Source organism: Lutibacter oricola, from assembly GCF_900106565.1.
Lineage (GTDB): Bacteria > Bacteroidota > Bacteroidia > Flavobacteriales > Flavobacteriaceae > Lutibacter > Lutibacter oricola.
In genome coordinates this window covers 634,386-692,056 of the sequence record NZ_FNNJ01000001.1, presented here as the reverse complement: position 1 = coordinate 692,056, position 57,671 = coordinate 634,386, and the positions used below count along the sequence as shown (strand labels likewise).

Below are 57,671 nucleotides of genomic sequence, written 5' to 3'. Positions count from 1 at the left end.
TCGCATATAAAACACCGTCTTTCTGGGTGTAACGAATATCTTTTGAAGTGTATTTAGGAATTTCTGTACCATGTTTTTTACCTTGACCGTGATGTCCAGCATTTTTAACATACGCTGGTCCTTCTCCATAAATGGTCCAAGGTGTAGTTCCATAAATAGCTTCACCATTTAATTTTAACCAATCACCAATTTTATATAATTCTTGTTTTACTTCATCAGCAAAAGAACCATCAGCTTTTGGAGGAACATTCAATAAAATTCTTCCATTTTTTGAAATAATATCTGCCAACATATCTACTAAAATATTAGCATCTTTCAATTTATTCTTTGGATTGTAAAACCAAACTGCAGGCCAAGCCATATGCTGTTGCATATTGATATCTGCCATCCAAGGATCAAATTGTAACCCATCTAGATTACCATTTTCAATATCTCTCATAGCTACTCCAGGTGGAATATCGAAACTTTTATAAACAAATTCAACTTCTTTACCCCAATCTAATGCTGCATTAAAATAACTACTTAGGTAATCTTTTTGAACTTCTTCTCGAATACCATCTACAAAAAACTCCCTTTCAGTTTCAACCAACTTACCTTCTACTAATTGTTTTTTTAATTCTAAACCTACAGTTCCTCCAAAACCAACATCAACCCATACCATATCTGGTTGATATAATTCATAACCTTCTTTCATTCTATCTAACCAACCATCCAAATACTCAGCAGTATAACGACCATTTTTATCATGAACTTTTGGTGTATTTCCTCGCTTTGAATAATCGCCTTCTGGATTCATATACGTTTTATCAGATTTACTCATAGCTCCCCAAAGCGTTGTGCTATGGAATGAAGCCATCAATTTCATGTCCGTTTTGCGAATTTCCTTTGCTAACTCACCATAAATATCAACTTTTGGGCCTTTTTTAGTCGAATTCCAATCTGTAATTTGACTATCCCAATTTAAGCAACCATTTACGTGCCAAGCTACAGGGCCTGCAAATTGAGCTCCAGCTTTTTCAAATAATCCAACCCATTCCTTAGCATTAAACTTTTCTCCCTTCCATAAATCAATTGCCTCATAATCTGGTAAATCTTTTTTTCCTAATTCCAACTTTACAGATTGGGCTCCCCAATGGCTATAAATTCCAAATTTTGCATCTAACATCCATTGTGGTGTATCGTGCTTTTGTAAGGAGTTCCAATTAGCTTGGTAAGCTTCTTTTTTAACTTCAGGTTTTTCAGTTTGTTTTGATTCGCAACTTGCAAATAGCGTAATAACTAATGCTAAAATTGACCATAGATGTTTATTCATTATTTAACAATTTAATTTACTTCTAGTGAAGTAGTTTGATTTCTTATTTTTTCTTGAATTTTCCATACTTCTGAAAATTCAATTCCCAGATTATCACAAAAGGTTTTACAAATTTTAATATTCTTATCATAAGACTTGTAAAGGTTGCTTAATACAGAATTATACTCGGAATATTTTCTACCTGAATTTACCAAAGCGAAATAAGACATTGGTAATTTCTCCATTCCCAAAGTTGTCTTCATCTTCACCTTAGATTTTTTCAGTTCTTCTACAATACTTAAACCAATACCTCTTCTTTTGTTCATCAACTTTTTATATTGTTTTTTCTCTTCTAGCCTCTTAAGAATTTGTTTTTGTTGCTTTGTATAATATGACTGAAAATACATATGTGATTTTAACCCTGTATAGCTATCAACATCGTCAATCCAATTTCTATAAACTACATCTAATGAATCTACCAATTTTGGAAATTTACGAGCCAAATTATTGGTTTCGGCACCATCTTTTTTCAAATTGTATAATTCCCAAGGGTAATCGTACAAATGTAAAATTGCTCCATCTCCACCGTCTGAAACAATTTTCCAATCGTTTGCAATTAACATTCTACTTCCTTGAAAATAACCTTTAAAATTTTCACGTGTTACACCTTCATTATAAAAAGCAGGCACCAAACTTTTTCCTGATAAGGGCCTTATTTTCCAAGAAGTTTTTAATTTTCCTTCTGCTGGAACTTTCCAAGTTTCACCTTCAGGATAGGTGACTTTTGCCAATTCTAAAAAAGTAGGCATTATATCAGTTAAATTTCCTTTTTGTCGTGTAATTGAGCCCTTTTTTAAGTTTCCATTTGGCCAACTAACAATAAATGGTGTTACTTGCCCACCATTAAAAGTTGAGCGTTTGTAACTTTTAAAAGGTGTATTTGAAGCATTTGCCCATTCAATCCCTAATTTTGCCTGAGAGTTTTTTAATCCAGGTTTGTTGTTTGGATTAACACCATCCCACATATGTCCTTCTGCATTTCCGCCATTGTCCGAAAGAAAAATAATTAAGGTATTTTCTTTTTTACCAGTCTCTTCTAATTTTGCTATAAGTTTTCCAATATTTTGATCCATTCTATCAACCATTGCAGCATAAGTTGCCATAGTTAAATCAGCAATATCTTTATTTTTATAATTTTCCCAAACAGTTACTTTTTCATCTCTTTTTGTTAACTCCCAATTAGGTTCAACAATTCCCATTTTCTGCTGACGTTGAAATCTTTCTTTCCTTAACACATCCCAACCTTTTAAGTATTTCCCTCTATGTTTTGCAATATCTTCTGGCCAAGCTTGTAGTGGATAATGTGGAGCATTGTAGGCTACATACAAGAAAAAAGGCTCGTTATTATTTTCTTGGGCATCTAAGTAGTTAAGAGCTTTGTTAGTAAAAGTATCTGTAGTGTAAAAATTTTGTTTTAATTCCGAAGGAAATGATTTCAAAACCTCAGCATCTTCCATATACTTTTGTTTGGCGCCAGGCTTAAAATAGTTAAATGAACCACTTACGGTTCCAAAAAAATGGTCAAAACCTCTTTTTACGGGATGTTCTTTTCCGTGCCATTTCCCTGTCATTAATGTTTTATAACCTGCTTTTTTAAGCATTTCAGCAATGGTAACTCCGTTTTGCATTTGAGTTGGCGGACCAGCACAACCTGTTTCTATTGGATATAAACCTGTTAATAAAGATGCTCTTGAAGGTGCACATTTAGATCCATTTATAAAATGGGTAAATCGAATACCTTCCTTGGCTAATTTATCAATATTTGGAGTTTGAATTTCACCTCCATAACATCCAATATCTGAATAGCCCAAATCATCAGCAAAAATTACGACAATGTTTGGTTTTGTGTTTTGAGCTGAAAGAAATTGACTAAAAAATGCAAGAAAACAAACAATTAAAATTCTTTTACCCATAGTATTTTAATTTGTTTTTGGAAAAATTGTCATTCTTAAATATGTAGCTCCCAAAGGCACTAATTCTAATGTTTCAATTTTATTATCTAGCTCTAATTCATTTGGAAAAGAAGGCGCATGTTTTGTACCATCAATTTTCCAATTATTAACTTTTTTTGCTGAAACTTTTATTTTTACTGGTGTGTTTTCTAAATCCCAAGGGTATTGATTTTCACTTATTGTTGTTTGACTAAATTTAGCTTCACTACCATTTTTAATATCTAATGCATAACTCCAATTAGAAGTTGGATACATTAATTTATTTGGAAAGTTAGCCAACTTTGCATCTCCTATATAAGGGAACATAATTTCTTTTTTATTAACAGGAAGTGAATACACCAAAGGACCTCTTTCAACTGCAAATCCTTCATTTTTTTCTCCCCAAGTGGTTAACTTCAATTCCATTGGAAGTTTAAGTATTATATTGTCGTTATTAGCAAATTTTCGTTCAACTTGAACCATTCCTTTTTCAATTACAAACCTTTTTAATTGTTTGCCATTCACTAATATCTCTGGGTTTTTACACCATTCAGGAATTCTCATTCTAAAAGCAAACTTATTTTTTTGCTTCATATTAAAGGTAAACGAAATAGCTTCATCAAACGGATAATTTGTCTCTTGTTTAATTTTTATCTCTGCTTCATTTTGGTTGAAACTAAATTCTGAAGCACCATACAATGCCGCCGTTACACCTGAATTATCTGAATTTTGCAACCACATTCTACTTACATAAACAGGCATCATTCGTTGAATATTTCCAGTACAACATTCTGTATCATGTCCTGTTCTATAACACATTCTTCCTGTAGCCATTCCACCCCAATCTAAATGTATATTAAACTGACTTGTTTCTTCCGCAGCAACTGGTTGATTGGGCGCTGAATAATATTGATGTGCTTTAAAATTTTTATCCAACGATCCTAAACCTGCATTAAAAATTGCTCTTTCAATAATATCTCCCCAATGTCCATCATTAGTTGCCATAAACATATATCCTGCACTCCAAGAAAGGTCTACAATATCACAAGTTTCGTGAGCCATATTTACGGCTTTACCACCTAAATGTTCTACAGAACTTTGACAACCATCTACCAACATATGGTGTTTCTCCAATTTATGTAAAGCATTTAATGATGCATCTAAATATTTTTTATTGCCTGTGTACAAGTATAAAATTGCCGGGATTTTCACTTGCTCAACAAAACCAACTCCGTGCCCTGAAGGCGTTTCATCAGAAAGCATTCTATCTAACAATTTCGAAGGTAAATTAACTCCCTTTTTTTCATTCCCATATTCTCCACCCAAACTTGTTCCTTTGTTTGAATGAAAACTATTAATTGCTAATTCAAGAAGTTTGTTATTGTTGGTTTTGCTATAGAGCCACAAAATTTGTTCAATGTTCAACAATACTCTTCCTTCATCAAATAAACGTGGTGTCTTCAAGAAATTATCTGTCATTTTAGATAAAATCTCTTCATTTTTTGAAACCTCGTATTCCGCCATTAATGCTCTAAAATAAACTACTCGTGCCCAACCATCTGCCTTTGGTTGTCCAAGTATGCCACTTTCATCTATATTATTAAATGTGTATTCAAAATTTTGCTTGGCATAGTTAATCAAAGCTGTATCGTTTATTAAATAACCGCATCTTAAAGTACCATCAATATAATAAGCTGTTTGTTCATAAGGCCACCAATCTTTTCCTGCGTGCCCTACAGGAATATTAATATCTTCCATCCACATATTGGTATTGAAAGGATATCCTGAAACTGTTGGACTGCTTCCTAAACCATTAGCTTGTCTTTGTAAAAACTCTTTTATCCATCCTTCAGGTTTTATTGAAGTTAAAGCAGCTTCTTTACTTTTTCCGAAATATTGCTGAGCGTTTATACTAAACACAGTTAACAACAATAAAATAATGCTTGTTATATTTTTCATTTTGTAGCGTTTATTAATAATAATCCCAAAAATCAACAGGGTAATTATTGTGTTCTTTATAATCGTTTAGTTCAATTGCTTTTGCTCTCATTTCTTTTCTCATAGAAGCTAAAAGCTCTTTATATTCAGGTAAAAACGCCAAATTAGTTGTTTCCCAAGGGTCTTTTTTAAAATTGAAAAGCAAGGTTGTTTTAGTACCAGAAACAAATGTTGCATTCGTTTTTTTATCACTGTCTGGTGCTCTTACAAATTCTATTAATTTATATTCACCTTTTCTAAAAGCTCTTTGGTGTTGTCTATACGCGTGATACGTATAATTTCTCACCTGTTTTTTTTCACCATTTATAACTGGTAATAAACTTTTACCTGTTACTGAATTAGGAATTTCAATATTAGCAATATCGCAAACTGTTGGATAAATATCGTGTATATAACTAAAGGCATCATATCTTTTTCCTTTGCCTTTAATTTTTCCTGAAATAATAAAAGGAACGTGAATTCCATCTTCATCATACACATTTTGTTTTCCTAACAATCCGTGATTTCCAACACCTAATCCGCTATCTCCAGATAAAACAATAATAGTGTTTTCATATTGTCCTGTTTTTTTTAGCGTTTTAATTACTCTTCCTATTTGAGCATCTAAATGTGTAATTATTGCGTAATAATCTGATAAATGTTTACGGGCAATTTCTGGAGTTCTTGGCCATGTTGCCAAAGCTTCGTCTCTAATTGTCATATGCCCATTATCAAAAGGATGTTGCGGCATATAAGAAGGTAATAACTCCATTTTATCTTCAGGATACATATCCTTATATTTTTTCGGAGCTTGTCTAGGATCGTGCGGAGCGTGAAAAGCCAAGTACATAAAAAATGGTTTTTCTTTATTATTTTCTGAAATAAAATCTATTGCTTCATCAGCATATATTTCAGAAGTATGAGGTCCATTATGCTCGTTATTTATTGGCCCTCTTACTTCACTTTTATCAACTGCTCTTTTTACAATATTTCCTTTTTTATCGTACACAAAAATATAAGCTTCATCTTTTTTATATTTTCCATCTGCTCGCCAATCCCATAAAGGCATTCTATAATGATCAGTTAAATAAATCCCTCTACTCATTACTGAACCTCCACTTGTAAACATTCTACCCAAAGATTGATTGTCTTGATGCCATTTACCTACAAAATGTGCATTATAACCTTCAGATTGAAACGTTTCTCCAATAGTTTTATGTTCTTTTGGTATAACACGTCCTATACCTTTTAAATTGAATAAATTTCTACCTGTTAACAATTGAGCTCTACTTGGCATACACGTTCCGCCATTATATGCTCCCATTAAGTACGTGTTTGTAAAAATGATTCCTTCTTTAGCTAAAGCATCAATATTTGGAGTTTTTACTACTTCGCCTGCCAGTTCATGAATACCAGAATACCTATGGTCATCTGTATAAATTAAAAGCACATTTGGTTTATCTGATTTTTTTTGAGCAACAAGATTTGTTGAAACTAGAATTGCCAACAAACAAATTTTAAACAAATTTTTCATTACAAACTAGTTTACATTAATTTTAACCACTTCTTTTCTTTCATCTTTTCCTCTAAGGGTAAAAGATACATTGCTGGTTTTTAGATTTTCAATATGTCTTGCATACAATCCGTAAGCTGGTGTTACTCCTAATTTGGTAAACTCAGGGTATTGAATTTCATTTTCTGGAACTACAATTTTAGCATCTTCTAAGGTTCCTCCTCCTGGTAAATCAACCTTTACATTATCAATAGTAATTTTCCCTAATTTATGATTTGGAGTCCCTGAAAAATAAAAACCTGTTGGTGGATTCATTCTTAAATCTACAGTATCTGTAACTTTAGCTGTAATATTTCTAATTACTACATTATTAATGCTTCCTACTGGTTTTCTTTCTGCATTTCTATATACTAAACGACGCTCGCATAAACGGATAAAGATTGGCATTTCTACATTTTCCATAGTAATATTTTCTATTAAAATATTATCTACATTGGCACCGTCGGCACTTAAAATTTTAATACCTCCACCTTTTGTATCGTGCACAAAACAATCTCTAACAGTAATGTTTTTAAAATCACCCATAGATTCTGTTCCAAATTTTATGGCTCCCCAATGGCTTTTTAATTTACAATCGTAAACTTCAATATCTGTAGTTGGTTTTGGACTTGTAGATTTAAAACAAATAGCATCATCTCCAGAGTCAATAGTTGCATTTCTAATTACACCGTTTGTACTAGAATCTATATCAATAGCATCATTATTTCTATTTGCATGACTATGAATACTTATTCCATTAACTTCAAAATTATTACATTCTAAAAAATGCAATGTCCAAGCGGCTGGCTGACGTAAATGAATATCAACTAATTTTACATTTTTTGAACGAACCATACGCACCAAAAAAGGTCGGTTTGAAGTTCTAATTGTACTGCTAACGTATTTATTGGTTTTTGAAATTAACCCAGTTAAATCTGGCTTATCCAACGTTATCCCTAATTTTTTAACTGTCTTTTTAATATTTGCAGGCGTAAACATTTCTCCTTGACCGTTAATGGTTCCTTTACCTGTAATTGAAGCATTTTCAACATCAATTGCACCAATAAAACATTGTCCTCTATATTGCCCTGTAGCATCAATAAATGGTTCAACTGCTGGATAATCATTAGGATTGATACTTCCCAATAAAGTAGCTCCTTCTGCCACTTTAAGGTTTACATTACTTTTCAATAAAATTGTTCCAGATAAATAAGTTCCTTCAGTTATTAAAACTGTTCCACCACCTGCTTTGTTACACTCGTCAACTGCTTTTTGAATTGATTTAGTATTAATAGTTGTTTTATCTGCAACTGCTCCATAATCTCTAACATCCCAAACAGTTTTAGTAGAACAAGACACAATTAATGTAATTAACGAAACGGCTAATAAATACGCTTTAATTTTTCTCATGATTGTTTTTTCTATTGTAAATTATAATTAACACTCTTAAATATATATACAAATAAAAGAACTACTAGATTAAAAACTAGGTAAATAAAAGGGTTAAAAAAAGGGTTAAATAGCCGTAAAACACATATGTTTTAGAACTAAAACATACATTCTTCAAAAGTTAAAGGAAATTCTTGAACAAGCATAACTTTGTAATTCGCTGCAAATGATTTAAAGCAATTTAATGCCAATTGCTTTTCATTTAAACCTACTAAAGCTGTTATTTTATACTTTAATGCCAATTCAGATAAAGGATCAATGCTTAGCAATAAACTAGCACTTTTTCTAAGAGTTTTCCAATCTTCAACATCTAAATTTCCAGCACAAATTTCTTTTGTTTTTTGAATATGCTGCTCATTTAGTTGAGAAATAACAGTATCGAAATTTGCAATTTTTAAAGACTTGGATAATTGTAAATTTTTAAATGGGTAGGCAATTACTTTTTCATTGGAAGCTTCATTATAAAAAACAGCATCTATAAATAATTGCTCATCTAAATTAAATTTCCACTTTTTATCTTCATAATTTAAAGTTATGCCATTAAACTCCTTTAAAATTTTACGAAGCCTATGCATATTTGCACCTCTATTATTTTTTTGTTGCGAAACAGTTTCGGTTTCCCATAAAATATCTGAAAGTTCAGCCGAACCAATATGTCTCTTAACAACTCTTGGAAACAATAAAATTAAACTGAATAATCGTACTAATGTTGGTGTAAATTCGTGTGAAATATCATTACCGTTTTTGTCGAAGGCTCTAAAAACATCAAACAAATAAATAGCGTTTTTCTGTGGAAATTGCAGAGTAACAACAGCTTTTTCTACTCTAACTTTTTGTTGCTTTCTTTTTTTCAAAATTAAATATACAAGTACAAAAACTATTACTAGTAAAAATATTGTTATTAGATATACTGTTGTTTTATTCGTTTTTTTATACAGTAATTTATCTGCCTCTAACTTTCCTTCAAAAACCGATTTAATTTCTTTTGGCGAAAGCACTTTATTCCAAATAGCAAATTGACTCATTTGCCCCTTAAAAGTATCACCCCAAAGACTTTTACCAATTTCTAAATAATCCTCTTTCCCTGTATTTCCCCCAATAGTTTTACTATCTACAAGTTTACCATTTATAAAAAAGTTTACTCTATGGTTATAATTTACTGTTACCGCCAAATGCAACCAGTTTGCAATATCTTCTTTTGGCTGTGTACTAACAGTTTTAAACATCATAGGTACACTAAACCATAAGCTTTGAGTATTGGGTTTATAACGAAAAGAAAAATCTTTATTACCAGCAATTCCCATAACTCCTTCTTGCTTAACTGGATTTATCCAAGCGGAAATGGTAAGTTGTTTATCAAACTTTAAATTTTTAATTTTTAAAAGTGAAGTTTCTTTGTTAAAATTTGCTACAATTCCTTTTTCAGAATCATTTACAAAGTCAATATCCCTTACAAGTTCAATATCTTTTGACTCTAAAGATTGATCTTCAAAATTACCCTGCAAAGGCAAATACGCTTGTAATTTGTGATAAAGATTTGTTTGAAAAGAAGAAGTTTCGAAATCATTTTTAAATTCTTTGGCAGTCAATGTTCTGTCCCAGATTTTTAACCGATCTATACTTCCTTCAGCCTTTACTCCATACCTATCATTTCCAATAATTAATTTTGAAGCTTTTTGTTTCCACCAATTAGAAGAAATTGTTTCTTTTAAAACTGGTTCGCCATTAAAATAAATTGTTAGGCTCCCATTTTTTGACAAGGTAAAACCCAAATGTTGCCAAACATTGTTACTCAGTAAACTTTCTGTATTTATATCTGCTTTATGAAAGTGATTGAATTGAATTTGTCGGTTAGACAAATAACGAAAATAAAAAACACCGTCTTCACCAATTAAAGTTCCTGAATGTACGTCTAATTGTTTAGGTAAAAACCAAAAACTAACCGATATATCTTTACTTCGTTTATTTGATTGAATTGTAAAACAACTATCAGCTTCCACCAAAAAATCAGCTACTCTACCTCTTACAGCATCATTACTATTTGGTTTTAAATTACTCTCTACTTGATTGCTTTGCGTAAATAAGTCTTCAGAAAAAAAAGGTGCATCTTCTGAATTTTGAGCATGCAACGTTACCGTTAGTATTGAAACAAAAAATAAAAGTGTTGCTAATCTCATTTAATTACAATCTGTAATTTGTTTTATTGAATTGATAAAAATAACTCTTTTCCATCAAATTAAAATATACTTCAAATATAAAATATCTTGTAGCTACAACATAATACAAATGATTTTGAAAATAACTTATATGACCTAAATTAAATAGGCTAAATTTCAGGAATTATGTTTTTAGGTATCGATAATTTTTTATCATCGGCACCTCCAGCAAAATTACTTATTGAATAACTATTAGGTTTAATCCAATCTACTTCTGCTCTTCCATCACCCAAAACAATAGATCCTAATTTATTTCTAAACCAGTCTGCCAAGGCTAAATATTTTTTATCATTAGCCAAATTGTGTTTTTCTAATGGATCAACTCGTAAATCGTATAAAGCCATATCTGCTTTTAGTCTTTCACAAGTTAAAGCCCATTGAATATCCTTATTTAAATTAGTTGAATTTGCCACATCCCAACGATCACGAGTTCTCATAGAAAAACCAAAATCTTTAGTTCTCATAAATGCTCTATGACCACATACAACGTTTACTTCACCAATTGCATATTCTCTATTAGTTTCTTCAGGTTTTGAAATAACTTCAGCCAAATTATAACCGTCCAAATAATTGTATTTCTCTTCATTTATATTAATTCCTGCGGAAGTAAGCATTGTTGGTGCAAAGTCAACAAATTCAACTATATTATCTACAACTTTACCTGCAGGAAATTTATTTTTATCTGAAGAAACTACAATTGCTGCGTTATGAACTGATTGTTTCCAAGGTCCAAATTTTGCCATTATTCCTTGTTCACCTAAATGCCATCCGTGGTCTCCTATGGTAAAAATGATTATATATTCTTGCTTATTCTTTTTACAATACTTTTTAAAGGCTTCGACAGATTCTCCAATTAAAGCATCACCATAAGCGCAAAAAGCATAATAATCTTGAATTGCTTGTAACTTTTCTTCATCCGTTAATTGGTCCGCTTTACATTCATTATAAAGTGTTACCAATTGTGGTGGAAAATTTGAAAGTTCATCGGTAGAAAATTCAGGTATATTGTATTTTTTATTTTTGAATTTATCTCTAAACTTTTTAGGAGGAAGCACTGGTGTATGCGGCCAAGTATAACCAATATTAACCATTAAAGGTTTTGTAGAACTGGCACCATCAATTTCTTTTCCTGCCAAGGTTTTAAACCTTTTATCTTGATTTTTAAGGTAGTTTTCAAACTCTTGTAAAACATAGCTATCTAATGTTTTTCCTATTGGTTGTGGGTTTACACCTCCAATAATCAAACCTTGATTAGGGCGCGTGTAAACTCTTAAAATATCGAATTCTTCATCAATTTTCGTTTTAAGTACTTTATCTTTTTTTAATATTTCACCATCACGCTGTTGTTTTCTATAACTTACTGTTTTTCCGTCTGGGTAAATAACTGTTTCGTCTGAATACACCACTTCAAAAATTCCATCTGGAAATTCATATTTTCCTCCACTTGTATAAATATCTCCAAATCCTTGTCTTAGTAAATCTCGTCCAAATTGAATTGTATGGTCGTAAAAAGCTTTGTCTCCACCTTTATTTTGAATTCCCCAACCCGTTTTTCCAAAAACTGCTGTTCCGTAGCCATTTTCTCTTAACGTTTGAGAAACTGTTGGGCGTGTATGTTCTGCGGTTTGATTGGATTTAAATTTATAATGTCCACTACGAAAAGGATATCTACCCGATTGCATAGAGCTTCGAGAAGGCGTACACATTGGCGAATTACAAAAAGCATTGGTAAACATTGTACCTTCTTTTGCCATTTTATTAATATTTGGCGAAGAAACATACCCTAAACTACTTTCCTTTTTCCCTGTTGTTACTTCATTAAAATACTCTATCGAATCTGGTCTATGATCATCAGTTATTATCCAAAGAATATTAGGCTTAGATTGCCCATTTGAATTTTTAACATCTAGTAAACTTATTAAAATTAAAATTGCATACTTTAGATTATTAATTCTCATCCTTCAATATTTTTTTAGTTTTCCTTTAGTGAAATGTATGTATAATACACACCGTATTTTTCTTTGCCTTCAATAAAATCGGTAACTAATAATGTTTTTCCTTTTTCTAAATTCACATTAAAAAACACCTCCTCGTCATCTTCAAAAATTTCTTTTTCTAATAATTGATTAGCTATTTGAATACGTACTTTTTTAGGTTTTATTTGCTTATAATTATACATTCCTCCTTTTGGATTTTTCAAAGGAACCCCTAAAATTGGCCCAGCACATTCTTTTGGCCATCTTCTGCAAGAAATTTTATACAAACCAGCCTTCTCAATTTTTAAAGCATGCGTATTATTCTTACTTTTAAAACCTTCAGAAACTTGCTCTGCTTTCCAAATTCCAGCACTATCTCCAATAGCATGTTGAATGGTTAAGGTAATTTCCTTTTGATTTGAACTCCCTAAAATAGCCACAGGAAGTTCATTATATGCTGTATTTAATTTTGATTTTTGAAGGAAGCTTTTGTTATTCTTCAAAAATAATTTTACAACTTCAGGATATTCTGATGCTAAATTATTTTTTTGATAAAGATCGTCTTCAATATTATACAACTGATTTCCATTTACCAATCTCCATTTTTGGTTTAACAAAGCTGTTTTATCAATATCTTTTGGTGGTCTCCAATCTTGGCGATGATGCACAAACACGGTTCTATCTTGAAGTTTAACACTCTCATTTTTTAACAATGAAGAAAGATTAATCCCGTCCATTTTTGAAGATTTATCCAATTGAATATTACATAAATTTGCTAATGTTGGCAACATATCTACGTGAGCAGTCAACTCACTAATATCTTTACCACCTTCAATTTTTCCGTTTGGCCATCTAATAAAAAATGGTACTCTATGTCCTCCTTCAGTTTTAGTACCTTTTTTGCCTCTAAAGCCTTTATTATAACCTAATTTACCATCTTTGCTAACTCCATTTCCTGAACCATTATCTGTCATAAAAATTAAAATGGTATTATCCGCCAGCCCTTCTTTTTTCAAAAATGCATCGAACTTTCCAAAATTCTCATCTATGTTAGCTATCATTCCGTAAAAATTAGCACTTGGTATATTTTTACTTTCTAATTTTCTATACGGTTCAGCATATTTTTCAGCAACAATTAAAGGGCTATGCGGCGCATTTGTTGATAAGTAAATAAAGAATGGTTTTTCTTTTGATTTTTTAATAAACTTAATTGCTTCTTCAAACCAAACATCGGTACAATAGCCATTAAATTGTTTTGGTTCATTATTTACAAAATACACATCATTAAAATAACTATTCCCCCAATAATCAGACAATTCACCAACTCCACCTGCTTTATGCTGAACCACCTCATCAAAACCAACATCTGTTGGTCTAACTGGATAATTATCACCTAAATGCCATTTTCCAAACATAGCCGTTTTATAACCACTTTGTTTAAAAACGCTTGCCATAGTTTGTGTTCCTTCACTCAATGCATCTCTACCCTTATAGGTAGCCCAAACACCATTATTTATTGGATATTTACCTGTTATAATTGCACTACGAGTTGGTGCACACAACGGACTTACATGAAAATCTGTTAACCGAACAGATTCTTTATAAAACGAATCGATATTTGGTGTTTTAATCCAAGGATTTCCTTGACATCCAAGATCTCCAACACCCTGATCATCTGTTAAAATAATTATTACGTTTGGTTGCGATTTATTAATTAATTGGGCTTGAACAGTTAAAACCTGAATAAAAATCACACAAGCAGCAATAAGATATTTTTTCATTTTATGTTGAAATTATTTAATTCTTAATTTTTCAGTTTGATCGTTTATTTTCTTTTTTTGTTTAGCTGTTAAATTTTGTTTGAAATAGAAATCAGGACCATACATTACTCTTGGTTCTTTCATAATAGGATCATTAACATCTCTACTTAAATCACAATCAAAACGAGCTAACATTGAGTGAAACTGACCTTTACCTCCAAGATTAATAAAGTGAGATAACCCCCAAGTTATTCCTCTACCATCTTTAGTATCTGTAAATGCATCAGGTACAAATGGTGCGGCAGCATAAGGCATTAGTTCAGAAATAGCAGCTATTTCAAAATTAACTCCATCTTCAGCATATTGCACTGTATTATGCTCATTACCATCTTTATAAACTAATGCTGCAATTCCTGTTTTAAAAGGAAACAATGAAGTTTCGTGACCTGAATTTATTACAGGGTTTAAAGGGTGTTTTGTAAATGGTCCCAACGGATTATCGGCTGTTGCTAAGCCTTGCATACGAATCCAATCTCCTTTTTGACCAAAATCTGATTTATAGTATAAATAAATCTTTCCATTATGTACTAGTGGATATGGATCGTGAATTGAGAATTGATCCCAAGCTCCTTCTGGCCCATTTGGAATTACAATTTTATTATAAGGTGTCCAAGGTCCATCTGGTGAATCTGCATATGAAACAGCAACAGGACAATCGTCTCCACGCTTTCCGCTAGCTTCCATAAATCCCTGATAGTATAAATAATATTTACCTTTCCACTTTAAAATATCAGTAGTAGTAACTGCTCTCCAACCAACTATTGGTTTTTCAGGCCTTTTAATTGCAACACCTTGCTCTTCCCAAGTAAATCCGTCTTCACTAGTTGCGTACCAAATTTCTGCTAAATCCCAATCTGATGATGGAATTACATCTGTACATTTATCTGCTCCGCGTGGTGGTGTTGGCGTATTTCTGTAGGTATACCAAACATAATACTTCCCATTTTCAAAAATCACTTTTGAAGGATCTCTTCTTGAAATTGTACCATCGTGATTGTTATAATCAAAACCTTTTAATTCAGTGTATTTAAATTGAGAAAACAACTCATTATCTTGAGGTTTTGGAGCTGGATACGCATCGTACAATCTGTTTAATGCTGCACTCAATTCCATATCAGGTTTTTCTTCTGGAAGTTTTTGAGGAAATGAAGTTAATGTTTTCTTTTCTGGTTTTTCATCTTTAACTTCTGTTTTACAAGAAAACAGTGAAGCTACCAGAACAATTATTAAAACTTGCTTGAGATTAAACATATTACTATACATAATTTAATATTGAAATTTGATTTATTAGAATTAAAAACTACTTTAAATTTAAGTTATCTATTTTATTCTCTCAAAGCTAACGATTAACATTTTTTTGACAAAAAAATACACCTAGATATTATATGATGCAAAATATTTTTAAAAGAATTACAACTAGACATAACTTTAATAAACCTTCAAAATTTAAGAACTTTTAATTCACAAAAACTAACAATTGTGTGTTTCTCTAAAAAGCAACAAATTGAGTTATAATTTGGTTACTAAATTAAATAACCTTCAGCCAAAACTTTAAAGAAAAGATAGACCAAAGGTTATTTACTAAACCAAACTATTATTTTTAACCAATCGCATCAAAAGTACTTAATAAAAAATCAAACACAGAAAATTACAAGTACACAAACATTATACAATCACATTTTTTTCGTAATTTTAATTTTTTAAATCTAATTCACAATTGGCAACTAATTTTTGAATTACAAAACCCAACAAACATTGAATATCAAACAAATACTAGTAATATTTTTTACTCTTTTTCTATTTTCAAACTCTATAGAGGCTCAAAAAAAAGAAAATAAAATAAAATCAGACTCCATAAATTATTATACAAACAAAGTATCTGTCGCAATAAAACAAAGTAAACAATTTCCATGGAAATCATACAGAGAATTAAAATCAAGCCTCCATTTTTTTAAAAAAATTGGCAATCAAAAAAAGATTTTTCAATGTTTAACAAACATGTCCGACATAAAAAAGTCTAGTGGTAAACTAGGCCAAGCATTTGATCATTTATGGGAAGCTTTGTATTTTGTAAAACAAACAAACAAAAGTTCAAACAAAGCAACTATTCACCGAAAACTTTCTGCTCTTTATGACACCTTCAATAAAGGAGAAGAATCTCTTTACCATTTAGAACGAGCTTTACATTTTTCAAAAGAAATAATGTTTGAAAATGATCAAAACGCTCAACAATTAAATTCAAACTACTTAAATCTAGCAATTCGACAACGAAAGTCTGGAAATTTTAGAAAAGCACAAAGGTATTTAGATTCTTGTGTTGTTACGGAAAAACTTGTCAAAAACAATAGTTATATACTTTCAAATATTGAATTAGAAAGAAGCTTTTTAATGATTGAAAGTGGAAACCTTAAAAAAGCATATGAGTTACTTTACAACTCTAAGGCTAAGGTTAAACAAAATGAATTAGGTAAAAAAATACGTATATATCAATATCTAGGAGAACTTAAAAGTGCCGACAAACAACTAGATAGCTCCATATATTATTTCGAGCAAAGTTTAAACTTAATGGATAGCTTAAACTTAACCAAAGCCAACACATCTTATGTATTATCTAGATTATCTAAAGCCTATATCAAAAAAAATAAAACTAAAAAGGCCTATAACTATTTGATAAGAAAAAACTCGATTACTGATAGCATTATGAAACATAAAAACAATGCTTTTAGTGAATTAATTGAAATTAAAAACACTCATTTAGAATCTTTACTTGAAAAAGAAAACCTGTTAAACGAACAAAATCTTGTTATTAAAGAAAGTAAGGAAACACAGCTTCGATTAAAAATTATTTTAGGTTTCGTCCTAATTTTAGGAATAATACTATTCTGGGTTTCTAGAATACGTTTAAAACTTAAAAAGTCGTTAATTGACAAAGCTGAAACGGAATTAAAATCGAAACAAGAAAAAGAAAAAGGCGAAGAAGCTATAAAACTAAAAAGTAAAGAACTCACATCGTATGCTCTGCAATTAATAGATAAAGATAGTGCTATTGATGAGCTTCTAAGAATTTTGAAAGAGAAATCTCCTTCATCTTATAAATCGTTAAATTCAAAATATAAAAAAGGCGCAAAAGATTTATGGGATGAATTTAACCTTAGATTTACTGAAGTAAACTCAGATTTTTATAACCGATTAAAATTAAAACACCCAAACTTAACTGTAACTGAGCAAAAACATAGTGCTTTAATAAAGCTAAAATTTAGCACAAAAGAAATGGCTCGAATTTTAAATATTGAACCTCATAGTGTAAATATTTCTAGGTCTAGAATTCGTAAAAAACTTGGTCTTGAGCGCTCAGACAGCTTAGAAGACTACATTACTAACTTATAATATTAAATTTTCAAATACTACACTTCAGTTTACCTCAATTTATTTCGGGTTCATATAATAATTGAGTATTAATCTAATGAGATTTTGAAACAAATTCAGAATAACTGATTCAACAAAATAAAAGGGTTATTAAACAATGTTTAATAACCCTTTTTATTATTATAAATTATGAATATTTATTCCAATTCTAATTTTAAAACAGTAGCTATTTGATTATACTCCACTTCAGGCATTTTAAGTAACAACGTTTGCGGTGTAAGCTTCCAATCAATATCAATATCTGCTCCCATTAACTTAATATTTTTTATTGGTGAAGGAGGTAAATTTCTATGGAAACCACCAATTGCTCTCATTTTTATGGTTTTTCCAGCTTTGGGTACTCCTAAAAAGAAAACATACATAGATTTCTTGTCTTTAGCAACCGTATAACGAACATCATTTGCAGTATATTTAACTTTTGCTGATTGACCATCGTGCGATGCATCTGTTGCATTGGCCGTTCCATAACCAAATACTTTAAACGGACGTGTACCATAAACAGCTTCACCATGAATTTTCATCCAAGCTCCAATTTCTTTTAAAATATCGCGTTGCTCTTTATTAATAACTCCATCAGCTCTAGGTGAAATATTAAGTAATACTGTTCCGTTTTTACTCCACACATCAATCATATTACGGACTACCAATGCAGCATCTTTGTACGGGTGACCTTCAACATACATCCACCTACTTTGACTTAAAGTAATATCTGTCATCCAAGGCAAAGGGTAAATATCTCTGCGCCCACCTTGCTCTAAATCATCAATTCCAATTTCTAAAGGAATATCTTGATGTTTACTACAAACTACAACTTCCTGATTATTTTTAACACCACTATTGAAATGATAAGCCAACATTTCATTTATCTTGTCTTCAGGAATCATATTTAACCACGAATCATACCACAACATATCCGGATTGTATTTATCCACAACCTCTTCAACTTGGTCTAACCAATACTGGTTGAAGTCTTCAATATTTTCCCAATTTCCAAACAACTTTCTAAGCTTTGGATCTGTTGTAGCAGTTGGTAAATCTGGGTGGTAAGGATAATGACTTTGAAATCCATTTTTACCCCAATACTCAGGTTTATTTGAGTTACGTTGACCATTTCGAGCGTGATGAAAAGTTGCTAAAGTTTTTATATTACGTTTCTTAAGAGATTTAAACAACTCTCCTGTAATGTCACGTTTTGGCCCCATATCAGCAGCATTCCAAGGATTTACTTCACTATCCCACATTGCAAAACCATCGTGGTGCTGTGCAACAGGCCCTGCAAATTTAGCTCCAGTCATTTCAAATAAATCTGCCCAATCTTCAGCATCAAAATGTTCTGCAGTGAACATAGGAATAAAATCTTCGTAACCAAACTCTTCAATTGGCCCAAATTTTTCTTCGTGAAACTTATTTACCGAACTTCCTTTTATGTACATATTAGCAGGATACCAAGCACTTCCATAAGCAGGAACACTATACGGCCCCCAATGAAAATACATTCCTAATTTTGCATCAGCAAACCATTCTGGCGCTGCTTTATGCCTAGACAACGACTCAAAATTTGGTTCAAAATGAGCTACTTTTTGTTCTTCCTTATTTTGCTTTGCAGCCTTTTGCTCTGAACAAGCCAAAAGACTCCCCATCAGCACAAAAACTATAAATCGTAGTAAATTTAAATTCATTCTTTTTTCTTTTTAATTCTTTTCAAACTCTTTAACTGTTGGTAACTTTTCATCTGCTTGTTTTACCCCACGAGCACCGTTTAAACCTTCAAAATATCTTAAATAATTATGCGAACCATATTTCGCTTTTTTATCAATGGCTTCTTGTCCAATTTCTCTTAATCTAGGTAAATCAACTTTTTCATCACCAACTAATAACAAATAGTTATTTTCTGAAACTACTTTACCAGATTTGTCTTTCATTTCAATTTCTACGTGGAATTGGTCTCCTAATTTACCTGGAACTTTACACTTTAAAGTTGCATATTTTTTTGAACTGTCTTCAGCTACATTTCCAATAGTTACAATTTCTCTTTTAACTTCATTTTTATTATTGTCATAGAAAACAACTTCAGCTTTACAAGCTTTAAAGTCTTTATATAAATCGTTTACAACCCATAACTTACCTATAAAATCTTCTCCTGGCAACCAACGTCTTCTTCCGTGCTCCAAACTCACTAATAATGGTTGATAGGCTCTTTTTACATAGTCATAAGATATTTTTGGTTGCTTGTAATAATCAACAATTCCCCATTTCATATCTGGTGCAAAAGTGATATAATGACAAATACTTATAGCACTAGATTTTGGTTTTCTTCTTCGGAAATATTCCAAACCATATTGAAAAATAACACCTTGTGCAATTTGAGTAGCATCTACAAATTCTTGCATACTTCCAGTAGCCTGCGTATTTAAAGTATCGAAATTTAAGGTTCTAAACGTATCAAAATCTGTCCAATGATGTCCCCAACTTGGTCCTGGCGGCCATAATTCATCTTTTGGAATGAATTTCTTAATACTTTCAACATTAGGACACGATGAAATTGCTAATTCTGGCACCGCTGCAAAATCTTTACTATTAAAAAAACGTTCCATATTCTTTCTTCCTTCACCATAAAATAATCCATTTGCGTGAGTACTTTCTTTCGGTTTAAAACCTAATTCAACACCAATGTGGTCACTTAATGGTGAAACTGGAACATAATGTAAATCGGTATATGGTTTAACCACCTTACCTAATTCTTTCATTAAATTAAGGTTGTATAACGGATCAGAAGCTGTCATTAAAATTTCTTCTCCACCTTCAATAATAACCATACACGGATGATTTCGTAAATCTTTTACTACTGAAATAGCTTCAGAAAAAATAGCCTTTTTAAACTCTTCTGTTTTAGGCAAAGATAAACTTGCAATTGGTAAAATATCTTGCCAAACCGTAATTCCTTCACGATTACACAGCTCATAGAAATAAGGAATTTCTGTTGGATGCCATCCAAAAATTCGAAGGTTATTCATATTTGCAGCCTTTGCCAAACGGATAAATTCTTCATATTTATCATTTGTAGCTCTTCCAAAGAAAATATCTGGTGGTCCACCCCAAGTTCCTGAACGAATAAAGTGACGTTTTCCGTTTACCATAACAGTCCACGGATTTTCTACTTCGTCTTTCGTATAACCTGGATTCATTTCCATTTTTAGCTCTCTAACACCAAATAACAACTTGTCTGCATCTAACAGTTTATTATTACTTTTTACAGAAACATTGGCTATATATAAATTTTGATCACCCAAATCCCAAGGATACCATAGTTTTGCCTCTGGAATTTTTATTGAAGTTTTTAATGTGTTTGCACCAGCCGTTAACGTTTTTTTAATTGTTTTTGTATACGTTTTCGATTTGAAATTCTCTCCTTGAATTTCAATATCAATATCAACAGATGTCGCAGTACTTGTAGTATTATCAATTTCAACCTGAATATCTAAAGTTGCATCATTTTTCTTTCCTAATTTAGATTTTACGTAAATATCTTTCACTTTTGCAGCATCAAAAGCCTCTAATCGAACTGGTTTCCAAATTCCTGTTGGCACCACATCAACCCAATAGTCTCCGTGCCAAGCAGGTTTTCTTCCTGCTACCTGACTGTAACGCCTTGGAGCTGGATGTAAACGAACAGCTAAAGTATTTCTACCTCTACGTTTATATTCAAAACTTACTAAATCTGTAATATCATAAGAAAACGAAGTAAACATTCCTTCGTGCGATCCCAACATTTTTCCGTTTACAAAAACATCACAAGCATAATCAACTCCATCAAAAGTCAATTCAATGGTTTTACCTTTCATTTCCTCCGGCACATTGAAAATGTTCAAATACCACCACTCATATTCGTTTACCCATTTAGCCTTTACACTGTTTCTTCCAAAATGTGGATCTTCAATACGACCAACTCTCCATAAATCTGTAAATACATCTCCTGGAACGTGAGCTGGTGCCCAATTCAAAGCATCTCCCATATGATCGTAACTAATTTCAGGGAATTTTTCTTCTAAACCTCTACCAGGTAAAGTTCCTTGTACTTTCCAATGGAATCCACTTAAATCGTGTACTATTCTTTTTGGCGATTTCTTCTCTTGAGCTATTAACGAAATACTCATCAACAGTAGTAACCCAAATACAAATCGAATTTTTGAAATTAACCTCATTATTTTTGTTTTTTAAGTTCGTCTGTTTGCTTTTTTATACGTGCCTTTTGCTTCGCATTTAATCCGTGTTTGTACAAATATTCTGGTCTGTAATTCATATAATGATCTTTCATTTTTTGATCATCTACATCTTGACTTAAATCGCAATCAAAACGCACTAAAATAGTATGTCTCCAATTTCCACCTGCATTAATTACGTGCGAAATTCCCCAAGTAATTCCTCTACCATCTTTTGTATCTGTAAACGCATCTGGAACAAATGGACCAGCTGCTACAGGTAACATTTCTGTAATTGAGGCTATGTCAAAATTTACCCAGTCTTTTGCATATTGAATGGTATTATGTTCTTGTCCATCGCGTTGAACAATGGCTGCAACACCTTCTTTAAAAGGAAATAACGTTGTTTCGTGTCCAGAATTAATTACTGGGTTTAATGGATGTTTGGTAAAAGGACCTAAAGGATCTTCAGCAATTGCTATACCTTGCATTCTTATTTTTGAAGGTTTAAATTCAGGGCGTTTATCGAAATCTCCTTTGTAATACAAATAAATTTTTCCATCGTGCACTAATGGGTACGGATCGTGAATTGAGTATTGATCCCACGAGCCTTCTGGTCCGTTTGGAATTACAATTTTCCCAGTATGTTCCCAAGGTCCATCTGGAGAATCAGCCCAAGCTACAGAAACCGGACAAAAATCACCACGTAATCCACTTGCTTCCATAAAAGCCTGAAAGTATAAATAGTATTTTCCTTTAAATTTTAAAATATCGGTTGTGGTAACTGAACGCCAACCTGGTTGTGGTTTTGGTGGACGAGGAACGGCAACGCCTTGTTCTTCCCACGTAAAACCATCTTCTGAAGTTGCATAAAAAATATCAGACAAATCCCAATCTGCAGATGGAATTACATCTGTTGCTTCTTTTGCTCTTGACATTCCAACTGGCTTAACCGGAGATTTTCTATGTGTATACCAAACATAATATTTTCCGTTTTCAAAAATTACTTTTGATGGATCTCTACGAGTAATTGTTCCATCACCATCACTATAATCAAACCCTTTTAGTTTAGTGTATTTAAATTGCGTGTATAATTCTGAAGCTTCAGGACGAATATGTTCATAAGCATCATAATTTCTTTCTACAGCTTTACTTAAAGGTCTGTTTGGTTTTTCAGAAGGAATAAAGAATGGAAATTCTTCAGTTGAAGTCTCTTCTTTAGCTTCTTTTTGTTCCGTAGCTTGTTTTTGCTCGCAAGAGTATATTGCTAAACTTGCTATAACAATGTAAATAAGTTTTTTCATAATATTGATTAAAATTCAAAGGTTAAATCTATTTTAATTGGCTCATCATCGTTACCAAAAATCATTTCTTCGTTACTAGTTGGTCCCATTTCTCCAATTTGTTTAAATTTAGATCCAATAGGTGAAATATTTTTCACAAACGAAATATCTCCACTAGGCCATTTTGTATCATCTGAACCTCGTAATGCTTCGAAAGGTTTATCTGGAGTAAGCATACGTAAAAAAGTATGCGCATTATGGTTATATACATTAAAACCATTGTTATTATTGCCAAGTAATTGCATCCAATATAAACTTGAGAAATAACCTTTAAATTCTGGATACACATAACCAGATTCTCCTGTTATTGTATTGTTATAATCGTTTTCCCAAACTTTTAATTGAGTTCCTTTCATTCTATTTCGCCAAACTCTGTACGGCCCATCACCTAACCATTTCATACCTGCAACTTCTTTTTCTGGAAATGAAAATGTGAGACCTTTAAAGCCCTTTGTTTTACGTGTACTTCTTATTTCAACATTTAAATCTACAATACCGTTTGAATGAATTGTCCATTTAATAGATTCTCTTGTCATTTCGTTATTATCTTTCCAATCATAGTATTTTTTGTTGGCTTCAAATAAGGCTATTACTTCTACTTTTTCTTCGGAAGAATTTACATAAACAGTATCTATTTTGTTTTTACTATCTAAAATAATTGGTCCATTTGATAATGGAATCAATACTCCGTTTTTAACAACCTTTTCAATTAAACCCGTTTTTGATGAAAAAGACAAGTCTAGACTTTTTGTTGAAACTTCAATTTTTGAATCATTTATTTTTGTTGCTATTTTTCCATTACCAGAGTAACTTACCTTACCTTTATTATAACTTTTTGGAAGCTTAACAGGATACGACCACGTAAAAATTTCCATTCCGTGTTGATCTGTAGCTGTTAAATACAATGCATCAGCTGAAGTCCAATTTTGAGGTAAATCAACTTTAAAAATTCCTTTTTGCTCTGGTTTTATTGAAGGTAGATTTACATTGCTTTCTGAAATTATTTGCTCTTCTGCTGAACCTTTTGGACCATCAAACTTCACCCATTTTGCTTTTATAGTACAAGCATTCAAATTTGTGTAGTGATAGCGATTTTCAACTCTAAACTCACCATTAAAATTTTCTCTTATATAACGATCTTCAATATAAATTGGAGACCAAACTTCTTTAATTGTAAAGTAACTTCCTTCTTTTTCTCCGTAAGGACCAACAATACCATCAGGTGCGTGATTTCCATCGGCATCTAAAGCTCTATTTTTATCTGTTCTAACAACTGCTTCATCTGCAAAATCCCATAAAAATCCTCCAGCTGATAATGGTAAATCCCACATTATTTTCCAATATTCATCTAAACCGGCTCCGTGACCACCATCATACAATCCGTGTAAAAATTCAGTAGGAAATGATATTTTATCTTTTACATAACCATCATAAGCTAGTCCGTGATATGGTAAATAATGGAATGTATTTGTTTTTTTGAAAATTCCCCACGGATGAATTACCTCTCTATTTTGAATATCCCATTTAGAAAATTCATTATCCAATTCAGTATTCCATCCACTTTCATTTCCATTATCCCAAAGTACAATTGATGGATGATTGACATCTCTAACTACTGTTTCTTTAACCAATTTTTTTCCAACTTTGGTATCTAAATACGGTGTGTGCCAAGTACAAAGCTCATCAAGTACAAATAACCCTAAAGAATCACAAGCCTCTAAAAAGTGAACATCTGGTGGATAATGTGACATACGAACGGCATTCATATTCATATCCTTCATCATTTTAATATGCTCAATACTCAATGCTTTTGAAGTTGTACGTCCAGATTCTGGATGAAACGAATGACGATTTACACCTTTAAACTTAATACGTTGGTTGTTTACATAAATTCCGTCTCCCTCTCTAACTTCAACCGTTCTAAACCCTATTTTTTGAATATAAGTATGAAGATTTTTCCCATTTTTATCTAATAAACTAAAATGTAATTGATACATCACAGGTTTTTCAGGATTCCAAGATTTTATATCTGAAGCTTTGGCTGAAACTGTCCATATTCCTTTTTCTTTAGCCAATTGCTCTACATTTAAAACTTTTATTTTCTCTCCTTTAGCATTCGCTAAAACAATTTTAGTTTCTACGGCTTTTTTTGATTTTGTAAACAGCTCTGCCTTAATTGTTCCATCTGCTTTAGCATCCACAGCAACGCGTTCAATATGCTCTTTCGGAAAGGCTTGTAAATAAACAGGACGGTAAATTCCTCCGAAAATCCAGAAATCTGTATTACGTTCAGCACTATTAATAGATTTGTTTGATGACATTTTGTGCACCTTCACTTCTACTAAATTCTCTGTTCCATATTTTAATAATTTTGTAATGGAATATTTGAATTCATAAAAAGCTCCTTGATGAATTTCTCCAGCTAATTTTCCGTTTATTTTTACTTCAGCATCCGTCATAACGCCTTCAAAAACAATTTTCACTTCTTTATTTTTCCACGCTTTTGAAACTATAAATTTGTGTTTATATAAACCATATTCATCGTGATACTCTTTTGGTATTTTATAATCACGTCCGTAATTGTAATTTCCAAAACCTTGTAACTCCCAACAAGAAGGCACCCCAATTTTAGTCCATTTTTTACTGTTCATTCCATCTGAACAATAAAAATCCCATTCAACCAAATTGTCTTTATCTGTACCAGACAAATATTGAGTTTCTATTAAATTTTGAGCCAAAACAACTTCTGAATTACTGAATAGAAAAGCAACTATTAGAAGTGTAAATATTTTATAATATTTCATTTTTTATCAATTAAAATTCAAATGTTAAATCAAGAACTATAGGTTTGTCATCGTTACCAAAATAGTGTTCTTTATTTCCTTGTGGACCTGTACTTTCTGGGAACTGAAATTTTGTACCAATTCCTGGAATATTCATTACAAATGAAATATCACCTTTTGGAAATTCAGGATGTGTTTTTCCTTTTTTATTTTCTTTTGGTTCTTGCGGAGTTAGCATTCGCAAATACGTGTGTGGCGTTTTGCAATACACTGTAAATCCGTTATTGTTATTTCCTTTTACTTTTGACCAATATAAACTTGAAAAGAACCCTTTAAATTCAGGATACACAAAACCAGATTCTCCTGTTACGGTGTTGTTATAATCGTTTTCCCAAACTTGAAATTTTGTTCCTTTCATTCTATTTCTCCAAACTCTGTATGGGCCATCACCCAACCATTTCATACCAGCAACTTCTTCTTCTGGAAAAGAAAACGTTATTCCTCTAAATCCTTTTAAATTTCTAAATCCTTTAAACTCAACTTTTAAATCTAATAATCCGTTAGAATGAACGGTCCATTTGATAATATCTGAACGTTTTTCTTTGATAGTTGACCAAGCTGGCATCCATTTTTTCTCTTCAAAAGTTACTTGAATTTCGGTTTTACCATCAAGTTCTTTTACACTAACATCAATGATTTTATCCTTCTGATTTAAAATAATTGGGCCATTATTTAATGGAATTATTTTGTTTCCTTTTTTAACTTCTGTAAGCAAACCGTTCTCTTCTGAAAATGAATACATAATTCCATTTGCTTCAACTTTAATAATTTTATTGGTGGTTTCAGTTTTAACACTTCCTTCTGTTGAATAATCAATTTTTGAGTTACTTACTTCTTTTGGCTTAGCTACTGGATATGTCCACGTAAAAATTTCCATTCCGTGAGCATCGATTGCTGTTAAATGCAACGCATCAGCAGACTGCCAATTTTGAGGCTTTTCAACTTTAAAAGTTCCTTTTTCTAAAGGCTCTAAACTTGGAAGCATCACTTTATTTTCATCTAATATTGTTGTTTTCAATCCCTCGTTTGGAGCTTCAAACTTTACCCATTTAGCGGTCATTGTACATTCTTCTAAATTGGTGTAATGGTAACGGTTTTCAATTCTAAAAACTCCATTAAAATCATTTCTAATAAAACGATTTTCGATATAGATTGGCGACCAAATTTCTTTAATTGTGAAGTAACTTCCTTCTTTTTCACCGTAAGGTCCAACTATTCCATCAGGAGCTTTATTTCCTTGTAAATCAATCTCATTATTTCGGTCAGTTCGCTCAATACCTTCATCGGCAAAATCCCAAAGAAAACCTCCAGCACTTAAAGGTAAATTCCACATTACATTCCAATAATCATCCAATCCTGCACCGTGACCACCATCGTATAATCCGTGCAAAAATTCTGTTGGAAATAAAATTTTATCTTTTGTATAAGCATCGTTAATTAACGAGTGATAATGGCTATAATGTATGGTATTTGTTTTTTTGTAAATACTCCAAGGGTGAATTACTTCTCTGTTTTGAATATCCCATTTTGCGTAATCATCATCCACTTCAGGATTCCAACCTTGCTCATTTCCATTTGCCCACAATAAAACTGATGGATGATTTACATCACGAACCACCGTTTCTTTTACAATTTTACGAGCAACTTTAGTGTCTAGCATTGGATTGTGCCACGTGCAAATTTCATCGATAACAAATAACCCAATTGAATCACATACTTCTAAAAAATGAGTATCTGGCGGATAATGAGCCATACGAACCGCATTCATATTCATATCTTTCATCATTTTTGCGTGCTCAATGCTTAATGCTTTTGATGTTGTTCGTCCAGATTTTGGATGAAATGAATGACGATTTACACCTTTGAATTTTATACGTTCACCGTTTACATAAATTCCATCACCTTCTAAAACTTCAACGGTTCTAAATCCAATTCGTTTATTTATTTGATGAAGAATATTTCCTTTCTTATCCAACAAATCAAATTGTAACACATATAAGTTTGGCTGTTCTGGATTCCAAGTTTTTACATTGTTTGCTATTCCTGAAATTTTAAACTTTCCTATTTCTTTTTGAATATTTTCTACTCTAATATCTTGAAGTTTCTTTCCTTTTAAATCGAATAAAGACAATTGAACTTTATCTGCCTTTTTTGAATCTATAAAAACATCTGAAATAATGTTTCCATCTGCTTTTGCGTCTATTGCAACTCTATCAATATTGTCTTTAGGTGAAATAGTTAAATAAACTGGACGATAAATTCCTCCAAAAATCCAAAAATCAGCCACACGCTCTGCGTGATTGATAGATTCGTTTGCTGAAATTTTATTTACTTTTACTTCTAATAGGTTTTCTTTTCCGTATTTCAACAATTTTGAAATGGTATAATTAAATTCATAAAAAGAACCTTGATGAATTTCTCCTGCCAATTTTCCATTTATTTTCACTTCAGCATCCGTCATTACACCTTCAAAAACAAGTTTTACGTCTTTGTTTTTCCAGTTGTTTGGCACATTAAAAGTATGCTTATACAATCCAAACTCTTTGGCTCTGTTTTTTTCATCATCACTTCCATAATTGTAGTTTCCAAAACCTTGCTGTTCCCAACAAGATGGAACACCTATTTTGACCCATTCACCGCTTTTTCGTCCTTCCGAACAATAAAAATCCCAATCAACAAGATTGTCTTTGTCAGTTCCAGATAAATATTGAATTTGGGTTTCGTGTTTACCTTGTGCATTTCCTAACTGAGTTGAAATCACAACTAGTATTAGCAGAACTATTTTTAAAACTTTCATACTTCGATATTTAAAATTTGAAATAATTTTTTGCGTTGTTATAGCAAATATCTTTTACCATATTGCTTAATAATTCCATGTCATTTGGTATTAATCCGTTCTCTACATCATTACCTAAAAGGTTACATAAAATTCTTCTGAAATAGTCGTGACGAGAATAGGATATAAAACAACGCGAATCAGTTAACATTCCAACAAAACGACTTAACAAACCAAGGTTTGACAAGGCATTCATTTGGCTTTCCATACCTGATTTTTGATCTAAAAACCACCAACCTGAACCAAATTGAATTTTCCCAGGAATTGAACCATCTTGAAAATTCCCAATCATTGTAGCAACTACTTCGTTTTGAGCAGGATTTAAATTGTAAATAATTGTTTTTGCTAATTTATCTTCTAAATCTAAACCATTTAAAAATTTAGACATTGAAGCTACACTATTAATATCGTGGATAGAATCGAAACCTGTGTCTGGCCCTAATTTTGATAATAATCGAGTATTATTATTTCTAATAGCTCCATAATGAAATTGTTGTGTCCAACCTTTTTTATGATCCATTAACCCAAACTCATACAACATAGCAGATTTGAACTTTAAAATTTCTTCTGAATCTAATTCGATTCCAGATCTAATTTTGAAAAAGATTGTTCTTATTTCAGTTGCTTCATAATCTTCAGCATAAAAAGATTCTATTCCGTGATCTGATAATCTACAGCCAACTTCATGGAAAAAGTCGTGACGAGCATTTAAAGCTTCCAATAAATCTTCAAAAGAACTAATGTAAATACCCGAAACATCAGATAATTTCACCATATATTCATTAAAAGCTTCAGCGTCTTCTACCGCCATTGCCATATCTGGTCTCCAAGTAGGAAGTACTTTTATGTCACAATCACTTTTAGCAATTTGAATATGATATTCTAAAGAATCGGTTGGATCATCTGTAGTACAAACTACTTCAACATTCTTCATTTTCATTAAACCTTGAGGCTTATAAGCTTCTGTTTTCAATTTTTCATTAGCCAAATCCCAAACTTCTTTTGCTGTATTTTTATTTAATATTCCTTCAAAACCAAAATACATTTTCAACTCCATATGTGTCCAATGGTATAATGGGTTTCTTAAAGTATAAGGAACAGTTTCTGCCCACTTTTCGAACTTCTCCCAATCCGTTGCGTTACCTGTGCAATATCTTTCATCTACACCATTGGTTCGCATAGCCCTCCATTTATAATGATCTCCATACAACCATAAATCTGTTAAATTGTTGAAGTTTTTATTTTCAGCAATCTGTTTTGGACTTAAATGACAGTGATAATCTATAATTGGCATTTTTACAGCACTATTTTGAAATAAATCAATAGCTGTTTCAGTTTCAAGAATAAAGTTTTTATCCAAAAATGGTTTCATTTTGTCTTCCTTATTAATTATTAAAAATTCTCTACTCAAATATATTTATAAAGATTATATTTAATAACTTTAACGCATCTTTAACGGTACCTATAACGGTTAATGATGGCTTGTATAAAGCTGAATACCTAACAACTATAAAATGATTAACGCAAAACTTACAACTACTCAAAAACAAGAAATTGTTACTAAAATAAGAGAAAGTAACACCTTTAAAAAGGCTTCAACAAGTAATGCTTTATTGCAATATTTAAATGAAGCTACATTGAAAGGTGTAAATTTAAAGGAAAGTGTTATAGATATAGAATTCTTCGGCAGCAAAGAAGTTTCAGACAAAAACAACCCCAGAGTACGAGTTAACATTTACAATCTTCGAAAAAAAATTGCTCAATATTATGAGAATGAAGGTAAAGATGACGTTTGGCATTTAACTATTGACAAAGGACAATATGAAGTTCGATTTTTCAAAAAACAATTAAGCAAACAACTAGTAAAAAGAATTAAATGGGTTCATATAATTCCTTATGTTGCTCTGGTAATTACATTATTTGCTCTTATTTTTACAAACACATCTCCTAAAACACCAACTATCTGGAAATCAATTATAAATAAAGAGAAACCAACAAATTTATTTATAGGAGACCATTTTGGTATTGCCGGGAATACTATTACTGGTGGAGTTGGATGGACGAGAGACTTCAATATAAATAGCGTTAACGAATTTTATGAATTACTTGAAAAAAAGCCACAATTAAAAGTGTCTCAAAAACCTGCAAATTACACCTATACTACTAGAATGGCAGCACTGGCAACTCAACAGTTTGAAAGATTATTTCAACATTACAATCAAGATTTACCAATTCGTTTTTCTACATTAACTTCCATTTCTGAAATAAAAGAAGGGAATGCAATTTATGCTGGTCCAATTAAAAATAATAATCAATTTATTCATTTTTTTAATGAAGGAAACCCTTATTTTGAAATTAAAAATAATAAGCTATACTTTCATAACCACACTGAACGAAAGGACACTATATTCAATCTAAAAACTACTGAAATAAATGAAGAATATGCAATAGTTTCAAGATATGCAGGGATAGAAAACACGGAACATTTTGTGTTTTTCTCAGATCACGATATAGGTGTAAGCGCAACTTCAGAATTATTCACAAATTTGGATAGTATTGAAAAGTTTACAAACACCCATCTAAAAGATAAATCTCACTTTACTGCATTATTTAAAGTAAAAGGACAAAACAGAACAAACACAGATATTAAACTAGAAATGGCAGTAGGTTTTTAAACCAACTGCCATTTTATACTTTATAAATCAATTTCTTTATTTCACTAATCTATTGTTTGAAAACTTCCCCACCAATTATTTTTAGGATCAAAATCTGGTGATAAATATGCTTTACGTTGTTTTTCTAAACTTTGTAGTTTTTTAGTTGCCATTTTATTTAAATGTTTGGCTTCTAACTCTGCATTATACAATGGATCTTTTTTAGGAAAATTTGCTCCAACTTCTTTTAAATAATCGAACAATTCTGTTTTTAATGAAGCTACTAATTCTGAATTCTCTTTTGAAACTTCATTCATTTCACTTAAATCATTTTTCAAGTTGAATAGTTCATTTCTGCCATCTTCGTAATAATGAATCAATTTCCAATCACCTTTTCTAATAATTGAAGAAGGCTCTCCACCTTGATTTCCGTAGTGTGGATAATGCCAAATAAGTGGGCGCTCATTAATAGTTTCACCTTTTAAAAGCGGTAACAAACTTACACCATCTAAATGCTCCTCAGGCTTTAATTTAGCTCCAACCAAATCTAACAATGTTGGATAAAAATCTGCTCCAGAAACTGGTGTATTATTTTCTTCAATCCTTTTTTCTAACCAAGGAACTTTTATAAAATATGGCTCTCTAATTCCACCTTCATATTGATAACCTTTACCCCCTCTTAATGGCAAGTTTGAAGTAGAATAAGCATCACCAGCAGAAACTCCACCATTATCTGAAGTAAAAACAACAATGGTATTTTTATCTAAACCTAAATCTTTTAATCCTTTAAGCACAACTCCAACTGCATCATCCATTGTTTCAACCAAACCTGCGTATACTGGATTGTCTTGAGTTTCTCTCATTGGGAAAAATTTCTTCATTTTAAAAGAGCTTTCAGCAATTCCATTCTTTTCCGCTTTCTTACGGTATTTTTCCCATTTTTCTTTTGAAGTTTGAATTGGACCGTGAACAGCATAAAACGACAAATAAGCAAAGAACTTTTCGTCTTTATTAGCTTTCATAAAATCTACTGTTTCTTTAGCCAAACGCATACTTAAACTCTCACCATCTTCTCCATCTTTTAAATTTGGATTGCTATATGGTGAATAATAACCTCCTCGAGGTCCACCAGCATCCCAACCACCTTTATTAATATCAAAACCGTGATCTTCTGGCCACGAACCTTTCTCACCTAAATGCCATTTTCCAGCAAAAAACGTAGCATAACCTTCTTCTTTTAGAGCTTCAGGCAACGTAACATCTTTATGCGCCAAATTGTGCTTATAACTTGCAGGCATTAATTTTGAAAATCTTTTTTTCTCTCTCCATTTTTCACCTTCACGAGCTCCAATCCAATCCGTAATTCCGTGGCGTGCCGGAAATTTACCGTTCATAATACTTGCTCTTGAAGGGCTACACACTTGGCAATTGGCATAACCATTACTAAAAACAGTTCCGCTTTTTGCTATGGCATCAATATTTGGAGTTTCATAAAAACTATCGTTTCTAAAACTCATATCATTGTAACCATAATCATCTGCAAGAATGAATAAAATGTTTTTCTTTTCTGGTTCAGATGTTTTCTTCTCTACTTTTTTATCTGTATTACACGATACAAATAAGGCAAAAACTAGAGTTAGAAGTGAAATTATTTTTTTCATATTTTTTATTTTTCAATGTTATTATATTCAATTGGAATGGCAATATTTCCATTTACATTATTATCGTAAACTGCTACATAAATCATTGTTGGCTGTCCTTTTTCATTGGTTAAAACAAACGGACGTTCTACACGTTTTGGTTTCCAAAGAGTTCCATCCGAAAGTACAAATTCTTTCTTCATAAAAACGCTTCTTTCATCTTGTTGCCAATCGAATCCATTTTCAGAATTAAACAACGCCAAATCCTTTTTTCCCATAACGTGACAAACCATATAATACTTATTCATTACTTGATCAAACCACATACAAGCATCTTCTGTTTGGGCTTCGGCATATACAGGTTTCTTTTTAAAAACAAAAGGCCCTTCAGCATTTTTAGAACTACCTACCAACTGAATTCTAAAAGGTTTTTCGTGCTTTAAATCATCACCTTTCATAATCATTAAGTATTTACCGTCTTTGTGAATTACTGCTGGATTTACTGCAATTTTTTTAAACTTTACATTATCAGGTTCAACCACCACTTTTTCTGAACGCACAAATGGACCAGAAGGATTTTCAGCTACCGCAACACCAATTCGTTGACTATCACGTATAGGTTTTCTATTTTCATTAAACCAATCTTCGTTTGGATACTCAATTTTATCTTTCTTAAGCAACCCTTTAATATCATTTGCTATGTAATACAAACATATTTTTCCTTCAGCAATGGTAGCATACGGATTATGAGAATTGTTTAAATCCCAACCTGTTGTTTTTTGATCTTCTAAAACCACATTCACAAACTTAAAAGGCCCTTCTGGAGTATCTGATACTGCATGTGCAATTTCACAATTTGTCATCCAACCTTTATGTTCATATTTTTTATTCCAACGAGAATAATATGCATGGTATTTTCCTTCCCATTTAACTACACTCAATCCCCAAACAAATTTATCTGGCTCCACCAATACTTGTTTTGTTGTTTGGTTATTCTGAAAACTTGCAACAGTTTCTGGTGAAATTGGTGTAAAGCCTAAATTTTTATAATCTTTTATTTCTGAAGTAGTTTTTACACCACAAGAAAATAACATTATACAAGCTACTATTACTAATATGTAATTTTTAGTCATAATTTATTTATTCTGCAATTAGCTTTGAAAAGCCAATTAATAATTTTCCATTTTTTGTTTTCCCTAATAATTTTCCAGCAAAATTAACATCCGTAATTCCATTACCTTCACCGTTAAAAATTAGAATTAAATCTTTTCCTTTTTTCTTCGTTTTTAAAATTTTAGAACCTCTTCCAAAATTCACTTCTTCTGAAGCTCCATATCTTAAGGAAGACAAATCAATATCCTTTTGAGCATTAAATTCATCTTCACTTTTAATTAAAATTTTAATGTTTTTTGTATGCTTATTTATAGGTTTTTTATTCAGCATTTTAATTCGCTTATGCAAAACCAAAGGCATAATAATATTTTTTGAATTGTGCTTATCTTTAGCTAAATCATCTCTTTTAGGAACATCAATAACCGCCAAAGACAAATGTGTTGCCCTTCCAAATTCATCTTGTAAAACGTGTGGACGTTCTAACTTATACCAATGTGTTTGCGTACCATCTTCATATGAAGTATCGTGTGGTGTATAAGCAGTTCCTGGATTGAACTTCCAATGAATTCCATCAGGAGAACGTAAATAAATGGCTCTATAATCCCAAAAGGCATTAATCATCATATGAAATTGAACATCATCTTTCCAAAGTACGGGATCTTCATAACCTGAATTACGATATTTTTCTGGAATAATTGGATTGTGTCTAATCTCTTTTGAAACTATTTTATATGGACCTAAAGGATCAGTTCCTTCACTTATCATCATTCCTCCAGCCTTGGTAACAAATAAAAAACGACCATCAGTTAGATGAACACCTGATAGATTTCTTTCAAACCTATACATTCTTTCAGGGTCTTCTAAATTGGTGTTTTTATCCACTTGCATCACTCCCAAACGTTTCCATGGTCCAGCCATCGAATTTGAAGTAAACAACGTTGCTTCCCAGTCAATTAGAGAATACAACATATATGTTCCATCATTCAATAAAATTATATCTGGATTGTGCCCTAAACCATTATGAAAATCATAAGCAATCTCTTTTTTTACTTTATAAGGTCCAATTGGATTGTCTGCAACTGTATAAGCTACTGTAGAAAATGGCCATTCCCAATGTCCTTTTGTAGCATTTGCTGGCCAACGTGTAACATTCATATGGTATTTACCATCTTTATCTTTAACAGGTCTTCCTCCCCAATAACTCCATTCTGGATCTTCAATTCCGTTATTTGGATCACGAGGAATAACTCCATCTGCTCCCCAAATATCAGAACGCAATTTATCTGTAATTGGCATTGGTAAAATTAAATCGCTAAACGAAGTTCCAAAAACTGCTTTTACCTTTGCTTTTATTGGTTTTGAAGGGTTGCTTTTATTCCCGCTAAAATCGTGTGCAAAAACAACATATGTATTTTCAATATCCTTAACTGGTGTAAAATCTACAAACCTATTCTTTGTGACATCGTGAGCAATTTGACGCAAATTATTTCCTTTTGAATCGCTTCTGTATACCGAATAATTCTTTACATCCCTATCAACACTTTTTTTCCAAGTGATTTCAACCTCTGTATCAAAAACTTTTACAGAAAGATTTGTTGGTGGTGCTGGAGCTACTTTATCAATTTTAGTAATGGTTACAACTGGTGATTTGGACGATTCTTTTTCACCAATTCTTGTTACCAAATAATGATATTGCTTACCATTAATTAAACTCGAATCTGTATAACTGAAAGCTTTTACATTTTCTGCTAGTTTTTTATAGGTATTTCTTAGTTTTTCTCCGCGGTAAACGTTATATGTTATTCCTTCGGAATGTTTATTATCTATCCAATTCAACTGAATTCCTTCAGAAACAATACTTGCATTTAATTTTTCAGGACCGTTGGTTTCAGGGTTTTGAACGCTAATATTCACATAGTTCAAAAATACCTTTACACCATCATTTGAATACAACGTAGCTCTGACAAAAGGCATTCCTTGTTCAGCATCTTTTTTAGTAATTGTATAAGTCCCGCTAAATTCTTGAACTAATAGATCACCACCTTTAATTGCTTTTTTTTCAGCCAAAACTCTTTCATTTTTACCAAAAACTAAACTAATTGTAATTTTTGCATTGCAATCATATTCGGAATCTGCACCAAAACTCCAGTTTAATACATCACCTACTCTTGGTTTAGAATATTCAGAAATATTATCCAACACAATAGATTCTATTATCCCAACTGGAACAGAACTATACATTCTTCCTTGAAACAATGCCATTCGGTTATCTCCTGTATGTTCATCTGCACCATGGCTACAAGTCCATTTTGGAGATTGAAAGCCCTTTCTCCAAGAATATGCTTTTACCTGCTCAAAATTACCGTCGTTTACATTTTTATGAGGAGAGTTATCTCCCAATAAAGCAATTTGTGCTTGTAAAACTGGTATAAAACCAATTGTACAAGCACAAATTAATATGAAATTTTTTAATTTCATTTTTAGCATCTTTTAATGAATATCTACGTCATACTGAATTTATTTCAGCATCTCATAGTTTTAATGTTGTTAACCTTCTTTATGAGACCCTGAAACAAGTTCAGGGTGACGATATCCAACATAAATTATTTAGTTTCTACAACAACTACAGCGCTTTTTAATCGTTTAGATTTAGCTGTTAATGTTATTTTTCCTGATGTTTTTGAAGACTTTAAAATTGCTAAACACATTCCACTAAATGCTTTTCTATGATTTGCTTGAAAAGACTCTAAACTAATTTGATTTCCATTATCAACTCCAACCAATTCTCCTGCACCTTTTACAGAGAAGTTTACCAAGTTTGTTGCATTAGGACATAAATTTCCGTTTTTATCTTCAATTCTAACAGTTACATAGGCCAAATCTTCACCATTTGCATTAATTTCTCTTCTATCAACTTTTAAGCTAACTTTTGCAGGTTTACCAGCTGTATTAATTTGTTTTTCTAATACTTGCTTTCCATCTTTATAACCAACTACTTTTATGTTCCCTGCTTGGTAAGGCACATTCCAAGATAAACGGTATTTTGATTGAAATGAGTCACCTTCATATCTAGAAAATTTCACTATTAATTCGGTCAAATCTTTTCCTTTCACTTTTTTACCCATTGATTTTCCGTTCACAAAAAGTTCTGCTTCATCACAGTTTGTATAACAATAAACCGGAATATCTTGTCCTTCCATTCCTTTCCAGTTCCAATGTGGTAATAAGTGAATCATTGGCTTTGAAGTCCACTGACTTTGATATAAATAGAATCTATCTTTAGGGAAACCACATAAATCTACAGCTCCAAAATATGAACTTTTTGATGGCCAGTGACCGTTCCAATATCCATTTGTTGAGTTGTCTTTACCTCCATAAGGCGTTGGCTCTCCTAAATAATCAAATCCAGTCCAAATAAACTCACCCATAATGTTTGGATTTTGTTCTTGAAAATGGAATTCTACATCTGGTGGATATGCCCAAGGTGGGCCAATTAAATCGTAACTTGTTACGTGCAAAGATTCGTGTGTGGTGTATTTTTCAATTGGTAAATGATATACACCTCTACTGCTTGTACAACTTGAAGTTTCTGAACCATATAAAGCTAATTGTGGATATGTTTCGTGAATGTAACCGTATTTTGTAGGCTTGTAATTAATTCCTGCAATATCAGATTGCGCTGCAAAATTCATTTTATAAGGCGCTTCAAAATTGTTCATTCCTAATGTTGTAGGACGCGTTGGATCTACTTCTTTACAGTAATTACTCAACATTCTTGCAACTTTCCAACCTTCTTTTTTGTTGTGTTGTTCATGAATTTCATTTCCTGTACTCCACATAATAATTGATGGGTGATTTCTATCTCTTTTCACCATATCTTTAATATCACGCTCGGCCCATTCATTAAAAAATACATTGTATCCATTTGGAACTTTTGCTTCAGCCCAAACATCAAAAGCTTCATCTAAAACTAATAAACCTAACTCATCACATACTTCTAAAAATTCTCTTGAAGGTGGATTATGACTTGTACGGATTGCATTTACACCCATACTTTTCATAATTTGTAATTTACGTTCATCAGCTCTTTTGTAAACGGCAGAACCTAATGACCCATTATCGTGATGTAAACAAACACCGTTAAATCGAATTTTCTTCCCGTTTAAGAAAAATCCTTCAGTAGAAAATGAAATAGCTCTAATTCCGAAGGTTGAATTGTACGTATCAATTACTTTTCCATTTTTTGAAACCGTAGTAACGGCTTTGTAAATACTTGGATTTTCAGTATCCCAAATTTTAGGGTTTTTCACATTTACGTAAGTTCCAGAAACCTCTTTCGAATTTGCCTTCACCGTAATTTCATCTTCAATTGAAGCTGCTAATTTCCCTTCAGGTGAAAAATACTCTTGTTTCACTACAACTTTAGCGTCTTTATTACTTGTGTTTACAACAGTTGTTTCATTTTGAACAACTCCTAGTTTTTCTGAAACTGTTGGAGTTGTAATATATGCTCCCCATTGTTCAACGTGTACTGGGTTGTCAATTTTTAACCAAACTGAACGATATAAACCTGCTCCTGGATACCAACGAGAAGATAAATCTTGTGGACGTAAACGCACAGCCACTACATTATCTGAACCATCGTATTTTAAATAGTTACTAATATCGAATTCAAAACCAATATAACCGTAAGGTCTGTTACCTACAAATTCTCCATTTACCCATATATGAGCATCATACATTGCTCCTTCAAACTCCATTCTAACAACTTTTCCTTTTGCTGATGCTTCCATTTTAAAGTTTTTTCGATACCAACCTGTACCGTGAAATGGTAAACCTCCACAACGTGCATTGTATTCTTCACTAAAAGGACCTTCAATTGCCCAATCGTGTGGTAAATTTAAATTTCTCCATTTTGAATCGTCAAAGCTATTTTTTTCAGCTCCTTCGGCTTCAGCATTAAAAAAGCGCCAATCATCATTAAACTTAATGTCTTGTGCTTGAGTTTTGTTTACACCAACAAATGTTAGCATTAAAAAACTCATTACGTAAAGTACTTTTCTCATTTTGTTTGTTCTTAATTCTTGTTTGTTTTAATTATATATTTTTTCTTGTAGCAATACCATTATCTCTAGTTTCATTATACAATTTTAGTAAACTAGTAACTTTCTTTTTATATTTTGAATTGTTTATTTGGTTTAACTCTTCGTGTTCCCAAATGTTATTTTTTAAATCGAATAAAGCTATTGGCGTTCTTGTTTTATCTGTTTTGTCTTTTTTATCGAATTGAATTATTAATTTCCATCCATCTTTTACAATCATACCTTCTTTACCTGAACCTCCTTGAATTATTACAAATGGTCTTGTTTTTGCTTTTTTAGGTTGCTTTAATACAGGCACTAAATTGTAAGAATCTAATGCTTCATTATTTCCAAGTTCTACACCAGAAATTGAAGCAATAGTTGCTAAAATATCGGTTCCTAAAACTGGCTGATTTGCTTTTGCTTCAGCTTTTACTTTTCCTGGCCAAGAAACTATAAACGGAACTCTACTTCCACCTTCATAAGGATCATTTTTACAACCTCTATAAATATCACTTGGTTCGTGTCTTGCATTCCAAGTGTCTCCATCAGTATGTAAACCTCCATTATCTGACGTAAAAATAAACACAGTATTTTCATAAATACCTTGTGCTTTTAATTCGTCAATCATCATTTTCATTTGAATATCAAGCTCTTTAACCATATCCAAATGTTTTGAAGGAGTTGTTCCCTTAACTTTAATTCCATCTAATTCTTCAGGAGCTGTATGCGGTGTATGCACTGCTTGAGAACAGTAGTACATAAAAAACGGTTTGTCTTTTTTAGCATTTTCTTTTATATAATTTACGGCTTTGTTAGCGATTAGTGGCCCAATTTCACTAGGGTTCCACATAGAATCTCCCAAACCTTCTTTTTTATCCAACTCAAAACCTAAACGATTGCAATAAGCAGCATCTATTAAACCTATCAAAGATTTTTCGTGCAACGGAAACCATTTATCATTTTCATAAGCTGAATATGGTTCATTTTGAATACCTGATGGTAATGTAAAACTGTAATCAAAACCAAATTGCATTGGTCCACCATCAGCAATACTTGTAATATCTACGTTTAAATTTAAAGCTTTACCTCTTTTTAAATCGTATAATTTTTCTGGGTTTGTTTTATCCTTAAATCGTGTTCCTAAATGCCATTTTCCGATAAAAGCAGTGTTGTAATCTGCTTTTTTCATTAATCTACCCAAGGTTAATGTTTCATTTGTAAAAACACCTGATGCATACCCAGACCAAACTCCCCAAGGTAGTGGACTTCTAAAATTATAGTTACCTGTCATTATTGAATAACGTGAAGTTGCACATAAAGATGCTGGTGCATGTGCATTTGTGAACATCATACCACCTTCAGCCAGTTTATCAATATTTGGTGTTTCAATAATTATTTTTGGGCTGTGTAACCTTCTATATTTTGAAATATCTCCAACTCCAACATCGTCTGCTAAAACAACAATTATATTTGGCTTTTTACTTTCATTTTTTTGTGCATTTACTGAAAACAATATCAGCATTGTAAAAATGGAAATTCCTATTTTTAATAACTTCATTTTTTATGATTATAATTTTATAAATTTTCCTGATTTAACTCTTTCATTATTACTATTTGAAATAGTATAGATGTAGATTCCTGAATTTAAATTTGAAACAGAAAAGCTGTTTTTATTATTTTTATTATTTTTATTAAATTTCTTCAGCAATTTACCTTCAACAGAATAAATTTGAAGATTAAAACCTGTTTTAAATCCTTTAATTCGAAAAGTATCACTTACAGGGTTTGGATATATATAAATATCATTTTTTAATACGTTTTCGTTTTTTACACTTAATGTATTTGGATTTGGATCTAAAGCAACATACCACCCACTTCCATAAGTTGAAACATAATATTTTCCTGGCGTATAATTATCTATCGCTATATCGTTTATTCTATCCGATTGGCCGTTCCCTTTATTAATTTTAATCCAAGTTTGTCCACTATCTTTTGATAAGTACGTTCCTGGGTTTCTATTATCATTGGCATTGTTACCAAAGGTTGATATTAAAATAGTATTTGAATCGTAATTAGCAGTTTCTACTCTGTACACCCAAGGAAAATCAAAAATTCTTGTCCAAGTAGCCATATTATCTTCACTTACCCATAAACCTCCTTCATCATCATCCCACCAAGTAAAACCTGTTGTAATATAAACTTTTCCATCATTAGCAAAATGAATGTCATTTACTCCATACCTACTTAATAAAGTAGCTACAGATGAAACCTCCAACCAATTTTCACCTCTATCAATAGATTTATATAAGCCTCCATCTGTACCTTCAAGAGTGGCATATAAAATATTTGCATTACTCGGATCAATTGCCACAGCTGTTACATCAGGACCAGGATAAGCTGCAGATGCATCAGGTGAATTAGGTAAACCTGAATTCTTTTTACTCCATGTTTCCCCTCCATCTGAAGATTTATACACTCCATATTCACCAACAGATTGTCCTACATATTGAATTTTGTCTGACCTAACAGGTACACAGAAATACATATAATTTGGATTACTCTTATCAATAATAAAACTTAATTGATGTACAGATTGATCTCCTCCAGAGATATCTGGATTATCTGGCCAAGTTGGAATTGGTGTACCGTGATGTTCCCAATTTACACCTCCATCTGTTGACCTATATAATTTACCTTTTCCTGTTTGTCGGAAAAAAAGCGCATAATGTATATTAATATCATTAGGGTGAATTGCATATGCACTTAATGATTGCTCATCATCTCCAATTTTATATGCTGTTGCTGCTTGAGCTCCAGCTCTTACTTCCTCTCCTTCATCATTAGTTACCCAAAGTGTATTTTCTCCTGCGGCACAAAATACTTTATCTCTAATATCTATATGCTGAAAAAATCCGTGTCCAGGCACATTAGAATTTCCAGCTCCAACATAACTTTCAGGTGTTGTTGTTTCTTGATCATCTATATCAACCCAAGTATCACCACCATCATAAGACATTAATGAAATTTTTGCCATTTGAGTATGAAGTACTGTTCCATTAGCATTAAACTTCATAAAATTACAAGATTTTCTTTCGTAATCATCTCTATTCACCCAATGGTTTAAATATTTAATAGACACATTACTACCTGTAGGGTTTCCTCTTCCTTGCCAATAAGCAATATCGCTTCCACTGTTCCAGTTTTTTCCATTTCTAAAAGTTACATACCAATTAACTCCACCATCTTTACTTCTCCATATTTGACCAGGCTTAAAGTTATTATCTGAAGCATTTGAATACATGTTATTCACATACACATTGTTAGGATCATTTGGATCAACAGTTATTGTATTAAAACGCTGTGTTATACTTGATGGTAATGTTGAATATGTAGATTGAGCTTCACTATCAGAAATACCAAAAAAGTATCCAACCGCTCCATAAAAACTTTTTTTAATTTGGTAATTACTGCTAAACTGAGTTAAATCTAAAGCAATATTACCATTCACTTTTTGCCAAGTTTCACCTCTATCTGTACTTTTAAAAATTCCACCTGACAAATCTTCAACAGAACTGCCGTTAGCTTGCCACATAACACTACTAATTACATAAAAAGTTAAATCTCCAGAACTTGTATTATGATGCATTGTGAAAGAGCGAATTACATCTAATCCTCCTGCTTCTACTGTTTTTTTCATCCAATTTACTCCGCCATCAATACTCTTATAAAAACCGTAGTTTGTAGAAGCATAAACCGTTGAAGAATTTTCTGGGTCTACAATAATAGTTTCCACATCTGCATTTGAATCTAGACCAGCATTAAACAATGTCCAGTTCACCCCTTTATCTGTACTTTTCCATATTTTACCTTCGCTATTACTATCAGTATAAGTTCCTCTTGGTGTTGCTTGAGGGAATAAAATTCTTCCTAAATTTCTCATTCTTCCAGCTCCTACAAACCATACGTTTTCATTATTTGGATCAACAGTTACACAAGACAAATAAGCACCTCCAAATTTATCTTGAAGTTCCCATGTTTTCCCTTTATCTGTTGAATGATAAATTCCTTTATTATTTTCATCTGTACAAAAACCATAATCTGGATTTACTCTAGAAAAATCTATTGATGTAAAATCTCTTGGTCCTCTAATACCGTTACTATAAGAAGGAGCGTCAAAGTTCATCATAGTTTCATAAGTAAAACCTCTATCTGTTGAACGATATGCATTTCCCATATTAGGTGCTATGTATAACACATCTGAATCTGTTGGGTGCCATTGAGCTCCCTTATTATTTCCACTCATTCCAGGCCCAAATTGTTTCCATACTATACTTTCATCTGAAACAACATCAAAAGACCTTAGTGAATTAAAAAATGCTGAATTATCAATTATTTCTTCCACTAAAAAATCATCTAAATAATAAGCACTTCCTCCAGAATTTGATGGTCTAAAAGAAAAAAGCACCTGGCAAGCTGTTCCACTAGCTGTACTTGTATACTCTGTTGTATATTTAGTCCACTCAGTATTTGTTAAAGCATTAACATTTATATGCCCAATTTTTGTTCCACCATCGTCAAAAATTTTAATATTTGTTTCATTATTATCAGTTGGCTCCAACGTTTTATACCAAAATGAAATTCGATATTTAACACCACTTTCAAACGTTAGGTTTTTAGGTGTCCATAAATTTCCCTTTTGACCCGTTGCACTAAAATCCATATGAAAACCATTAGCACCTTGGTATTTTGAAACAGTGCTAATTTCAAATTTAGATAACCCGGCACCTTTTGTATCTGAGTGCCATTCACTACTTAATGAATTTTCGAAACCACTTGAAAATTCTTGAGCCAATCCAATTAACGGAAACAACATCAGCAACATTATTATTCTTGAAAACTTCATTCTATTATTTTTTAGGTTAATTACCTAGATTAGGTTTTGTGTAAAAATAAGAAACCTTAAAGCTAATTATAGTGGCATATGTAAAATTATATATAACAAATGTTTTATTTAATACACATTTATAGCAACATTTATAAAGGTTGAATTTATTTCTATTTTGATATTTTAGTAGGTATATTTGGCTATAAGATTTCGTTTTTATGAAACACTAAATCTAAACCATACACAAACAACTAACCATAACACAAAATGTTACTAAACGTATTAAAAAGTATCTACTTTCAAAAAAACACCATACTATATATATTTTGTATAGTATTACTAACAAGTTGTTCAACCAAAAAAACAGGATTTCAAAAAGAAGAATGGGGAACTGTTAATGGGAAAACTGCTTTTTTATATACACTTACAAATAAAAATGGAATGACCGTTAAACTAACCAATTATGGAGGTATTATTACTTCTGTTTTAGCACCAGATAAAAACGGAGTTTTTGAAGATGTAGTTTTAGGTTTTGATAATTTACAACAATATTTAGATAAAAATCCTTGCTTTGGAGCAACTATTGGTAGGTTTGCAAATAGAATTAGAAATGGTCAGTTTGAAATTGATGGTGTAAAATACCAGCTTAAACAAAATGATAAAGTTCATTGTTCACATGGTGCTAATGAATTTGACAGAACGCTTTGGGATGGAACATACGTTGAAAATAAAATAGGCAAAGGAATTAAATTTCATCATTTTTCAAAAGATGGAACAAATGGGTTTCCTGGTAATTTAGATGTTTATGTTACTTACACTTTAACAAAAAACAATGCTATTCACGTACAATTTGAAGCAACAACCAACAAAACAACGCATGTAAATCTTACGCAGCATAGTTATTTTAACCTAACTGCTATGAAAGAAAAAATTTACAATCATAAAATTCAAATTAAAGCAGATAATTATACCGAAATTGATGAAGACATAGTTCCAACTGGAAAAATTTCAACAGTAAAAGGAACTGATTGGGATTTAACAAAAATGACAAGAATTGGAGATAATATCCACCAATTAAATCATAATGGATATCACTACTGCTATATTTTTAACAAACCTGAAAATAAGTTGGAAGAAGTTATTAAAGTAATTGAACCTACATCTGGAAGAACTTTAACCGTTACCACAACTCAACCTGGAGTTCAATTTTACTCAGGAAATGCAATTGGAGATTTTACTGGTAAAAAAGGAATAAAATATGGGCAACATTCAGCTTTTTGTTTGGAAACTGAGCATTTCCCTGATAGCCCAAATCATTCAAATTTCCCATCAACTTTATTAAAGCCTAACGAAAAATATAACGAAGTTGTTATTTATGATTTTGGTATAGTTGAATAACTATTTTACCGAATTTATTTTTTTAGAAAGTAACACCATTAATTTTTTAGTTACAGCAGAATTTTCTGATGCTATATTTTTAGTTTCATAAGGATCCGTTTTATGGTTATATAATTCCATTTCACCATTCTTATGCACTGTAAATCGGTATTTGTCAGTTCTAATTGTATGCACTCCATTTCTATAAGAAAAAGCAGTATGTCCTGTTTTATTATACTTTTTTAATTGCGGTTTTAAAGATTTCCCATTAATAAATACTGGAATTTCTAATCCGGTTAAATCACATAATGTTGGAAATATATCAACTGTTTCAACTATGGCATTGGTACTTTTCCCTTTCTTTTTCAAATTTGGATAAGAAATAATTAATGGCGAATGCACACCTTCTTCAAATAAATTATGTTTACCCCAAATTGCGTGATCACCTAAATTCCAACCGTGATCTCCCCACAAAACAACAATTGTATTTTCAGCCGCTCCAGTTTCTTTTAATTTTGAAATAATTTTACCAACCTGCGCATCGGCATAACTTACACAGGCCGCATAATGCCTTCTAACTTCCTCGGCAAACACAGTATCTTCATTTGGGTTTTTACCCCAACGATTGTATTTCATAAATTCTCCTGAACCGTGCCAAGTTGTTTTCCCTTTTGGCTTTTCAGGACTTGGAATTGCAGGTATCTCAACACCTTTATATAAATCTAAATACTTTTTTGGTGCTCCAAACGGTAAATGAGGCCTGATAATTCCTACAGCTAAAAAGAAAGGTTTTTCGGAGTTGTGAGTTAAATCATCTATCTGATTTAAAGCCTCATTTGTAATATGTCCATCAGGGTAAATAGTATCTTCACCTTCAACAGACTGAAAAAGATCCATTTCATTGGCTTTTACTCTAATTTCGCCATGTGCCAATCCGTGCATTCCACCTCTTGGGTGTTCCCATTCTGCAACTGGCATTAAATGTTTATCCCAAGCATTTGGCATTTCAATAACGTTAGGTTCATCCCAATTCTTACCGCCTCTTCCTCCTGGATGGTGCGAAACTTTCCCTACAGAAACAGTTGTATATCCATTATTCCGAAACCACTCTGGCATACTAGGATTCACTTCAGCCGGTTTTTTAGCCATTGTTTTTGCTCTTAAAAAAAGCGCATCGTTTTTGGAGGTTCCATACATTCCTGTTAGCATTGTAAACCTTGAGGCTCCACAAGTAGGCGAATTCACATAATGATTATGAAACGCTCTACCTTCACTTGCCAATTTATCAATATTGGGCGACTTTATATACGACGCTCCAAATGAAGCCAATTCTGGACGTAAATCATCAATACAAATTAGAAGAATATTTTTTTGCTTTTTAGATTGAGCTATCAATGAACCTGTAAATACACTTATTAAAACAATAAATACTATTCTAATTTGTTTCATTTTTTATTTTTTTGAAGAAAGTATTATTCCTTTTACATCTGCTTTGTAATTCACAAAAGAATTCCAAGGTCCGTTTAACCAAATCAAGGCTTTATGCCCTTCACCTGCTACAACAATTGGGCGGATATTTCTATATTCAGAATTTGAAGTAATTGCTTTCCATTTTATAGTTGAAATATCGTCATTTAATCCAATTTTCGCGCTATAAATCTCGTGAATATTATTCATTTTTTCACCTGTTGAAGGATTTACATCTGTTGAAATATAAACCTGAGTTGGATCTTCAGGGTCAAAAGCCATTAAACCAGTGTAACTACTTTCCATAGTGTACAAACACGTTCCTGCATATGCAATTTCTTTATCAATCCATTTTTTTCCATCCCAAGCGGCAATTCTATAACGGTGATCATTATTACTCAAATATAGCGAATAACCAATATGCGGATTGTTTTCTGAATCTTTTCCCATAGCACACGTCCAAGCACTATTTGGTACACTTTCAAAACCTTTTGGCTTTACTTTAGTTTCGCTACCTATATAAATTTTTTCAGCTTCAGGAGTTCTTAAAGGTTCTTTTAAATCTTTAATTTTTGAACCATCAACATTGTAAAATGCACCGTTTCTATATTCAGCATAATACAAACTATTTCCGTATTGACGTGGATGACCATCTGTAAATGAAACTCCCACAGTATTGTTATCTTTTTGAAAATATCGAGCATACGGACGCTGACGACCTTCAACATCATCAGCAATAAAATGAGTTCTGTTTCCCCAAGTAGTTCCGTGATCTTTTGATGTTATAAAGCTTGGATTATAAGTTTCTCCATCTCTATAAAAATTATACAGATTATTTTCATTTTCTAAATAATACAGATTCATATAAGTTACACCTCTATTATCGTTATAATCGTATTTAAATTCACTTTTATTATTCCATTCTAAATAGTTTGAAGGTGATGAAATATTGTAATGATGAATTTTTTCGTTACCATGTTTTGCCCAAACAGAAAGAATACTTCCATCAGGTCTAGCATACAAAGCTGGCACATCGTGATCATCAGCTTGAAAGTTTTTATCTAAAACAACTGTACCTTTATTTGTATTTGTTTCTAAATCGTACACGCTCACTTTTACATCTCCACTTTGGCCACTTAAACCTCCAATAACCAACTTTCCATTATTTATAATAGCGCGTGGATCTTGATACCAACACCAACCACCATCATTCATAAAAGTAGTAAATTCGCTAACTTCTTTTTTGGTTGAATTTGCGTCCTCAATTTTCTCAACATATTTATACATTTCTGCTCCAGCAGCTAAAAAAGCACCCACACCATACAATTCTGTATAATTTGGAAAGCTATTTCCAGGAGCAGCTCCAACAGGTTGTATATAGCCAACCAAACCATCTTCGGTAACACATTCTGTTAAAGCTTTCCAACCTTTAATTAAAGTTGGTTCATAAACTTCAGCATTCAATATTCCGTTATTAATTCCCCAAGCCAATCCAAACACAAAAAATGCAGAACCACTAATTTCTTTTGTTGGATATGCTTTTTCACCACCTAATATTCCCGAAGACCAAGTTCCATCTTTTCGTTGTGTATTTTTCAACGTTTCTGCCATTTGTTGAAATGTTTCAACATAAAACTGTTTACCATCCCAATCGTTAGGGAAATCTGGTATCATTAGGGCTAAACCACCAAAAACCCATCCATTTCCACGCGACCAAAATATACCTTTACCATTCTCTTCTTTTTGATCTAAATATTTCTTATCTCTATAAAATAAATGTTCCTCCTTATCCCATAAAGCATCATACGTTTTATGATACTGCTCATCCATATACTCCAAATATTTTTGTTGTTTGGTAGTTTTAGCTAATCTTGCCCAAACTGGAGGAGCCATAAACAAGGCATCTGCCCAATGCCAGTGCCATTTATCTCTTTCATCGCTATTTAAAATTGAATCGAACTGGTTACGCAACGGTTTTATCAACCGATGATTTCCAAACATCTTTTGCATATTCAAGTACATTTGCCCAACAGCGTGATCATCGGCATGATGCATTCTTTTATATAATTTCCAATTGTTTTTTTGCCCAATTCCATACAACCATTTGCTATAGGTTGGATCTGCAGTAATAGTAGAAAATTCATACATTCCAGCGTACAATGCTGCTCCCATCCACTCTGCATCGTGGTACCTATTTCTGTGATGCCACTTTTTTTGATTTTCAGGTAACGGCAATGCTCTATATTTACCCTGATCTTCGAAAGTTTTTATTTGCCAATCGGCCACTTTTTTAGTAATTGCTTTTACTTCACTTTTTGAAGGTTTTTGAATTGAATTTTCACAGCCAATAACTAAAAGCACAAGTGATATGCTAAAAATGATTTTAAAAAATTTAGATTTCATAATAACAACAGGTTAATTCAATTCTTTTATTTTTATATTTTTAAAATGAACCTCATCTCCGTGATCCTGTAATAAAATAAGACCTTCTTTAGCTTCACCAAAGTTAGGCCAATTTTTATATTTACTATATTTAACTAAGGCTCTCCATTGCTGAGTTCCTCTAACATATTCAACAGTTTTGCAACCATTTAAAAAGTGTTGGACTTTATTACCATCCACTACAATTCTAGCTCTGTTCCAACCCGTTTTATTTACATATTTCTTGGTGTAAAGTGAAGGTATATACTCTTGAGCATTTCCTCGAATTAAATCGTATAATGATGATAAAGTTCGGTTTCCATCCACTCCTTTTTTAGCATCAGGATGTTTTTTATCGTCTAATATTTGATACTCACAACCAATTGCAGAACCTTTACCTTTATTTAAATTAGTATCAACAAAATATTTGATACCACTATTAGCTCCTTCAGTAAACTTAAAGTCTAATTCTAATATAAAATTCTTATATGATTTTATAGTAACAATATCTCCTCCGTGTTCAGATTCTCCACCACCAGAAGCATGTACTGAAAGAACACCATCTTTTATACTCCAACCTTTCTTAGGAAAACCATTTTGTTTAGCACCTCTCCAACCATTAGTAGTTTTTCCATCCCAAAGCATTTTCCATCCATTATTCTTTTCTTCTTGGGTAAGTTCATTCTTTAAATAACTCATAACAGGAGCAGTAGTTTCAAACTTATAATTATCTGAAATTTCAGTAAGTTTAATATTTCTCCATCTGGTTTTTTTACCAATTTTGGCTCCACCTGCTGCGTGAACCTGCAATGCTATAAATCCAGTTTCTACTTTTTCTTCAATAAGGTTAGCGATATTTACACCGTTTATCCAAGTTGAAATTCTATTTCCAGTTGCTATAACTTTTACACTATTCCACACTCCATTATTCCAAGCAGTTTTAACTTCGGGATTGTATTCAACAGTATATCTCCAATTAAGTCTACTTTGATCGAAGATTCCACCATTCCAACCTCTTGGAGAAGTTTCTGCTTCTACTTGTGGTCCATACACAGAATTATCCCCTTTAGAAGGATCGTGATGACTTCGAATTTGAACCCCTCCATTTAATGTTTCATCAATTTTAATTTCGTATTCCAAAATAAAATTGGTGAATTCCTTTTTAGTTGATAAATATGTACTTGGCGATCCTTTTGTAGAGATTCCAACAATTGCATTATCTTCAACTTCGAATTTTGCAAAACCATTTAAGGCTTTCCACCCTTTTAAATTTTTTCCGTTAAAAAGATCTTGTGTTTTTTGAGCATTTACACTAAATATTATTGTTAATGTAATTACTAAAGTGATTAAGTTTTTCATTATATATTTTAATTAATTCTATTAGGTTTTACTTTTACAACATTATAAATCTATTATTTTTTTATAATGCTAGCACAAATTACTACAATGAATTAAAATAACTATATTTAACCTAAATTTAACGGTACTTGTAACGGTTAAAAACACTTGAAACTAATGATTTCAGAAGAAAAAAAATTAGCACTTACAGAAGAAATTATACAAAGTAAGGTATTTCAAAAATCACCTAAAAGTTCGGCATTACTACGTTATTTAGTGAAAGCAAATATTGAAGGTAGCTTTTTAAAAGAAGACATTATCGATTTTGAATTCTTTGGAAGTAAATCTAGCTTCGATAAAACAAACCCACGAGTTAGAGTAAATATTTATAATCTTCGAAAAAAATTAGATACTTATTATACCTCTATTGGACTACATAACGACTGGAAAATATGCATTGATAAAGGTCAATACAGTGTTAGATTTGAAAAACAATATACTAGTAAAAAATTCCTATCAAATTTAAAGCCTAAACATCTATTACCCTATGCTATAATTTTTCTTTTAGGGTTATTCATATTTATTAATAATTTAAAACCAACACCTCCTAAAGTATGGGAAGATTTCTTTAGCAATAAGAAACCAACAACACTAGTAATTGGTGATGCTTTTGGAATTCTAGGAAAAACAGTAACCGGCTCAACCGGTTGGACACGAGATTACTCGATAAACAAAACAGAAGATTATTATAAACTTGTTGAAAAAAAGCCTGAATTAAAGGATGTAACCAAACCAGCAACCTACTCATACATTACAGAAATGGGAGCGCAATCTGCTCACGATTTAGCCAAACTGTTTACAAAATTCAATAATGATTTTTCTATTAGATATTCTTCAAACACCTCTATAATAGATCTAAAAAAAGGAAATAATTTGTATGTTGGCCCCTTAAGGAATGAAACTAAATTTATTTCAATTTTCAACAACGCCAATCCATATTTTAAAATTGAAAATAAAGAGTTAATATTTACAGGAACCAAAGAATCTCCACCTAAAAAGCTTAATTTAAATTTATCAGGACAAGAATCGGATATTGCAATTGTTTCAAGAATTCCAGGTCCTCAAAACACCTCACAGTTTATATTTTTCTCAGATCACGGAATGGGTGTTATGGCTACTATGGAATATTTTACGAACGCTGACTCTCTAAAAGTCTTCAACAAAAAACACCTAAAAGGAAAAGCTCATTTTACAGCAGTATATAAGGCTTATGGAAAAGACAGGACCAATCTAAGTCTTGAAACTTTATTGGTAGTACCTTTTTAATCTAAAATTACTTTAAATAACCTCTTTCAATTTCTTTTAGAAGCTTAATGCCCTATTGCATAGCTTTCCTTTTTAACAAACTCTTCAATAGTTATTTACAACTTTTTTATATTACAAGAATTAGCAGTTGAAATTTCCATACTTAATGAGTTTCTACCAATTTTTACACTTGTTATTTATGAACAAGCAGATGCAAATAAAATCGATGGAAAACCCCTCTTTTTAAGCTAATTTGTTCAATATTGAAGTAATCATACTTTTATTTCTATTAAATCCAGCATCAAACCAAACTTAATTATCATGCCTGCCATTATTAAAATTATGTTTAGTTATTTTATTAGTCATTAATATTTCACAAAAGTAATTTCAGCAATTCTAGGTAATTGAGAACTTTCCAATACTGTTAATCTATATTTTTGAGCGGTTACATCATTAAATGAAGCATTAAAATTATTGGTAATTCTATTTCCTTCAGCTAACAATTTCCAATCTCCATGAATCAAAGCTTCAATTTTAAATTTCTCTACACCTTTTTTAAACTCACCACAAATTACTTGGTTAAAAGTTTCTGGTTTTCCAAAATCTAATTCAATCCAAGGATTTTCATCTCCTTCAGCAAATTGCCAACGAGTAAATAAATCACAATCAATAACATTTTCTGGCTTAAACTCTTCTGAAGAAGAACTAGACGCTATTACTTTTACATTTTTATGTGGTTTTTCAATTTTCGGTAACGCTACTAAAGGTTTTGGAAAGCTAACAGTTTCACCTATTTCTTTTAATCGATTCACCACGTTTTCATCCATTAAACCTTTATCATTTGGCGCTGCATTCAATAAATAATTCGAATAATGTGAATTTGCAAAATTCAATTCTTTAACAACTGAAGCTACAGATTTTAATTCTTGGTTTTCATAACCTTTTTCCCAAAACCAAGTAGATTGCAATGTTGGGCCTTGTTGCGAAGGCAACGTATTATCAAACGGACAATGTTGTCCGTGTGTAGCTTCATAATGCACTAATTGAGTTACATTTAAATCGGTTTTACAACTGTGATTTATAACCAAACAATTTGGCTGGATTGAATGAATATGATCTGCCAATACATTAAATGGTAATTCTTCAAAATTTGGCCCTCTTCCCCATTTTGATCCCCAACCATCTATAACAATACAAATTACTTCGCCATAATTGGTTAAAAGCTCTGTTAACTGATCCTTTGTAAATTGAATGTTATCCGGATTTATATTACCATTTTCAATCTTATGTTGTCTATCCCAAACAGAAAAATATAGACCAATTTTTATATCTTCTTTTCTAAAAGCGTCTACATATTCCTTTACAATATCGCCGTTGTATAAACTACTTGCAATATCGTAATCGGTTACTTTAGTATCCCATAAACAAAATCCATCGTGGTGTTTTGTAGTAAACACAGCATAATTCATTTTAGCTGATTTCGCTGCTTTTGCCCATTGATTACAATCTAAATTTGTTGGTGCAAACGATTTTGGATCGTGGTTAGGTTTTGCCCATTGTTCGGCGTGATATGTTCCCATATTATAATGAATGAACATACCAAAATTCAAATTTAAAAATGACAACACTGGATCGACCACTTTATCTTTTTCAACTTTTGAACTACAAGAAATTAACGCTATACTAAATACTATTAGAATACTTTTTTTTAACATAATTAATTACTCTTTACTCCTAATAAAAACTACTCAATAACTAAAGGTTTCTTTTTTGAAGCTTTTGCCTCTAGTTTTTCATACAATTCTTTATAAAAATTTAAACGCTGCTTTTGATATTGACCTGATTGTAAATAGATATTTGCTTTATTTCCTTGATTCCATTCATTCCATAGTTTTGCCATTTCTTTTCTCCTTTTCTTTTCAGAATTGACAATATTTTTTGATTCAAAAGGATCTTTTTCCATATTGAATAACTCTGGCTTGGCTTCTTTTTTATTTAACAACAAAAATTTAGATTCTTCAGTTCTAACAGCCCAAGCTTTGCCATCTTGCATTCTCCAATACAAAGCATTGTGTGGAGAACCTTTCTTTTCTCCAGTTAAAAAAGGAATTAAATTAACACCTTCTAATTCATTTCCTGAAGTATCTCCTTTTCCTAAAGCTACAGAAGTTGCGGCGATATCTAATGCCGAAACTAATCCAGTAAACTCACCTGTTTTTAAATTTCCTTTAGGCCAATGAACAATAAATGGTACGTGACATCCACCTTCGTACATACTTCCTTTTCCTTCTTTAAAATTACCATTATTAGCAAAGGTTTCTCCTCCTTTTCTTGGCCCACCGTTATCAGACAAGAAGAAAATTAAGGTATTATCAAACTTTCCAGATTTCTTTAGAGCTTCAACAACAATTCCAACTCCTTGATCCAATTCATCAACCATTGCTGAATAAACTCTTCTTTTTTTATCTTTAATAAAACTGTATTTTTCAATAGTTTCTTTTGGTGCTTCTAACGGTAAATGTGGTGCATTATATGCTAAATACAAACAAAATGGTTTTTCTGAATCTTCAATAAACTTAGCTGCATCTTTACTCAAAGCTGTAGTTAAATATTCTTTAAACTCTCCAGCTTGATTATTTCTAGTTAAAGGCCAAAAACTCCCTTCATTTGCACCATAATGTGGTTTGTTATTTTTTGGAATAATCAAAGGCATGTGAGTTTTTACATTTGATGGAAAATACGTATGTCCACCTGATAAAAATCCATAGAAGTAATCAAAACCTCTATTATTTGGATGAAACGGATTTGCCCCTCCTAAATGCCATTTTCCAATGACTCCTGTTTTATATCCCGATTTTTTTAATCTAGTAGCAAAAGTCTGTTCAGTTAATGGTAAACCGTTGTACATATCGTAATGCGAATTGGTTAGGTTTATTTCCATACCAAAACGAGCTTGATAACGCCCCGTCATTAACCCAGATCTCGATGGTCCACAATAAGGGTGTGTTACATAACCATTTTTCATAATAACACCTTCACTCGCTAATTGATCCAGATTAGGTGTTTTTATATCTTTTGAACCCGTAAACCCTAAATCTGCATATCCTAAGTCATCTGCCAATATTACTAAAATATTAGGTTTTTCTTGAGCAAAAATTTTGTTTGAAATTAACAGTAAAATTAATACTGATAACAATTTTACGCCTACACTTTTAAGACTTCTCATATTTATTATTTTATTTTCTTTAATTGTTTAAACCATTTTTTATCCCAACTCATTGGCTCACTCATATCGTTAAACCAAACACTAAAATCTTTAGTTAATTTTTGTACAACTTTTGGATTAGATGCTGATAAATCATTTGTTTCTCTTGGATCAGTATTTAAATCGTAAAGCATTGGTTTATAATACTCCAACATTTGTACTAGTTTCCATTTTCCTTTTCTTACAGCCCATGATGGTGGAGGATTATCTTGTTTATAAGAAAGTTTAGCTCCTTTTTTATATTCTACCCCAGAACGAGCAACATGTGAACCTGCCCAAAAAAGTGATTTATGAATTTCTACTTTCTTTTCACTTTTAAAAATTGGTAAAATATTTTCACCATCTAATTGAATATTTTTAGGCTGTTTTATTTTAGCTGCGGCTAAACTTGTTGTTAAAATATCTAATGAACTTACCATTTCATTACGAGTTACTCCTGCTGGTATTACTCCTGGCCATTTCATTAAAAATTGTACATGACAACCTCCTTCCCATTGTTCGCGTTTAAAACCACGCCAAGGTTTATTAGAATCTTTCCACCAATTTGGTAAACCTCCATTATCACTTAAAAAGTACACCAATGTATTTTCTTCTACACCCATTTTTTTTAAAGCATCTAATAAACGTCCAATACTATCATCCAAAGCATTTACCATTGCCATTTGTTTTGCAATAGCTTTTGGTTGATTTTTAAATTTTGCTATATAATCTTCAGGAGCCTGATTTGGTCCGTGAACAGCGTTATAAGCAAGGTACATAAAGAAAGGCTTTTTTTCTGAAGACTTGTTATTTTCATCAATAAAGTCAATTGCTTCATCTGTAAATTGAAAAGTTAAATAATCGTGTTTTTTTACTTTCTTCTTTCCATCAAATAATATAGGGGAATTAAAATAATCTGTTTGAGCGCTATTAAAACCATAGTATTTATCAAAACCTCTATCAATAGGGTGTTGGCCAGGTAACTTTACTCCAACATGCCATTTACCAATAGCTGCTGTTGTATATCCGGCTTCTTTAAAATAAGTTCCCATTGCTTTTTCTGAAGCAGGAACTCCAGGTCCTCTTTGTGTATCGAAATTTGCATATATACCAAAACGCTGTTGATATCTACCAGTTAACAATCCAGATCTAGATGGTCCACAAACAGAAGCGGTTACATAAGCATCTGTAAATCTTGCACCTTCTTTAGCAATACGGTTAATATTTGGTGTTTCTATTTTAGCAGATTTACCTGCATAAACACTTGTAGTTGCATACCCTAAATCATCAGCTAAAATAACAAGTATGTTAGGTTTTTTGTGTTGAGCATTTCCAATTTTTATTAAGAAAGCCACGATTATGAATGCTAAAAAGTTTTTTGAAATTCTCATGTAAATATTTTCAACAAAAGAAATCAATTTTTATACAACTCATATTCTCATATGGGTTTCTTCCTAAAACATATGTTTAATCAACTAATTTCCAAGATCGAACCCAATTATATAAAGTTGTTCTATCTTCTTTTGTACCTGTCATTCCTCCATCTGCAGGAACAGGATTCCAATTATACGTTTCTACAACCATTCTTAAATACATTGGTAAATTAAAATCTGCCGGAGGTGTTACTTTAGCAACAAATTTTCCATCCAAAAAGAATAACACCTCATCTTTGCTTTTCCACCAAACACCAAACACATGAAACTCATCATATACATTACTATCAGCTAAGGCCTTTCCTCCTACAATATCTTTTTTTACATTACAACCTGCTTCAACACCTCTACTATGAGTGTTGTAATTCATATGGTTTTTAAACTTTTTTAAATCTTCATAATCATCACCAGTTATTTGCCCAACAGCTTCTTGAATATCTAATTCGGTTGTTCTTTTATCACAACCTTCACCATCTTCTCTATTATTATACAACCAAAAAGTTGAAGACATAAATGTTTTATTGGCCTTCATTTCGCATTCGTAGTAACCATAGGTCATTCCTTCTCTAGATCCAACATAGCCGCCTCCGTGAGTATACTCTCTACCTTTTTTAACAATGGTTTTAGGCATTTTAGTAGTTGTAATTTTTAAATAACCATCAGCCACCTTTACATTTTCAGGTAAAAATAATCCTGGTGCGCGTCCAATCCAATCTTGCCCAGAACTTTGCCACTTTTTATTGTTTAACTTTTTACCGTTAAACTCATCAGACATTTCCTTTACCAATTCC

The 57,671-nt window shown here is 31.9% G+C and carries 32 protein-coding genes (2 of these 32 cut by a window edge); 4 read left to right on the top strand and 28 right to left on the bottom strand.

Translation table 11 applies throughout. The features are described 5' to 3' along the window. The 9 genes from BLU40_RS02690 to BLU40_RS02650 form a co-directional block, all read right to left on the bottom strand. Positions 1-1,312: the 5' portion of an alpha-L-fucosidase gene (locus tag BLU40_RS02690; RefSeq protein WP_090119441.1), read on the bottom strand. 206 nt of this gene lie to the left of the window's left edge; 1,312 of the gene's 1,518 nt are visible here — the first part of the coding sequence; its start codon is at positions 1,310-1,312; the stop codon falls past the left edge of the window. An 11-nt stretch (positions 1,313-1,323) separates the two neighbouring features. After that, a complete protein-coding gene (locus tag BLU40_RS02685) occupies positions 1,324-3,264 on the bottom strand; it encodes an arylsulfatase (RefSeq protein WP_090119439.1) in 1,941 nt (646 codons plus the stop codon). A gap of 6 nt (positions 3,265-3,270) precedes the next feature. Further along, the gene (locus BLU40_RS02680; RefSeq protein ID WP_139170910.1) at positions 3,271-5,241 is read right to left on the bottom strand and encodes a beta-L-arabinofuranosidase domain-containing protein; all 1,971 of its coding nucleotides are present in this window, start codon (positions 5,239-5,241) and stop codon (positions 3,271-3,273) included. A gap of 13 nt (positions 5,242-5,254) precedes the next feature. Then, the gene (locus tag BLU40_RS02675; protein ID WP_090119436.1) at positions 5,255-6,793 is read right to left on the bottom strand and encodes a sulfatase family protein; all 1,539 of its coding nucleotides are present in this window, start codon (positions 6,791-6,793) and stop codon (positions 5,255-5,257) included. Positions 6,794-6,799: 6 nt separating this feature from the next. Continuing rightward, positions 6,800-8,221: a glycoside hydrolase family 28 protein gene (locus BLU40_RS02670; protein ID WP_245729887.1), complete on the bottom strand. Its 1,422-nt coding sequence runs from the start codon at positions 8,219-8,221 to the stop codon at positions 6,800-6,802. A 137-nt stretch (positions 8,222-8,358) separates the two neighbouring features. Then, positions 8,359-10,437 carry a LamG domain-containing protein gene (locus BLU40_RS02665; protein ID WP_090119434.1) on the bottom strand — a complete coding sequence of 693 codons (2,079 nt, stop codon included), beginning with the start codon at positions 10,435-10,437 and terminating at the stop codon, positions 8,359-8,361. A gap of 149 nt (positions 10,438-10,586) precedes the next feature. Next, the gene (locus tag BLU40_RS02660) at positions 10,587-12,434 is read right to left on the bottom strand and encodes a sulfatase-like hydrolase/transferase (RefSeq protein WP_090119432.1); all 1,848 of its coding nucleotides are present in this window, start codon (positions 12,432-12,434) and stop codon (positions 10,587-10,589) included. Positions 12,435-12,448: 14 nt separating this feature from the next. Then, positions 12,449-14,233, bottom strand: a complete 1,785-nt coding sequence (locus tag BLU40_RS02655) for an arylsulfatase (protein ID WP_090119430.1) — start codon at positions 14,231-14,233, stop codon at positions 12,449-12,451. Between the two features lie 12 nt (positions 14,234-14,245). Then, positions 14,246-15,523: a glycoside hydrolase family 117 protein gene (locus BLU40_RS02650; protein ID WP_090120330.1), complete on the bottom strand. Its 1,278-nt coding sequence runs from the start codon at positions 15,521-15,523 to the stop codon at positions 14,246-14,248. A gap of 747 nt (positions 15,524-16,270) precedes the next feature. On the opposite strand from BLU40_RS02650, the gene BLU40_RS02645 reads away from it, so the two are divergent. Further along, positions 16,271-17,659, top strand: a complete 1,389-nt coding sequence (locus BLU40_RS02645) for a helix-turn-helix transcriptional regulator (protein ID WP_090119428.1) — start codon at positions 16,271-16,273, stop codon at positions 17,657-17,659. Between the two features lie 176 nt (positions 17,660-17,835). On the opposite strand, the gene BLU40_RS02640 is transcribed toward BLU40_RS02645, so the two are convergent. The 6 genes from BLU40_RS02640 to uxaC are packed head-to-tail and all read right to left on the bottom strand — an operon-like array spanning position 17,836 to position 30,291. Then, entirely contained in the window at positions 17,836-19,377 is a 1,542-nt protein-coding gene (locus BLU40_RS02640) for an alpha-L-fucosidase (RefSeq protein WP_090119426.1), read from the bottom strand. Between the two features lie 12 nt (positions 19,378-19,389). Beyond that, positions 19,390-21,900, bottom strand: coding sequence for a beta-mannosidase (locus BLU40_RS02635; RefSeq protein ID WP_090119424.1), 2,511 nt, complete (start codon positions 21,898-21,900; stop codon positions 19,390-19,392). Then, a complete protein-coding gene (locus BLU40_RS02630; RefSeq protein ID WP_090119422.1) occupies positions 21,900-23,201 on the bottom strand; it encodes a glycoside hydrolase family 117 protein in 1,302 nt (433 codons plus the stop codon). The genes BLU40_RS02635 and BLU40_RS02630 overlap by 1 nt, the downstream gene beginning before the upstream one ends. Before the next feature lie 8 nt (positions 23,202-23,209). Continuing rightward, positions 23,210-26,044 (bottom strand): glycoside hydrolase family 2 protein, encoded by a 2,835-nt coding sequence (locus tag BLU40_RS02625; RefSeq protein WP_090119421.1) that lies wholly within the window; start codon positions 26,042-26,044, stop codon positions 23,210-23,212. Positions 26,045-26,054: 10 nt separating this feature from the next. Then, the gene (locus BLU40_RS02620; RefSeq protein WP_090119419.1) at positions 26,055-28,880 is read right to left on the bottom strand and encodes a glycoside hydrolase family 2 protein; all 2,826 of its coding nucleotides are present in this window, start codon (positions 28,878-28,880) and stop codon (positions 26,055-26,057) included. 10 nt (positions 28,881-28,890) lie between these two features. Continuing rightward, complete coding sequence (uxaC, locus tag BLU40_RS02615; protein ID WP_090119417.1) at positions 28,891-30,291, bottom strand: glucuronate isomerase; 1,401 nt, start codon at positions 30,289-30,291, stop codon at positions 28,891-28,893. Positions 30,292-30,433: 142 nt separating this feature from the next. Here uxaC and BLU40_RS02610 point away from each other — a divergent pair, with 142 nt between their 5' ends. Then, entirely contained in the window at positions 30,434-31,594 is a 1,161-nt protein-coding gene (locus tag BLU40_RS02610; RefSeq protein ID WP_090119415.1) for a hypothetical protein, read from the top strand. A 44-nt stretch (positions 31,595-31,638) separates the two neighbouring features. On the opposite strand, the gene BLU40_RS02605 is transcribed toward BLU40_RS02610, so the two are convergent. From BLU40_RS02605 to BLU40_RS02580, 6 genes are all read right to left on the bottom strand, one after another. Beyond that, the gene (locus BLU40_RS02605; protein WP_090119413.1) at positions 31,639-33,234 is read right to left on the bottom strand and encodes a sulfatase; all 1,596 of its coding nucleotides are present in this window, start codon (positions 33,232-33,234) and stop codon (positions 31,639-31,641) included. 5 nt (positions 33,235-33,239) lie between these two features. Continuing rightward, entirely contained in the window at positions 33,240-34,346 is a 1,107-nt protein-coding gene (locus BLU40_RS02600; protein ID WP_090119411.1) for a glycoside hydrolase family protein, read from the bottom strand. Between the two features lie 7 nt (positions 34,347-34,353). Beyond that, on the bottom strand, positions 34,354-36,804 hold the full coding sequence (locus BLU40_RS02595; RefSeq protein ID WP_090119409.1) for a hypothetical protein: 2,451 nt from the start codon (positions 36,802-36,804) through the stop codon (positions 34,354-34,356). Positions 36,805-36,929: 125 nt separating this feature from the next. Further along, positions 36,930-39,392 (bottom strand): beta-galactosidase GalB, encoded by a 2,463-nt coding sequence (gene galB, locus BLU40_RS02590; protein WP_245729886.1) that lies wholly within the window; start codon positions 39,390-39,392, stop codon positions 36,930-36,932. A gap of 31 nt (positions 39,393-39,423) precedes the next feature. After that, complete coding sequence (locus tag BLU40_RS02585) at positions 39,424-40,968, bottom strand: sulfatase family protein (RefSeq protein WP_245729885.1); 1,545 nt, start codon at positions 40,966-40,968, stop codon at positions 39,424-39,426. Positions 40,969-40,977: 9 nt separating this feature from the next. Beyond that, a complete protein-coding gene (locus tag BLU40_RS02580; RefSeq protein ID WP_090119405.1) occupies positions 40,978-44,313 on the bottom strand; it encodes a T9SS type A sorting domain-containing protein in 3,336 nt (1,111 codons plus the stop codon). Between the two features lie 249 nt (positions 44,314-44,562). On the opposite strand from BLU40_RS02580, the gene BLU40_RS02575 reads away from it, so the two are divergent. Beyond that, positions 44,563-45,693 (top strand): aldose epimerase family protein, encoded by a 1,131-nt coding sequence (locus BLU40_RS02575; RefSeq protein ID WP_090119403.1) that lies wholly within the window; start codon positions 44,563-44,565, stop codon positions 45,691-45,693. Here BLU40_RS02575 and BLU40_RS02570 read toward each other — a convergent pair whose 3' ends face one another. The 3 genes from BLU40_RS02570 to BLU40_RS02560 are packed head-to-tail and all read right to left on the bottom strand — an operon-like array spanning position 45,694 to position 50,919. After that, positions 45,694-47,121, bottom strand: coding sequence for a sulfatase (locus BLU40_RS02570; RefSeq protein ID WP_090119401.1), 1,428 nt, complete (start codon positions 47,119-47,121; stop codon positions 45,694-45,696). A 3-nt stretch (positions 47,122-47,124) separates the two neighbouring features. Next, on the bottom strand, positions 47,125-49,542 hold the full coding sequence (locus tag BLU40_RS02565; RefSeq protein ID WP_090119398.1) for a glycoside hydrolase family 88 protein: 2,418 nt from the start codon (positions 49,540-49,542) through the stop codon (positions 47,125-47,127). Positions 49,543-49,554: 12 nt separating this feature from the next. After that, a complete protein-coding gene (locus BLU40_RS02560) occupies positions 49,555-50,919 on the bottom strand; it encodes a 3-keto-disaccharide hydrolase (protein WP_090119396.1) in 1,365 nt (454 codons plus the stop codon). A gap of 156 nt (positions 50,920-51,075) precedes the next feature. Here BLU40_RS02560 and BLU40_RS02555 point away from each other — a divergent pair, with 156 nt between their 5' ends. Further along, on the top strand, positions 51,076-52,224 hold the full coding sequence (locus tag BLU40_RS02555) for a helix-turn-helix domain-containing protein (RefSeq protein WP_090119395.1): 1,149 nt from the start codon (positions 51,076-51,078) through the stop codon (positions 52,222-52,224). A gap of 344 nt (positions 52,225-52,568) precedes the next feature. On the opposite strand, the gene BLU40_RS02550 is transcribed toward BLU40_RS02555, so the two are convergent. From BLU40_RS02550 to BLU40_RS02535, 4 genes are all read right to left on the bottom strand, one after another. Continuing rightward, positions 52,569-53,918, bottom strand: a complete 1,350-nt coding sequence (locus BLU40_RS02550; RefSeq protein ID WP_245729884.1) for an alpha-L-fucosidase — start codon at positions 53,916-53,918, stop codon at positions 52,569-52,571. A 29-nt stretch (positions 53,919-53,947) separates the two neighbouring features. Next, positions 53,948-55,429: a sulfatase family protein gene (locus BLU40_RS02545; RefSeq protein WP_090119393.1), complete on the bottom strand. Its 1,482-nt coding sequence runs from the start codon at positions 55,427-55,429 to the stop codon at positions 53,948-53,950. A gap of 5 nt (positions 55,430-55,434) precedes the next feature. Further along, complete coding sequence (locus tag BLU40_RS02540) at positions 55,435-56,838, bottom strand: sulfatase-like hydrolase/transferase (protein ID WP_090119391.1); 1,404 nt, start codon at positions 56,836-56,838, stop codon at positions 55,435-55,437. A 76-nt stretch (positions 56,839-56,914) separates the two neighbouring features. Further along, positions 56,915-57,671, bottom strand: the 3' portion of a protein-coding gene (locus tag BLU40_RS02535; protein ID WP_090119389.1) for a family 16 glycosylhydrolase. It continues 119 nt past the right edge of the window; only the last 757 of its 876 coding nucleotides appear in the window; its start codon lies off the right edge, out of view; its stop codon occupies positions 56,915-56,917.

Coding starts and splice junctions, on each gene's coding strand:
- galB (WP_245729886.1), bottom strand. CDS start 39,392: ATGAGAAAAGTACTTTACGTAATGAGTTTTTTAATGCTAACATTTGTT.
- BLU40_RS02600 (WP_090119411.1), bottom strand. CDS start 34,346: ATGACTAAAAATTACATATTAGTAATAGTAGCTTGTATAATGTTATTT.
- BLU40_RS02625 (WP_090119421.1), bottom strand. CDS start 26,044: ATGAAATATTATAAAATATTTACACTTCTAATAGTTGCTTTTCTATTC.
- BLU40_RS02580 (WP_090119405.1), bottom strand. CDS start 44,313: ATGAAGTTTTCAAGAATAATAATGTTGCTGATGTTGTTTCCGTTAATT.
- BLU40_RS02595 (WP_090119409.1), bottom strand. CDS start 36,804: ATGAAATTAAAAAATTTCATATTAATTTGTGCTTGTACAATTGGTTTT.
- BLU40_RS02665 (WP_090119434.1), bottom strand. CDS start 10,437: ATGAGATTAGCAACACTTTTATTTTTTGTTTCAATACTAACGGTAACG.
- BLU40_RS02545 (WP_090119393.1), bottom strand. CDS start 55,429: ATGAGAAGTCTTAAAAGTGTAGGCGTAAAATTGTTATCAGTATTAATT.
- BLU40_RS02655 (WP_090119430.1), bottom strand. CDS start 14,233: ATGAAAAAATATCTTATTGCTGCTTGTGTGATTTTTATTCAGGTTTTA.
- BLU40_RS02635 (WP_090119424.1), bottom strand. CDS start 21,900: ATGAGGTTAATTTCAAAAATTCGATTTGTATTTGGGTTACTACTGTTG.
- BLU40_RS02565 (WP_090119398.1), bottom strand. CDS start 49,542: ATGAAATCTAAATTTTTTAAAATCATTTTTAGCATATCACTTGTGCTT.
- BLU40_RS02650 (WP_090120330.1), bottom strand. CDS start 15,523: ATGTTTAATCTCAAGCAAGTTTTAATAATTGTTCTGGTAGCTTCACTG.
- BLU40_RS02575 (WP_090119403.1), top strand. CDS start 44,563: ATGTTACTAAACGTATTAAAAAGTATCTACTTTCAAAAAAACACCATA.
- BLU40_RS02570 (WP_090119401.1), bottom strand. CDS start 47,121: ATGAAACAAATTAGAATAGTATTTATTGTTTTAATAAGTGTATTTACA.
- BLU40_RS02560 (WP_090119396.1), bottom strand. CDS start 50,919: ATGAAAAACTTAATCACTTTAGTAATTACATTAACAATAATATTTAGT.
- uxaC (WP_090119417.1), bottom strand. CDS start 30,291: ATGAAACCATTTTTGGATAAAAACTTTATTCTTGAAACTGAAACAGCT.
- BLU40_RS02605 (WP_090119413.1), bottom strand. CDS start 33,234: ATGAAAAAAATAATTTCACTTCTAACTCTAGTTTTTGCCTTATTTGTA.
- BLU40_RS02540 (WP_090119391.1), bottom strand. CDS start 56,838: ATGAGAATTTCAAAAAACTTTTTAGCATTCATAATCGTGGCTTTCTTA.
- BLU40_RS02645 (WP_090119428.1), top strand. CDS start 16,271: ATGTCCGACATAAAAAAGTCTAGTGGTAAACTAGGCCAAGCATTTGAT.
- BLU40_RS02660 (WP_090119432.1), bottom strand. CDS start 12,434: ATGAGAATTAATAATCTAAAGTATGCAATTTTAATTTTAATAAGTTTA.
- BLU40_RS02685 (WP_090119439.1), bottom strand. CDS start 3,264: ATGGGTAAAAGAATTTTAATTGTTTGTTTTCTTGCATTTTTTAGTCAA.
- BLU40_RS02670 (WP_245729887.1), bottom strand. CDS start 8,221: ATGAGAAAAATTAAAGCGTATTTATTAGCCGTTTCGTTAATTACATTA.
- BLU40_RS02620 (WP_090119419.1), bottom strand. CDS start 28,880: ATGAAAGTTTTAAAAATAGTTCTGCTAATACTAGTTGTGATTTCAACT.
- BLU40_RS02555 (WP_090119395.1), top strand. CDS start 51,076: ATGATTTCAGAAGAAAAAAAATTAGCACTTACAGAAGAAATTATACAA.
- BLU40_RS02640 (WP_090119426.1), bottom strand. CDS start 19,377: ATGAATTTAAATTTACTACGATTTATAGTTTTTGTGCTGATGGGGAGT.
- BLU40_RS02610 (WP_090119415.1), top strand. CDS start 30,434: ATGATTAACGCAAAACTTACAACTACTCAAAAACAAGAAATTGTTACT.
- BLU40_RS02550 (WP_245729884.1), bottom strand. CDS start 53,918: ATGTTAAAAAAAAGTATTCTAATAGTATTTAGTATAGCGTTAATTTCT.
- BLU40_RS02585 (WP_245729885.1), bottom strand. CDS start 40,968: ATGAAGTTATTAAAAATAGGAATTTCCATTTTTACAATGCTGATATTG.
- BLU40_RS02630 (WP_090119422.1), bottom strand. CDS start 23,201: ATGAAAAAACTTATTTACATTGTTATAGCAAGTTTAGCAATATACTCT.
- BLU40_RS02680 (WP_139170910.1), bottom strand. CDS start 5,241: ATGAAAAATATAACAAGCATTATTTTATTGTTGTTAACTGTGTTTAGT.
- BLU40_RS02675 (WP_090119436.1), bottom strand. CDS start 6,793: ATGAAAAATTTGTTTAAAATTTGTTTGTTGGCAATTCTAGTTTCAACA.